This is a genomic window from Bartonella sp. AP11XZML (assembly GCF_042196445.1).
In the GTDB taxonomy this organism is placed as follows: Bacteria; Pseudomonadota; Alphaproteobacteria; order Rhizobiales; family Rhizobiaceae; genus Bartonella.
The window spans coordinates 1-48,378 of record NZ_JBHIQF010000006.1 but is presented as its reverse complement, the minus strand read 5'-3'; the positions used below and the strand labels follow the sequence as shown (position 1 = coordinate 48,378).

At 37.9% G+C, this 48,378-nt stretch carries 32 protein-coding genes, 2 tRNA genes and 7 pseudogenes; 8 read left to right on the top strand and 33 right to left on the bottom strand.

Annotated features, from left to right (window positions below; translation table 11 throughout):
• Positions 1-230: 230 nt before the first annotated feature.
• Positions 231-2,111: an AsmA family protein gene (locus ACFIMG_RS00405; protein ID WP_375679284.1), complete on the bottom strand. Its 1,881-nt coding sequence runs from the start codon at positions 2,109-2,111 to the stop codon at positions 231-233.
• A 315-nt stretch (positions 2,112-2,426) separates the two neighbouring features.
• On the opposite strand from ACFIMG_RS00405, the gene folD reads away from it, so the two are divergent.
• Complete coding sequence (gene folD / locus ACFIMG_RS00400; RefSeq protein ID WP_375629801.1) at positions 2,427-3,326, top strand: bifunctional methylenetetrahydrofolate dehydrogenase/methenyltetrahydrofolate cyclohydrolase FolD; 900 nt, start codon at positions 2,427-2,429, stop codon at positions 3,324-3,326.
• 55 nt (positions 3,327-3,381) lie between these two features.
• Here the strand turns inward: folD and edd are convergent, their stop codons facing one another.
• The 7 genes from edd to ACFIMG_RS00365 all read right to left on the bottom strand — a co-directional run bounded on the left by edd (position 3,382) and on the right by ACFIMG_RS00365 (position 11,914).
• Positions 3,382-5,205, bottom strand: coding sequence for a phosphogluconate dehydratase (edd, locus tag ACFIMG_RS00395; RefSeq protein ID WP_375612072.1), 1,824 nt, complete (start codon positions 5,203-5,205; stop codon positions 3,382-3,384).
• Between the two features lie 55 nt (positions 5,206-5,260).
• On the bottom strand, positions 5,261-6,013 hold the full coding sequence (gene pgl, locus ACFIMG_RS00390) for a 6-phosphogluconolactonase (RefSeq protein WP_375679283.1): 753 nt from the start codon (positions 6,011-6,013) through the stop codon (positions 5,261-5,263).
• Positions 6,014-6,023: 10 nt separating this feature from the next.
• The gene (gene zwf / locus ACFIMG_RS00385; RefSeq protein ID WP_375679282.1) at positions 6,024-7,496 is read right to left on the bottom strand and encodes a glucose-6-phosphate dehydrogenase; all 1,473 of its coding nucleotides are present in this window, start codon (positions 7,494-7,496) and stop codon (positions 6,024-6,026) included.
• Between the two features lie 120 nt (positions 7,497-7,616).
• Entirely contained in the window at positions 7,617-8,900 is a 1,284-nt protein-coding gene (locus ACFIMG_RS00380; protein ID WP_375679285.1) for an NAD(P)/FAD-dependent oxidoreductase, read from the bottom strand.
• Positions 8,901-8,911: 11 nt separating this feature from the next.
• Entirely contained in the window at positions 8,912-10,339 is a 1,428-nt protein-coding gene (locus ACFIMG_RS00375; protein ID WP_375679281.1) for a glutamine synthetase family protein, read from the bottom strand.
• 456 nt (positions 10,340-10,795) lie between these two features.
• Complete coding sequence (locus ACFIMG_RS00370; RefSeq protein ID WP_375679280.1) at positions 10,796-10,945, bottom strand: class I SAM-dependent methyltransferase; 150 nt, start codon at positions 10,943-10,945, stop codon at positions 10,796-10,798.
• 480 nt (positions 10,946-11,425) lie between these two features.
• Positions 11,426-11,914, bottom strand: coding sequence for a hypothetical protein (locus ACFIMG_RS00365; protein WP_375679279.1), 489 nt, complete (start codon positions 11,912-11,914; stop codon positions 11,426-11,428).
• Between the two features lie 338 nt (positions 11,915-12,252).
• Here ACFIMG_RS00365 and ACFIMG_RS00360 point away from each other — a divergent pair, with 338 nt between their 5' ends.
• Together ACFIMG_RS00360 and ACFIMG_RS00355 are read left to right on the top strand one after the other, a co-directional pair.
• Positions 12,253-13,485, top strand: a complete 1,233-nt coding sequence (locus tag ACFIMG_RS00360) for a coproporphyrinogen-III oxidase family protein (RefSeq protein ID WP_375679278.1) — start codon at positions 12,253-12,255, stop codon at positions 13,483-13,485.
• A 198-nt stretch (positions 13,486-13,683) separates the two neighbouring features.
• Positions 13,684-14,904: an MFS transporter gene (locus ACFIMG_RS00355; protein ID WP_375679277.1), complete on the top strand. Its 1,221-nt coding sequence runs from the start codon at positions 13,684-13,686 to the stop codon at positions 14,902-14,904.
• Positions 14,905-15,922: 1,018 nt separating this feature from the next.
• Here ACFIMG_RS00355 and ACFIMG_RS00350 read toward each other — a convergent pair.
• The 19 genes and pseudogenes from ACFIMG_RS00350 to ACFIMG_RS00260 form a co-directional block, all read right to left on the bottom strand.
• A pseudogene (locus ACFIMG_RS00350) lies at positions 15,923-16,288 on the bottom strand (hypothetical protein).
• A 451-nt stretch (positions 16,289-16,739) separates the two neighbouring features.
• On the bottom strand, positions 16,740-16,892 hold the full coding sequence (locus ACFIMG_RS00345; protein WP_375679276.1) for a hypothetical protein: 153 nt from the start codon (positions 16,890-16,892) through the stop codon (positions 16,740-16,742).
• 1,569 nt (positions 16,893-18,461) lie between these two features.
• Positions 18,462-19,222 (bottom strand): annotated as a pseudogene (locus tag ACFIMG_RS00340) (hypothetical protein).
• Positions 19,223-19,304: 82 nt separating this feature from the next.
• Positions 19,305-19,980 (bottom strand): annotated as a pseudogene (locus tag ACFIMG_RS00335) (hypothetical protein).
• 1,089 nt (positions 19,981-21,069) lie between these two features.
• A pseudogene (locus ACFIMG_RS00330) lies at positions 21,070-21,524 on the bottom strand (type ISP restriction/modification enzyme); the annotation flags it as partial.
• A 584-nt stretch (positions 21,525-22,108) separates the two neighbouring features.
• Positions 22,109-22,654, bottom strand: a pseudogene (locus ACFIMG_RS00325) (DUF3987 domain-containing protein); the annotation flags it as partial.
• A 483-nt stretch (positions 22,655-23,137) separates the two neighbouring features.
• On the bottom strand, positions 23,138-23,275 hold the full coding sequence (locus tag ACFIMG_RS00320; protein ID WP_375679275.1) for a hypothetical protein: 138 nt from the start codon (positions 23,273-23,275) through the stop codon (positions 23,138-23,140).
• 303 nt (positions 23,276-23,578) lie between these two features.
• Positions 23,579-24,082, bottom strand: a complete 504-nt coding sequence (locus tag ACFIMG_RS00315; RefSeq protein ID WP_375679274.1) for a hypothetical protein — start codon at positions 24,080-24,082, stop codon at positions 23,579-23,581.
• Between the two features lie 56 nt (positions 24,083-24,138).
• Positions 24,139-24,642, bottom strand: a complete 504-nt coding sequence (locus ACFIMG_RS00310; protein ID WP_375679273.1) for a hypothetical protein — start codon at positions 24,640-24,642, stop codon at positions 24,139-24,141.
• Positions 24,630-25,427 carry a beta-hydroxyacyl-ACP dehydratase gene (locus ACFIMG_RS00305; RefSeq protein WP_375679272.1) on the bottom strand — a complete coding sequence of 266 codons (798 nt, stop codon included), beginning with the start codon at positions 25,425-25,427 and terminating at the stop codon, positions 24,630-24,632. The genes ACFIMG_RS00310 and ACFIMG_RS00305 overlap by 13 nt, the downstream gene beginning before the upstream one ends.
• Positions 25,418-26,491: a citrate/2-methylcitrate synthase gene (locus tag ACFIMG_RS00300; protein WP_375679271.1), complete on the bottom strand. Its 1,074-nt coding sequence runs from the start codon at positions 26,489-26,491 to the stop codon at positions 25,418-25,420. Before ACFIMG_RS00300 ends, ACFIMG_RS00305 begins: the two co-directional genes overlap by 10 nt.
• 94 nt (positions 26,492-26,585) lie before the next feature.
• Positions 26,586-27,218, bottom strand: a complete 633-nt coding sequence (locus ACFIMG_RS00295; RefSeq protein ID WP_375679270.1) for a hypothetical protein — start codon at positions 27,216-27,218, stop codon at positions 26,586-26,588.
• A complete protein-coding gene (locus tag ACFIMG_RS00290; protein WP_375679269.1) occupies positions 27,161-27,802 on the bottom strand; it encodes a hypothetical protein in 642 nt (213 codons plus the stop codon). Before ACFIMG_RS00290 ends, ACFIMG_RS00295 begins: the two co-directional genes overlap by 58 nt.
• A gap of 36 nt (positions 27,803-27,838) precedes the next feature.
• Positions 27,839-28,180 (bottom strand): annotated as a pseudogene (locus ACFIMG_RS00285) (Arm DNA-binding domain-containing protein); the annotation flags it as partial.
• Positions 28,181-28,305: 125 nt separating this feature from the next.
• Positions 28,306-28,551, bottom strand: a complete 246-nt coding sequence (locus ACFIMG_RS00280; protein ID WP_375679268.1) for an NADPH-dependent FMN reductase — start codon at positions 28,549-28,551, stop codon at positions 28,306-28,308.
• Between the two features lie 342 nt (positions 28,552-28,893).
• A complete protein-coding gene (locus ACFIMG_RS00275) occupies positions 28,894-29,028 on the bottom strand; it encodes a hypothetical protein (protein WP_375679267.1) in 135 nt (44 codons plus the stop codon).
• Between the two features lie 67 nt (positions 29,029-29,095).
• Complete coding sequence (locus ACFIMG_RS00270) at positions 29,096-30,238, bottom strand: MATE family efflux transporter (RefSeq protein WP_375679266.1); 1,143 nt, start codon at positions 30,236-30,238, stop codon at positions 29,096-29,098.
• A gap of 317 nt (positions 30,239-30,555) precedes the next feature.
• Positions 30,556-30,632, bottom strand: a tRNA-His gene (locus tag ACFIMG_RS00265).
• A gap of 137 nt (positions 30,633-30,769) precedes the next feature.
• A complete protein-coding gene (locus ACFIMG_RS00260; protein WP_375679265.1) occupies positions 30,770-31,852 on the bottom strand; it encodes a quinone-dependent dihydroorotate dehydrogenase in 1,083 nt (360 codons plus the stop codon).
• A gap of 1,316 nt (positions 31,853-33,168) precedes the next feature.
• Between ACFIMG_RS00260 and mscL the strand changes: the two genes are divergently transcribed.
• The gene (gene mscL, locus ACFIMG_RS00255; RefSeq protein WP_026500234.1) at positions 33,169-33,576 is read left to right on the top strand and encodes a large conductance mechanosensitive channel protein MscL; all 408 of its coding nucleotides are present in this window, start codon (positions 33,169-33,171) and stop codon (positions 33,574-33,576) included.
• An 18-nt stretch (positions 33,577-33,594) separates the two neighbouring features.
• On the opposite strand, the gene ACFIMG_RS00250 is transcribed toward mscL, so the two are convergent.
• Positions 33,595-35,301, bottom strand: a complete 1,707-nt coding sequence (locus tag ACFIMG_RS00250; protein ID WP_375652351.1) for an ATP-binding protein — start codon at positions 35,299-35,301, stop codon at positions 33,595-33,597.
• An 820-nt stretch (positions 35,302-36,121) separates the two neighbouring features.
• Positions 36,122-38,695, bottom strand: coding sequence for a DNA translocase FtsK (locus ACFIMG_RS00245; RefSeq protein ID WP_375679264.1), 2,574 nt, complete (start codon positions 38,693-38,695; stop codon positions 36,122-36,124).
• A gap of 460 nt (positions 38,696-39,155) precedes the next feature.
• Between ACFIMG_RS00245 and ACFIMG_RS00240 the strand changes: the two genes are divergently transcribed.
• The 3 genes from ACFIMG_RS00240 to rpoH all read left to right on the top strand — a co-directional run bounded on the left by ACFIMG_RS00240 (position 39,156) and on the right by rpoH (position 42,653).
• A complete protein-coding gene (locus tag ACFIMG_RS00240; RefSeq protein WP_375679263.1) occupies positions 39,156-40,586 on the top strand; it encodes an aldehyde dehydrogenase family protein in 1,431 nt (476 codons plus the stop codon).
• A gap of 29 nt (positions 40,587-40,615) precedes the next feature.
• Complete coding sequence (locus ACFIMG_RS00235) at positions 40,616-41,620, top strand: RluA family pseudouridine synthase (protein WP_375679262.1); 1,005 nt, start codon at positions 40,616-40,618, stop codon at positions 41,618-41,620.
• Positions 41,621-41,768: 148 nt separating this feature from the next.
• Positions 41,769-42,653 carry an RNA polymerase sigma factor RpoH gene (gene rpoH, locus ACFIMG_RS00230; protein ID WP_375618560.1) on the top strand — a complete coding sequence of 295 codons (885 nt, stop codon included), beginning with the start codon at positions 41,769-41,771 and terminating at the stop codon, positions 42,651-42,653.
• Between the two features lie 203 nt (positions 42,654-42,856).
• Here the strand turns inward: rpoH and ACFIMG_RS00225 are convergent, their stop codons facing one another.
• The 3 genes from ACFIMG_RS00225 to ACFIMG_RS00215 form a co-directional block, all read right to left on the bottom strand.
• Positions 42,857-44,278: a hypothetical protein gene (locus tag ACFIMG_RS00225; protein ID WP_375679261.1), complete on the bottom strand. Its 1,422-nt coding sequence runs from the start codon at positions 44,276-44,278 to the stop codon at positions 42,857-42,859.
• 237 nt (positions 44,279-44,515) lie between these two features.
• Entirely contained in the window at positions 44,516-45,805 is a 1,290-nt protein-coding gene (locus tag ACFIMG_RS00220) for an adenylosuccinate synthase (protein ID WP_375679260.1), read from the bottom strand.
• A gap of 383 nt (positions 45,806-46,188) precedes the next feature.
• Complete coding sequence (locus ACFIMG_RS00215) at positions 46,189-47,352, bottom strand: phosphoserine transaminase (protein WP_375679259.1); 1,164 nt, start codon at positions 47,350-47,352, stop codon at positions 46,189-46,191.
• Positions 47,353-47,752: 400 nt separating this feature from the next.
• Here ACFIMG_RS00215 and ACFIMG_RS00210 point away from each other — a divergent pair.
• Positions 47,753-47,828 (top strand) — tRNA-Phe (locus tag ACFIMG_RS00210).
• A 267-nt stretch (positions 47,829-48,095) separates the two neighbouring features.
• Here the strand turns inward: ACFIMG_RS00210 and ACFIMG_RS00205 are convergent.
• Positions 48,096-48,378 (bottom strand): annotated as a pseudogene (locus tag ACFIMG_RS00205) (late control protein); the annotation flags it as partial.

Genomic DNA, 48,378 nt, shown 5'->3' with positions numbered 1-48,378 from the left:
ACATAAAAACAACAAATTACCACGTATTCCTACCTAATCCCACCTTTTCCCACTTAGTATAAAACCTAGTGTCAAACTACAGCGATTTTTATGACTTTATCACGAATAGATTTAAAATGAGAGAATCTTACGATAGTGGAATTTCTTATTTAAATTTAAAAACAACTCTAAATTGTAAATAGATGAGTTATAATTATAAAATAAAATGTTGTATAAACGAAAAATAATACTCAATCTGTATCAGTGTCTTTTGTAATTAAAAAATTACCACGATCTTGTCCTTTAGAGCTCAGAGAAAATGTAAAAGGCCATGCAAGGCTGTTAGCAAGGCATTGAACATCTTTACATAAAGTGTCTGATCTATAATTTTTTCGTAATTGTGCCTGTAGTATCAATTCATTCTGCTTCCCTTGGGAAATAGCAGTTGCAATGGTTCCTTGAATGGATAAGCTCAAGTCTGCTGTACGCATTAATGACTCTGTTACCTTCATCATACCTTCTGAAAAGCTTGTCTGAATATCCCAGTGATCAAATGTTGTTGAGAGAGAATCATCATTTGTTAAAAGAAATTGTTGTTTATTTGAAAGTCTTGTTTGTAATTCATTCAGATCATACCCTAATAGCCGACCAGAAGACATCTTCAGTGTTAATTCACTCTGCATTTTCGTAAAAATTTCTGGCCAAGAATCAGCAAGTGTTCGTACCGTTGCAGTAAAATTCGTTTTGCTTTGTATAAATGGAATAAATCCCAAGATTTCTAAAGTCTCCTGCATATCAATAGAAGCACCTGAAATATTTCCTCCAATACGCACTTTCTGTCCAGCTGACGTAACTTCAATATTACTTTGCACAGATCCACCAAAAATATTCGCATGTCCAAGATCAAAAATACCATGCCCATCTCTTATTTGTATTGCAGCAGCTAAATTTGTGAGTGAAATATTTCCTATTTTAGCTTGTGGCGCAGAAAGTCGTATATCCACGCCAATACGATCAAAAGTTCTCATGTCAAAGCAGGCATTTTTCTTTTTACCTGAAAAAAACATTGAACCCAAGAGGCTAAGGTCTAGATTATCAAAGGCTAAAGAGCCCATGACATTTGGTACATAATCTTGAAAATCGAGTTTTAAAGCTCCTCGCGCATTGGCTTTCCCCATCGTAAATGTAACATTGTTCATTTGGATATGCACTGGCTGCGCTAAAAAATGAGATTCCCATACAATGGGTATTTTTAATTTATGTCCCCAAAACTGATTTCCACCAACCCAAGACAATGTCTGATTCCATCCAGGAGAACGCATTGACACTTTTCCGTCAAAAATATAATATTCAGATAATCGAGCCTTTCCTGTAAAAGTTATTCCCCCACGTACAGAATTGAGACTTGCCCTAATATGACTTTTGCCTCCAGCAAGAAGCAGCAATGCTTGAGAAGCATCAAGTGATAATTTTGTAAACTCTCCGCGCCAACGCGCATCTGCACGTAACCGTACTTCCTGAGTTGATTCCGGCCAATCTAAAGTTGCATTTAATCCTGTTATTTTGTCTGCTACTCCTGAAAAACTATCGTGATACACAAGAACACCATTTTTAATGACAATCCGTCCAAAAGGTTGTTTTAAAAGGTGCTCTATCTCTGGATGCTCAGGATTATGTTTTAATATTTCACGCGTATTACGTATTGCCACCCCTAATGCACCTTGTGAGCGAGAAAACCGATCAAAAAAATCTGCTATTGTTTTAACAGGCTTTTCCATAACAAATTGAGGACGCATAATCCGCGTCTCTGAAAAAGAAATATGTCCCCAAAGAAGATCGACGACAGAAAGATCAACTTCTATTGATTCAGCTTCCATTAATGGCGCAACATCATCCATTTTTGATGTTAAAGTAACGCCAGAAAGAAATGCTTTAGGATAAGGAAAAAGATGTAACCGCGGTGGATCACGCAATTGCACATTGTAACCCGTCCATGCACTTAAATCCTGCGCTAAACGAATACGAATCGCATCTGTAGAAATAAGATAAGGTAAAACGAGAATCCCCACTCCAAATAAAAAGATAATTGTAATAAAAACTCCGCTCAAAAATTTTATTATTCTGATGCGCACATTATCCCTCTATACTTATCCCCCTATAACAGATTAAAAACAAACTTAAATGATCATAAAAAGTTTTTATAATCCTATAATTCACTATATCCACTTTGTATCTTCATTATTTTTGTTCTTTATCCAAAATTTATTCAAACAGCAATGTTGCTGCTTCTTTATAAAGCAATTATTTAAAAGTCTTCAAAACTATAAATCCACAACATTATAAAACCATTCTTACTGTTCTCATATGAATATTGCTATAAAACTCTATCGTATTATTAGAAAATGCTTTACAAAAAAAACAAACAGCCTTACCGAAAGGATCTCTGAATGAATAATATTATCGACGGAAAAAAACTTGCTGAAGAGATTATTGTGAAAGTTAAGGCCGAAACAGCAAAGCTCCGCCATCACTATAATATACAACCTAGTATCGCTGTTATTATCGTTGGAGATGATCCTGCAAGTCAAGTATATGTCACCTCAAAAAATAAAAAGGCCGAAGAATGTGGGTTTCTTTCAATCAAACATGTCGTTTCCAAAGAAACGCAAGAAAAAGAACTCCTTCAACTTATTGCAACATTAAATTCTGATCCCAAAATTCATGGTATTTTGGTACAGCTGCCTCTCCCTGCTCATATGAATACAAATCGCATAACACAAGCCGTTGCTTTCCAAAAAGATGTTGATGGTTTTCATTATATTAATGTAGGAAAACTCGCGGCAAATGCACTTGAAGATGCAATTATTCCCTGCACTCCAGCTGGTGCCATGATGATGATTGAACAACACTGTGGACGAGATTTATCTGGACTTGATGCTGTCGTTGTTGGACGCTCTAATATTGTTGGAAAACCTATGGCTGCCCTTTTAACAGCAGCCAATGCCACTGTGACAATTGCCCATAGTCGTACCCGTGACCTTGATGATGTGTGTCGAAGCGCTGATATTCTAGTAGCAGCTGTAGGCCGCCCACAAATGATTAAAAAAGACTGGATAAAAGATGGTGCAATTGTTATTGATGTCGGTATTAACCGCGTTGCTGCACCAGAAAAAGGTATAGGGAAAACACGTCTTGTTGGTGATGTCGATTTTGAAAACGTAAAAGAAAAAGCTGCTGCGATCACCCCTGTTCCAGGAGGCGTTGGACCAATGACAATTGCCATGCTTATGGTTAATACACTCAAAGCCGCCGCGCGATCACACAATCTGCCAATACCAAAATTCTAAAAATTGTAACAATTCCTTGTATATATATGATTCAGCTTATTTATTTTTGCATTTTTCATGTCATAAAAACAGATGCCCCTTGATCTGCACGATTAACGGATTGACGAAAAACATGAAAAAGTTCGCGTCCAACACCATGTTCGTTTTTTGAAAGATCCGGAGATATGATTTTTCGCGCGTTAAATTTTGCTAAATCCTCCAAAAGGGTTAATTTACCCTCATGAGCATCAAGAAAAACAATATCACCATCCTGCAAACGTGCAATGGGGCCATTATCCACTGCTTCTGGTGTCACATGGAGAGCAGCAGGAATTTTTCCTGACGCTCCTGACATACGCCCATCGGTTATCAATGCTACCTTTTGACCGCGATCTTGTAAAACGCCTAAAATGGTCGTTAATTTATGAAGCTCTGGCATACCATTGGCTTTTGGTCCTTGATAGCGAATGACAGCGATAAAGTCTTTATTATGCAACACTCCAGATTTAAAAGATTTTTGTAGTTCCTCTTGATCATTAAAAACAAAGACTGGTGCTTTAATCTGCCAATACTCTGGTTTAACAGAGGAAACTTTTATAATAGCTGTTCCCAAATCTCCTGATAAAACACGAAGACCACCATCAAGCTGAAATGGCTTTCTCCACCCCGCTAATACCTTATGATCACCACTTTCCTTAAGAGCCGCTTCACGCACCACATGACCATCAGCAGAAAGCTTTGCTTCAATTGCATAAGCATTGAGATCTTTACCAAAAACCGTAGAAACATCTTCATGGACCAAGCCTGCCTCGATAAGCTCGCGAATAATAAATCCCATTCCCCCCGCAGCGTAAAAATGATTAATATCTGCTAAACCGTTAGGATAAATGCGCGCTAAAAGAGGCACAACGGATGAAATTTCTGCAATATCATGCCATGTCAATTTAATACCGCAAACAGCAGCCATAGCAATCAAATGAATCGCATGATTGGTAGAACCTCCTGTTGCATTTAATCCTACAATGGCATTCACAAAAGAACGCTCATCAATGATCATACCAAGTGGACTATAATGATCACCAAGATCTGTCATTTCAAGTACACGTTTCGTAGCTTCTTTTGTTAAAGCATCACGCAACGGTGTATTCGCATTAATAAAAGAAGCTCCCGGCATATGAAGCCCCATCATCTCCAGTATCACCTGATTAGAGTTAGCTGTTCCATAAAATGTACATGTTCCTGGCCCATGATAAGAACGTGCTTCCGATGCTAGAAGTGTTTGGCGATCTATTTTATTTTCCGCGTAAAGTTGACGTATCTTTGCTTTTTCATCATTACCTTGACCACTTGTCATAGGACCAGCAGCTATAAAAATTCCTGGTAAATGACCAAATGTTAGGGCACCAATCAATAAACCTGGTACAATTTTATCACACACACCAAGATACAATGCTGCATCAAAGACATCGTGTGATAAGCTTATAGCTGTCGCCATTGCAATTACTTCACGCGAAAAAAGGGAAAGCTCCATCCCCGCATTTCCCTGTGTAACACCATCGCACATCGCGGGAACACCACCTGCAACCTGTGCAACACCACCAACCATACGGGCCGACTCTTTAATTAAGTGAGGAAACTTTTCAAAAGGTTGATGCGCTGAAAGTATATCGTTATATGCCGTGATAATGCCAATATTCCCAACGATATTTCCCTTCAAACGCTCTTTATCTATTGCACCACAAGCAGCAAAGCCATGAGCCTGATTGGCACATCCTAAAAAACTCCGTTTGGGGCGATGAACTTGTGCTTTTGCAATACGATCTAAGTAAATTTCTCGTGTTGATCGAGAACGTTCATAAATCCTTCGTGTAACTGTGGCAATTGTCTTGGAAAGTGCCATATTTCTCTCCCCCTTTCATTGTTTTTTCCCCTCATTCATTGAGAGAGATTACGTTTTATTCACCTTGTGTCGCATATTTTGATTCACTTATTTCATTTTCTGCAGGCGACCAATAAACCTGAACGAGATGAGGGGAATTACGCAAAATTGCCCGAATAGGCATTTCTATTTCAGACCCGTCTTGACAAGCTTCCTCAAAACAATCGCGTTTCTGAAAACCCTCGAAATGGAGAATAATGCAACGAGATTGCATAATAACTGGCAAAGTTAGTGAGAGTCTTGGCTCAACAGCACTCTTAGCATGAAGGGGTAAAACAAGTGCTTGTGTTCGCAGATCAAGCGCTTGCTTTAAACGATCAGCATCAGGAAAAAAAGAAGCCGTATGTCCATCACCGCCCATTCCTAAAACAACAACATCAAAGGGTTTAGGCAAAGTATTAATACGATTTGCCGCTGAAAAAGCAGCAAGTTCAGCAGTAATTGCTTTATGATAAAGCCCTACAAAACGCGCTTTTTCGGCAAAATTTCGTAACAAATGACTCCGTACCATATATTCATTTGAACGTTCATCGTGTGTAGGGACAAAACGTTCATCGACCAAAGTGATAATGATATTTTGCCAATCAATATCCGCTTTTGACAAATAATGAAAAAACAATTCTGGTGTTTTACCACCAGACACCGCTAAAACTGCTCTCTTGCGCTCAAGAACAGATACACTAAGCTCTGCAGCTACTCGATCTGCTAATGCCAAAGCTAAAGTCTGAGGGGTTTCAAAATCTAAACGGTCAATATTCATTCTATACATACTTATTGCTCTAAACTAAATTGTTCCATATACGCCCATCACGTTCCATGAGAATCGTCGAAGCAGATGGCCCCCACGAACCAGCTTTATAACTGTGAACAGGCTGTTTTATTGCTTCCCATCCCTCTATGATTGGATCAATCCAACGCCAAGCAGCCTCAACTTCATCACGACGCATAAACAGTGTTTGATCTCCACGAATAACATCCATTAATAAACGTTCATAAGCATCAGGATTACGTTCAGAAAATGCAGAAGCAAAACTCATGTCTAATGGAATGTGACAAAACCGCATACCGCCATAACTTGGATCCTTAATCATCAACCATTGTTTTACACCTTCATCAGGTTGGAGACGAATTACAAGCCGATTAGAAAAAATTTCATCTAAATCCACATTAAAAATATTATGAGGAATAGGTTTAAAAACCACAACAATTTCAGACATTCGCGTGAACATGCGCTTACCTGTTCGTAAATAAAAAGGCGTATTGGCCCAACGCCAGTTATCAATCTTAACCTTAAGTGCTACAAATGTTTCACTCTTACTCACTCTTCCCAGATCATCAAAATAAGACTCTACCGATATACCATTTGATAGACCAGAAAGATACTGCCCACGTACAGTATGCTGCCTTACATTATGGACATCAAGCGGTGTTAAAGAATGTAAAACTTTAAGTTTTTCATCGCGCACAGCATTAGCACTGTTGGTAAATGGTATTTCCATCGCAACCAAACAAAGTAACTGTAGCATATGGTTTTGAACCATATCGCGTAGAGCACCAGTGCTTTCATAGTATTCTGTACGCCCCTCTAACCCTAAAGATTCAGCAACGGTTATTTGAACATGATCAATATAATTGGAGTTCCATAGCGGTTCATAAAGTGTATTAACAAACCGCAATGCCATTAAATTTTGAACAGTTTCCTTCCCAAGATAATGATCAATACGAAAGATCTGCTCTTCATTAAAGGCGCTTGCAAATACATCATTAAGTGAAACAGCTGTTTTTACATCGCAACCAATTGGTTTTTCAATGATAATCCGTGTTTGTGGTGTCACCAAATCATTTTTTCCCAACTTCATCGCAATATCAGCAAAAAGTGAAGAACCAACAGCCAAATAAAAAGCTCGAATATCCGCTGAATCTTGTGATAGAAGGAGGGCTAAATCCTCCCACCCTCGATTTGAGGTAACATCAACAGAAACGTAAGTTAAACGTGCAAGAAAACGATTGAGTTCTGTTGAATTGAGATCTTTTGGATGGATATGTTTTTCTAAAGAAATGCGGACAAAATTTTGATATTCTTCACAACTTAAGGAAGTGCGCGAAACCCCAATAATACGTGTTGGCTCACTGAATTGCCCTGCACACTGACAATGATACAAAGCCGGCAAAAGCTTGCGCAACGCCAGATCACCATTGCCACCAAAAACAATACAATCAAAGGAAGAAACTGGAATAATTTTACGCACCATGAACTTGTTTATTTTTCTATTCGATTATGAAATCCCATATCACTTATAAAAGCTTTCATCATTAAAGCAGACAGATACTAAATAAGCCATTAATTTTCTTCATTTCAAGCAATGTTTCCATTAAAGGCGATCCAATAAAGAAAACCAACACATTGCTAAAAATATAAGCGGATAACGCAAAACGCGTCCTCCCGGAAAAGATGAAATCTTTAAGTCTTGGAAATAGGAAAAACGTTCATATTTTCCAGTTAACCATTCTGCGTATAATTTTCCTACGAAAGGAGCCAGCATAACGCCATGCCCTGAATAACCACCACAATAAGTCATCCTTGAGAAAAGTTGGCGAACATAGGGCATGCGCTCAACTGTGATGGCAACCGTTGCTCCCCACCGATGGCTTAAATTGATAGAATGTAATTGAGGATAAATTTCAACAATTTGCCGTTTTATACGTTCATCTAAATTTAGAGGATGCTTATTATCATAACTTTCTACACCACCAAATAAGAGACGATTATCAATGCTTTTGCGAAAATAGCGAACCATAAAACGGGAATCATCAACCGATTCCCCCCCTATAAGAATTGAACTATGCTTTGGTAATGGGTCCGTTGCTCCAATATAAGAGCGAATAGAAACAATATTTTTTTCAATAAAACGCTCCAGACCAAGTTTATACCCATTTGTTGCAAGTAAAACATGCTCTGCTGTTACACTACCTTTTTCTGTTATTACTTTCCAATGTGCTCCCTTGCGCCTTATGGTCGTTACTTGTGACTTCTCATAAAGCTTAGCACCAGCATCTTGGGCTCTTTTTGCCAACCCAATAATCAATTTTAAAGGATTTATATGGCCGGTATCCGCATCATAAATACCACCACAATAAAAAGTTGATCCAAGTCGCTCAAATGTTTCAGCCTTATCCATAAAAGTAAGCGCGTGATAGCCATAACGCTGCATCGCCTCAATATGCCGTTGATAAGAGAGAAGCTCACGCCTTTTATGAGTTACAGAAAGCTGTCCTCCTATCAAATCACACGGACAATTAGGCATTGCGCATAAAGATAAAATATCTCTTTTAGCTTCTTCTGCCAAATCAAACAGAGCCTTACTTCGCTCAAAACCATACTTTTTTTCTAATGTTTCTACCCATTGCCGTTGCCCTGTTCCCAGCTGTCCACCATTGCGCCCTGAAGCGCCGTCACCAAAACGTGATGCTTCAAATAAAACAACATCTACTCCAGCTTTGGCTAAATGATAAGCAGCCGAAAGACCCGTAAATCCGCCTCCAATAATGACCACATCACACTGTCTGTTTTCACAAAAAGAAGGATACGATGGACGTTCTCTTAAAGCATCTTCATACCAAGAAATTCCTGGAGAAATTGAATTATAATCAATCATCGTCATAAAATTTAAACATTCAGCAGGAGATATTCACGCTCCCACGGACTGATTACTTCCATAAAAGTTTCAAACTCTTGTCGTTTGATTGCAGCATAAGTACTGACAAACACATCCCCTAAAATAGCACGTATCACTGTATCTTGTTCAAACAAATTGACTGCCTCAATGAGTCCACGCGGTAACTCAATATTATCAGCGTTTACATTATTTGTCGCTGGCTCATCCGGCTCAATTTTTTGTTGCAAACCAATAAGACCACACGCTAAAGAAGCCGCAAGAGCTAAATAAGGATTCGCATCTGATGAAGGAAGTCTATTCTCAACACGCCGCGCTTGAGGAGCAGAACGGGGAACTCGAAAAGCTGTAGTACGATTATCATATCCCCATCGCAAATTAACAGGAGCCGAATTATCAGGGACAAGACGTCGATAAGAATTCACGTAAGGCGCAAGCATCACAAGAACCCCTGGCATATGTTTTTGCAATCCACCAATAAAATGCCGAAAACTGACACTTTCTTCACCATTTTCCTGTGTAAAAATATTCATACCGGTTTTCTTATCAACAACCGATTGGTGAATATGCATAGCAGAACCCGGCTGCCCTTGAATGGGTTTTGCCATAAAAGTTGCATACATATTATGTTTTAGTGCTGCTTCACGAATTGTTCGTTTAAACATAAAAACTTGATCCGCTAACTCAATAGGATCACCATGACGTAAATTAATTTCAAACTGACCTGCTCCTTCTTCATGAATGAGGGTATCAATTTCCAATCCTTGTGCCTCTGAAAATTGATAAATATCATCAATCAAATCATCAAATTCATTAACACCAGCAATGGAATACCCCTGTCCACCACCAATTGAACGCCCAGAACGACCAACCGGTGGAACTAACGGATAATCAGGATCGGGATTTTTTTGTACCAAATAAAACTCAATTTCTGGTGAAACAACAGGGCTTAAACCCATTTTTGTGTAAAAGTGAACCACCGTTCGTAAAACATTGCGTGGTGTGTAATCTACAACCTGACCATTTTGATACACAAGATCACAAATCACCTGTGCCGTAGGAGCATCTTCCCATGGAACAATGCTTAACGTAGAAAGATCAGGCTCAAGGCGTAAATCACCATCTGCTTTAGGATATTCAAAACCATGACCATCTTCCGGATAATCCCCTGAAATTGTTGTCATAAAAACTGCTGAAGGCAATGCCAATGATGTTTCCGATGTAAATTTTTTAGAAAGCATCATCTTGCCCCGTGGTACCCCTGCTTGATCAGGCGTAATACATTCAATATCCTCTACCTTACGAAAAGAAAGCCATTGTGAAACCTGTTCCCAATTATTCACACCACGTAACCTTTTGAGAAAGCGAGAGACAGGTTTAAAATTCTTACTTTTCGTTTGTTTACCATTTTTTACATCCATAACATACCAACTTTAAAAACAATTAAGTCCTATTCTTATTGTATCAGCCCCTGCATGAACGACACGAAAAAAAATTTATCAACTGATATTTTTGAAGAATACTATAAGATCCATCAAGGTAAAAGAACTTTGCGCTCAAAAAGCTATCCTATCACCATAGTGAAAAAATTGATATTGCACGCGATACATCGGTGCGAACCTTCTCCTTATATAAAACAGCGAGAAATACCATATTGTACGTAACCTAATTCCGATTCAAATAATCATATATAAGCAAACATTGGCGAGAATAATAAAGGCGAGATATTTAATTTCCTTTTGGTTGTAGCAATGCTTAATTAAAAGAAAAGAAACTTTTCTTTTAATATGAAGCAAGTTTTGTAACTCTATTGTTATCCACATAGAAGTAAACACCCTAGGATGGTGAGTAGCCTTTACAGCTGTGCTTACAAATACTCACCCCGCCGTAATATGCGTAAATGTATTTTCAGGATAAGACATACGCTCAGCATTTCCGACATGAAACTTAACCATCGTCTGCATAACAGAGCTATCAACCTTGTTCTGAGCGGATGGTACAGACTCTGCACTTATATCAATTCCCACCGCTTGACATTACACTTCGCACACAATATTTAGAGCTGAGAATCTAGTAGAGCATACCAAATCCAATAGATAGGATTTTTTGCTAATTGCGCCATGCGGGATCCAACATCTGATAGTCTCCAGCCCACTAGGAGGTGTGTTATTTATATCTAAAAAGCCAAAAAATCAGGATATGAGAACATAATAATATCAATTTCCTTTTAACTAACGTCCTTTATCGTCGATCTTCCACCATCGTAAAATCTATTTTGTATCAGTTGCTTTCACATACTTTGACTTATGACCTAGTGATACTGTGCAGATTGAGTACACATCCCCAGAGCCCAGATTGTAATTAAGTTCGTACCATTCTGCTCTTTTATAGAAAATAAATAACCATAATCTTCAGATATAATACGCCTAGGTTCAATAATTACCGTAAGCTTATGTAAACCACAACCCAATTGTGATAATGCCTCATAAATTTTACGAGGGTATTCGTCATTGATCGTCATGGCATCGCAGAACGCTGTGGAAGTCAGATATCTCTCGCCCTAGACTGATAAAACTTTTTTGATCCTTCAATGCGTAAATATCCTTTCCAGCCTTAGTTAAGGTGGATACTATTAACTCAGTTGAATTCAAATTAGAGCCCATATGCAAAGGCACCCCATTAAGCCTAATCCTATTGGATTCTAGCAAAGATAATGCGGCACGTAACTTCGCCGCAGTCATACCAAAACGCGATCTATCCCCGTTTGCCAGTACATGGCACAATATCAATGAGATTTTAGGTAATATGTCAAAATGGCGGGTAAGAGCGATGATATCATGTAATTCGATAATATTATCACACTGGACATTTATATGTTTTCTAATAGATAATTCTATCTCTTCTCGAAGTTTTACAGGGATATTAAAAAATGTATCTCTACCTTTAAAACCATCTTTTTGCGCTAATGATATTTCATAACCAGACGTAAATTCCAAGTCCCAACAACATAACAATTATGCCCCGCACGTCCATTAAAATACCCTGCTTTTTCTCTCTCTAGGCATTCATAGCACGACCAAGTCAAACAGGATATCAATTACAATATCAGACCATAAGGCTGCAAGAGAAAGTTTTTTTATATTTTTATCTTTACATTGCCTCTTAAACAAGCTAGCCCGTTCATATAAGAAGTTATATGTATAATACATATAACTTCTACAAAAGGAGGATTCATTATGTTCCGTGAAAATCTTTGGTAATACACTCGGGTGATTGGGTCACCAGTCGCCCGTCAATAATATAGTGCGAGTTAAGAAATTGGGGGAGGTAAGTTATGCAACTCGTGGATCATCCTTTTGTGAAGTTCGATCAACTCAAGCCGATTTACAACTTCACATATCCGTTATTTCGCACTATTTCAAATGAATTTTACGATTACCTAGACTTTAATAAACTAGCGCACAGTAAGCAGATTCCACAAGCGCGTACCATTTCTCTTTATTTGCATATTCCCTTTTGCGAAACCATCTGTTCCTTCTGTCCCTTTCAGAAAGGGGCCTACAAGCACGTTAAACAAATCGAATCTTATATTTCAGCGCTTACCACAGAGATCAGAAACAAAGGAAATTTCATTCGCTCGCTTAGAGGGGCCATCCGCAGCATCTATATAGGGGGCGGCACACCGTCGCTTTTGTCCGCAGATAATATCCGACACATCGGAAAAGTATTACATGCCGAATTTGAGCTCTCTTCCTTAGCCGAATTTACACTGGAAAGCGAACCGACGAGCGTCACACGTGATAAACTTTATGCTGCCCGTGAGATCGGCGTTAACCGGATCAGCTTCGGTATACAGAGTTTCATTGAGCGTTTCCGATCATTGTTTAACCTCATCTCGACACGTGAACAAATCAACAATACCGTGGCTTGGTCACAAGAGATCATTGGACATGTCGGTTTCGACCTACTATATGGCATGCACAGCCAGCAAGCCGAAGAACTATTATACGATTTGAAGCAAGCCAGCGAGCTTCACCCTGAAACCATCAACCTCTATGCAATCAACAATCTGGCTATCACGTCGCAACTGCATAAGTCTTACGCACAAAAAGGGCTAAAGCCATCCAGCCCACAGCATCGACAGATGCTTCGATTATTTAGCGATATCGTTATGCGCAGCTGCGGCTATGCGCCGTGTAATGGGCATTCCTATATCAAAATTGCCAACAACACTCCTCTAACGCTCGCTAAAACGAGTTCAGCTAATTATTTCCGCTATCACAAATATTTGCATGGTTATCATGACGATTATGTGGTTGGCTTCGGGGCGTCAGCAATGTCGATTCTCGGCTCACTCGTCACACGAGCCAATCCCAGTCGAAGCGGATACATTACCGACATACAACTTAAAGGCAAATCCAAAGTATACTACAATTGGGTATCAGCGGAGCAACAAGCCTCCAAGGCTTTGTGTATGCGGCTACCTTATAACGGTATGCCAAAAAAGAAAGAATTGACTGGACCGCACTTCCCTCTTTCGTATACAATAACCTACAACAGCTCATAAGTGCAGGTCTCATCGCAGAAAGTAATAACGATCTCCAGCTGACTCAGCGTGGTTGGCAATGGTATTCCAACCTTATGTATTTTCTTCTACCTCAGGAAGACAGAAATATCTTGGACGACTATGTCGCAAACATGCTAAATACAACCGCCGTACTTGATGGAACAGCGGAAACCTGTGTGGTATCTTAAGGAGAACAGAATGTTCACTCTTTTTGCCAATAAGAACATACGCTATTTTTGCCTAACCGTTAGTCTTCTCGCCTTACTCAGCGGTGCTTTGCGCACTGCCATACCGCTATTAGCAAGACAATCTGGATATGGCGTAGTCGGAGTAAGTTGGGCGCAAGGTCTCTTCTCATTAGCGTGGCCAATTTTCGGCATCCTTGCAGGCGCTTTACTTGATCGCTGCGACAAAATAAAACTTGCCACCTCGGCTCTCCTCATCTTCATGCTACTGCATATTGTACTGTTCGTACTGCTCATGATACAGATTGCTCCAGCCGAACAAATTTTCTTCTATGCAACCATTGCTGGATTCATCGTCGTTTCTGCCGAAGCTTATATAATGACGATTCCACCACTTATCATGGAGGGAGAGCGATTGATGACCTTCTACTCAATTGTCTTGTTTTTAGATTTCGGGGTCTCCTATTTTCTTGCCCCTGTCATAACAAGCAGCATTTTAGCGCATAGCACACTGCTATTTCTCGGCCTGTTAATCGTGCTTTTTATCACATTGATTTTTACCGCTCGCCATGCTGTTCCGACATCGCCAACACCTGATAAAGAAAACATCACTTTCCGTTATATCATTGCCGGCTTTCGTTTCATTTTTTCAAATCGGCATCTTACCTCCCTTACATTACTCACATTCTTTCTATCGGTGGTATTTGGAGCATTCCTAACCTCATTCATCTTCTTCGTTACCGACAGTCGGTATCTGGGCCTACATAGCAGCCAATATGGCGTGATGTTTGCAGCCTACGCGCTTGGAACAATGGCAGGTGCCCTATTTGCACCGCGTATACGCTATGCACCGGTGCGCCTAGCTGTTCTCACTGACGGTTTAGGAACTGTTGTCTTGCTTTTGATTCCAGCCTTTTCAAAAAGTGCTGTCGTCGTATGGGGCGTCACCTTTATCGCTGGCATTGGAGCAAGCTTATGGTTTATTGGTGTTACCGCCTTCAGGCAGCGCCTCACACCAAAGCAACTTCTCGGGCGAGCTAATTCTGCTTTTCGAGTGATAGGCTATGCTGGAACGCCGGTCGGAAGCTTTTTGGTCGGCGTCCTTGGTTCTTTTATATCATTGCAGTTTGCTGCCACCTTTATCGCTGGGCTCCTATTGGTGGCTATCGCGATAACGCTTCCATTTCTTTGGCAGGCTGATCATATAAACACACCCAATCCTGCCACGAGGTAACAGCTGCTTTTTAAAAAAGACACGGTCAAAAAAGGCACACATACCCTATTACGCAATCAATTGATCTATTCTTTGGACGAGAAAATTATCACCATAATGGCTGATAGAGCCAGCGGCACTATAGAAGCAGCCAAACAAACGCTAAAGACAAAACAGCCCCTTTACGTTGCATTGGGCGATGATCCAACGCCTATATGAAGGATGCAGAGAGCTTATAGCGTACGAAGTGCAATTCTTAACTAAAAACTCCGCCCTAGCAATGCCTACTTATACTCCAGTTAATCCGTCACCCGTTGGACATCAAATGCCTCACCCCTTTACTGCTCCTCAAAATACATTTTGCTGCACTTACGCGCCGTATTCTTCCTTTGTAATTAGCCGTATTCTTCCTTTGTAATTAAAAGAGCAGCCCTCCTTTCCTAGTTTAGGATCTCTGCCTACACAACGCAGCAACAGATACGACCATATATGCAATCACGCCTTAGGACCTGCATAGTAGAAAGCTTAGTTCGAGAGATTCATAAAGCCTATATCCCAATAAATTTGCCGCCCAATCCATCTTTTAAAAGGGCGGTTTTATATAAACCGTTAGAGTAAGCTATGAAATCCTTAGGTGTATTAGAAATAATTGACGGTTTTTACCTCAGACCAATGTTGATTGACTTTTACTCGTACATATACGCAAGCGGTGCTACTCTTTTCTTAGATAGAAAGGACATAATCGTTACCATCTGACCTATTATTGTTTGAAAATAAAGAAAGAGTATCAGTGCAACTGATGATATTGAAGAGCTATCTCATTATGTAGCTGTACCTAATTACGGCATTGGGAAGCTAGACACGCAATCACCCATTTCTGCGTGCCTTCTGCACGATATTCATAAGATTTTATTACGCGGTAAACGCGGTACGTCCAAAAGCCTTAGCGAATTTCGCAAAGCACAAAATTAGCTTGGCGGTACGCAACTAAAGACAGCGTCATTCGTGCCGCCCACTCTTACCACAGCCCCCACTCTCTCTACCACCATCCCCGCTTAGAATCGCGCCAACTCATCACCGGTACCTCGTTAAATACCACACCAGTCTCAAGGGCGGTAAAATGCGCCTTGCTGCATTTAATCTTCAGCATTTCTTTAAGGCGCAAATCAAACTCGCTATTCTTTCCTTTTGTTTCCAGTACAAAATAAAGCTTTTGCGCGCCATCTCACTCTAAAAAAACCACCCAATCAGGCGTATAAGAACCAATGGGAGTGGCTATTTTAAAACTTCTTGGCAGTTTAAAAAACAATCTTACATCAGAGTCATTATCGAGATTTTGCGCAAACTCTTTCTCAATACGGCTCTCACAAATCTCATGATCATAAATACTTTTCTCATTGACCACCGTCGGCCCTATGATCGCCTTTTCCGACCTAATTTTACAGATGTAGAATCAATCTTATTATGATGCGCACATCCAGAGATTATTTTACCCTCTGCATTAGAACCAAAAACATGAACAATACACAGAGGCTTCGGTAAGAAGGCCAACCGCTCAATCTACACAAAAATACATGTGCAGGCGAATGCCCTCCATAATATGCAATATTTCAAGCCCGTCCATAGTGGTACCCTTTTTAAAAATTGTGTCTATGGCTTATAATAATCTCCAAAATATACATTTAGCCCTTGTCTGAAATAGCTCAATTTTGGATTGATGAGAACGAAAACGCGCTGCGATAATCACGTTGTTCAGCCCTCATGACCGGCAAAAGGGCGCCAATATTCCTGTACCACCAACGACTAACTAACGGTATTTCTTATCATTTTTGATCATATCCTCCACCCTTATTATTTTAAAATTTATACATTTCATCAACAAGATGTGCGCAGCGAGCCCGTACATCTTCGCTGTTCAGTCTCCATGTACGGCCTGCGTTCTCAGACACAAAATCATCTTTAGCCGAAGCAACTTGATATTGCAGAGCTTGTCCATAAAGCGTATGCACAACTGGTACCCCATAAACATCGTATAGTATATAAAAAACACAATAAAGTCAATATGTTGCTTGCAATTATTTTATAAGAATCCACTTAAGAATCCATACTTTTATACGTGATTCATTTGACCATTTTTTATATAAGATTGCCATGGATGAATAGACTGTAAAAAGCAAATCATGATGCAAATATTATAACGCATGTAAACGTTCAAATGAAATGAAAAGCAGATATCATTCATAACAGTTCATAAATTTTATGGTACGTTTTTATCACAGCACAAATCACATTATTTAAAAATTTAGTCGTTTGAAAATATCGATAACATAAATTGTATAGGTTTAAAAAATGGTATGAGTTTTGCTCTTTTTTGAGCTAAACCTTCAAAGGAATAATCGTTTGAAACGGTCATAAGCTTATAGGTTTAGTTTATAAAGATTGCATAAAAGGATTTAAAGACAAGATCGATTTTATAACCACGGTATTTTTTACCGAGGTAGGAAATAAAGGTCATGAAATTCAAAACGCTATATCTCATGAAATGAAAAGCCTTTTAATGAATAGATTGCAGGCTAGTCTTTAAGAACGGAACTATTCGCTTCCACAAAAAAATGGAGGCAAATAATGCCATGGCAGTAGAATAACTATCTACTTTAGATTTGGTACTAAAAACGTTTTAAAAGTTATAGTTTAAAAATACGAAACCAAATGAGCTCTTTCCAAATTTGGGGGCAGCTATTAAGACAAAGATAAGCAAACAAACTTCAAAACCATTGTAACATCATAAGGTATGGGTTTTTACTCAATTTTGAGTCAAAAGCTGTAATATTTAAGAATGCTTTATTCTAAGATAACATCTCCAAAATGGACCGGCTAATATTTAAAGAAATTAGGTTTTAATGAAAAGTACAAATACGCTTATGAGAACCTCTTTAAATGCACGTTTAAACGTTTGAAACATAAAATGAGATCTTTATAAGAAACGTTAAAACTTTTTTTATTACAGTTATAACTTAGTTATCATTTGCTCTTAAGAACGTTTCATTTATGAAAAACGAAGATCTAGATTTCACAGCAGAGCAAAATCTTAAAAACCTTACACTTTATAAAAGCGTTTGTTTATTTATCTTATGAAAAGCTGCTTTGTAAAAACCAACGCTCGTAAATGTAAAAAGAACGTTTTTTACAGATATTTATTGAATATGCATTTGCTTTTGATTGGATTGTTAAAGCTACCGAGCATTTTGATTTGTTTGATACGTTTGATAGCCATAACAAGCGTTTTATAGGCTCTGTAATTCAAATGAGTGAGTAAAAATCAAACGCATCATTTACATTCCTTTTGATAAGTTTTCATATCTCTAATAGAGTGCTTGCAATATGATACGTTTTGTATATATGCATTCATTACTCCATTGTGGATGATTCATTTTAATCAATAAGAAACGCTATTTGAAAGCCGCGTCATATCACTTGACACGGCTTTTTTATGTTACTCTCTCTTTTATGATATGTTTATAGCAATGCATTTTATATGCGTTTATAACCATAAAGAATGCACACCCCCATGTCTCTTTTTATTCTGTTTTATCAGTTATATTGACAACATTATCTCTTTCATACACCTCACAATTTTTTGGAACCAACCTTACTTTGCTTTTTTGTTGATTTTTGCATTGCCATAAGCACGCCCCCAGATCGTTGCACAATATGAGATTTTAGCATTGCCATAAACAGAGCCATAAATCTCACAAGAGCCACTCACACAAGCATTCCCATAAACCTTGCCATAAATTTTAGCACGACCATTAATAACAGCATAATTATAAATTTTTGCATGGCTATAAATACAAGCCAATCCAGAAACCTTGGCATGACCATAAACGCGTGCATAACTAAAAACCGTAGCATCATAAGAAACATGTGCATGATCATAAATATGAGCATCAGCAAGAATGCGGGCACTACCATTCACATGAGCATTACCATAAATATTGCCATAAACATGAGCATTGCCATAGACAAAAGCATGGTCATAAACTTTAGCATATTGAGAGATAAAAGCTTTTCCATAGACCTCAGCATTGCCATAAACTTGACCACAGACTTGAGAAAAATGGCGTATTTTTGCATTTTCATACACTCTTGCATGACCATAGACACAAGCCTCATCATACACCCAGCAATTACCATCATGAGAGAGGTTATCTTCCTTTTCAATAAAGCCACCCAAGGCACCAGCCTTAACATCAGCAAAGTCTTTTAATGCTTTAATGCGATAAAGGGTATGATTATTAATTACACGCGTTTCATTTGTGAGTGCAAACTTCTTTTGCATGAGCACAATTCCTTTATAGAGATTTAAATTTTTAAATGAGATGTTTAAAGGAGGGCGCCCCCGCCGCGCCCGCGCGTGTCATTTACGCAGCATCACTTTCATATTCGCTGTCATTATCATCGTCATAATACCCTTCAAAATCAGCATAATACTCATGACGATAATAATCATCTTCGCTCCCAAACTCAGGATATGCATCATCACAGATATCTTCATTAGCTGTTAAAGAGGCATTGCTATGAATATAAGAATTCCCTGAGATAAGAGCATCACAAACCATGGCATCATCAAAAACACGTGCATCATCACAAATATAAGCAGAGCCACTTATTTTAGCATTGCCGCCGACATGAGCATTATCACAAATCACAGCGTTATCGGAAATATGAGCATGATCAGTGACACGGGCGTTATCATAAATTTGTGCATTGCCTTCAATTACAACGGCGTTGTTAGCATGCGCATTACCAGACAGCTTTGCATTGTCCTTTAATGTCATACCTTCAAAAATAGCATTCCCATAAATTTGAGCATTACCATAGACATCAACAAAAAAGCTTTTTACTTTAGCATTTCCAAAGACGCGTGCATTTTGAAAGACCCGAGCTTTATTATACACCCAGCAATTACCTTTATGAGATAAGTTGCTTTCATTTTCAATATACCCCCCCTAAATCGCCTTTTTTGACATCATCAAAATCTCTTAAGGCCCTAATTCGAGTTAAGAAATGACCATCGATATATTCACAATCATCAATAAATTCGTATTTTTTTGCAGGCTCTTGTTGATTAACAGACGCGGTTTCATTCGCAACCTTTTCGCTACATGTTTAGTGTTTTCATCACTTGGTTATTTATATAACAAAATACGTATTTATTGTCAAACAATATTTTATCTTTTTTATGTTTTTTTTATTTTTTAAATACGTTATGTATTGATAATATCTTATGCTTATTAATTGCTTCTTTTATATTTATATGCTTTTAAAGCTATATTATAGGTTTTATGAAACGATTGCGTTATTTTCTGAATCTATACATTTATAATATTTAGAAACGCTCTCATAATGCGTATTTTAAACTTTATAACCTATCAATTTTGTCACTAAATGATTTTTAAGATTTCTGTTAATTTCTTTTAATAACACATTTTAGACTTAACAGCCTTTTATAGGGACTGTCTTTATAACAAACGATTTCATTTGCATTTTTGTATTCTCTATAGCTGTTATGTTCTTTATAGCCATGGCATCATTTTTCATTTTCATAAGAGAAATGATAAATAGGATAATTGCGATTTATTGTCTGTTATGAAAACACTTATGAAAACATCTCAATAGAAACTGATCATTATAGAGATGAGCAAAATCCCTTTTAATAAACTTTTGTCAGTCTTGTCAGTTCTTTTTAGAACCTATATCATTTTTTTCAAATGAGAAAAATTAAAATCATTATATTTCAATAAGTTAAGTTTTATCAATTTTTCAAAAAAACAACCTATATCAATAGTACAACCTATAAATTCAACTAATGCTCTATGTTTTGTAAGGTTTTTGGGGGGGTAGAAACCTTCAAAACCTATAAGTAATATAAGAATACATAACCCTCTTTAAACAAAGCTTTTGAAAAGGATAAAGCTATCATTTTAAATTACGGTATAATCTCTTAAAGGCAATCCAAATAAGAGTATTTAAAAGTGCAAATGATTTCTTTTTAGAATAACGCATATAAACACTCTTTTTAAAGATTGTATGTAATCAACTTAACAAGAGAGGTATAGATTATGGTTATAAGCTCTATCCCCCTTGTGAATTTAGCATGCCTATCATGTGAACATGCTTTATAAGTTATTCAGTTTCTCTTAGTTCTAATTTTGGTAGGTTCTTAACGATTTTCATTGTCTCTAAACTTACGGTAATAACCCTCTGAAATAACTCTAGAGGGTAGGCAGGGTTGCCAATGGTTTCAACAGCATAGCGATTAGCATCATTAACAATGCCACTCTTTTTATCAGTCTTTACACATTGACGCCCCATAACCCATTCAAGAGCGGGTTTACCATTAACGATATACGCATAAGCTTCAAGAGGGATATCTGTTATTGTGATATTGCTATTATAAATAAAGTTGATTTATCTTTCTCTTTACCTGCTTTTGCGAATTTCATTTCAGTTACATAATCGAATTTCTCAGGATTAGAGATTTCTGTAACTTTTGGATTACCCTTTTTAAAAGTCACTGGATAAGGTTTTACATCTTCATAATTCACGTGCAAATGATCCAGTTCACGCCCTGTTACAACAGGGCTCCGTTTTCATATGAGGGGGTTAATTCTTATCAAACGAATCAAAACGAAGATTATTAAATCCATTTTGAATGAATAGTGAGAAAACTGGAAAAAATGCTAAAAAAGCCGATAATTTTTTCAAAAGGGTTTTTAAAGGTACTTATCCACAGCCCATGACACGGGGTCAGATCAGCAAAATAGTGAAATTTGCTGTTCGTTTTATGGAAAAAAGACAAATTTGATATGTACATTAAAATATCATAATGATTATTTTGATAGGTTTTATGAGTCATTAAAATAATCTAATTTGTCAGTTCAATTTACAGACACAAACTGACAAATATATATTATTGATTGTATTTAAGGTTGTATTGTCGATATAGGTTGTATCGTTAAAATACTAACATATTGAAATATAATGTTTTTAATTTTCTCTCATTTAAAAAAAATAATATAGGAGCTAGAATGAACTGACAAGACTGACAAAACTCTTCTGATAAGGTCACTCAGATCATTTGCTTTTGGAAAAAAGTTCCTTGATGAGAATGCCATAAAAAGAGTTTTGCGTGGTTGTCTTAAAGACTTCAAAAGAGATTTCTTTATTGTTTTATGCTGTTGTTTTTAACCAAAGGATGCCATTCATACCGTCTATCAGGACGCCGACCTAATTCATTCCCCTCTATAGGAAATTCACGAATATAGTTACAACGACATAAAAGCTCTAAAGCTTGCTTAACGATTTGATTATCTTTTAAAGAACTCCAACATCGTCTATAGATATCTCTTGCTGTAAAAACATCGGGTCAATGATCACAGCGTTCAACAATCAATTTTGCACGCTCTGCTGTTACTGTATCCCCCGCCGCATAAAGTCTTTTGACATGGCTTAACAGATATTTTTCCAAACGCAAGGCTGTTGTAATGGCATAGAGTCCAATTTCAAAACGACCACTATCAAGAAGTTCAAAAATCAACGCAAGGCTTGCTATGGTCTTTGGCATTTTTAAAAGATGCGATTGTAAGCTTTCAAAAAGGTTATTCTCTTTAGCTTTTTTAAAAATCTTTTGCATCCACTCACGAAAGATCTCTTGAACATCAGCAGAAAAACGCATGACAAGCGGATGTTCAGGAGAACCAAGGGGTTTATATCATAATGAGAACGTATTAAGCTAAGAGGAGATGCCAAATTCTCAAAGGAGAAGTGCAATGCACCTTTACGAGTTTTTTGGACTTCATGATTTTTTGTACAACATTATGCCCCCCAAGATTATGTGTCCTTAAGCAGCTACAGTCGTTGATACAATATCCTCAGCAAGCATTTGTTCATCTTGCACATATATTTTTAGTATTTTTAATAAAATTTTTTGGAAGATTTCTTGGTACGGCACGCGATACATCAGTGCTAACGTTCTCTTAAAAAACACACAGATAATTAATCAGCTTCAAAAAACAACCTTACCAATGAAGTCTAGCTAGAGGGTTGCATGCACAACGCAATAATGGCACACTGATTCCCACAAGCGTGCTTCACATATTGTACGCGTAGCCTGTACAGAGTCTACCGCTCCTAAATACTCAGACGTAAAAACGTAATGCTACTGGATCGTATAGTGACCGCAGTTGCACCCTTAAACACCGGTTCCTACCCATATCATAATGCTTGACAAAAGCATCATGCCATCATAGCAACGGCTTTGCGTAGGGGTTCCACAACATAGTTCTATAAATTGTTGACGCATTGCCAAGCTAACAGTTTTCTTGCCCACCTACGCCAATGAGACCATCACTATCCTCTTTTTGAATCGTAAAACAAAATGATTTCCCATGAGCGATAAACCATCTGCTCAAAGTCCAGCTAGCTCAAACTCATAGCATTCTAAACCTTTAGGCTCGCTCTTCCCCCAAGGGGGCATAGTCAGATATATCACTTCCCTCACCTCTTCACGCGCTGGGATAAAAAAATCTGAAACTACGAGGCAACGCTGCATTTGTATGCAGCGTTGTTGTTAGGAATAAGCTTCTATTGAGATAGTTCTAATGGGAAGCACCCACAGCTAATGGTATAGGGATTAATTTGGATTCTTTCGAAATGCTATATATAAATTTAATGTGCCGCCCCACAACACACCATCAGTGAACCCACTTAAAAGACCAAAAAGAAGGTTAAAATCAAATGCATATTTCAAATCAGGTACAACCTTGAGAAAAACAATCAATGTGAATTTGATGACAAAAGCGATAAGAATAAATGTCAGCGTCAACGGCGTACCAGGCAGAATAATGAAATCCGTTCCCTCTTTGATTTTTAAACGCGCAGTAGCACGCCAGAGCAACCAGCCAACGCCAAAGCCGATCATCAGCCCTGCCAACATTGCGATTGCTCCCCAGCGTGGGAAGGCCAGCTGGTTAATCACATCGCTTGCGCCCAAAAAAAGAAAGACTAACGGCAAGAGAAAAAGGCGGTAAACCTTCGTTTCCCTATCTTTCAATGCGATTATTCCCCTCGCAATGAGAAAAATAAGCAAAATCCAAGCCCATAAAGGGGTTCCGGTCAGAATGTTAAACAATGACATATTATGCTCCATGATGTTTGATGCGATAAAAATATTGCATGATGTTAGGAAGATATTTAGAAAAAAGAATACCAGTACAAATTAAACCCATAGTGATTAACCAAATCTGGGGGGGGCCATGTAAAAAAAGCCACTAGAAGACCATTGGCAAAAAAGATGATTACCCAAATCCATGTAATATATTTATTGATGAGATAAAATAGGATATGTTTGCGTTTTTCTTCAGAAACACCAGCACTGGCATAAAAAATGGTAAAGGGTTTCTTTACCAGCAAGCTAATCAATGAAACCAGAGCAAGTGACACATAGCAAAAAACTGTGGGGTAGTTCAGTAAAAGTGTAGACCATCCAGCGAAATAATTAACAAACAGGACAATAACTGTCAGAATGTTAGTAATCATCACGGGTTCTCCCTGCCGGACAATTTTAATATTCACAGCAATAATGAACAATAAAATCACAGTTAAGATGAGAGAGCGTTCGACCAGAGTTAAAAAGTTTCCATTGATAACCCAGGAGTAAATACTCCACGGAATAAAAGAGATTATTATGTTAAACATGGCGCATCCTCCTTTTTATATTTGATAGAAAACTTACCGCAAGTGCTTCGTTTTTTAGTTTCCGTATGAATATAAAAAACACCACCCGGTTCATACTCTGTATCCTGTTTAATGGTCAACTGATAGGTCTCTCCCGGATAAACTGCTTCAATGAACTTTACTTTTTTCAGCGCAACAGATGCGATATTTTTCGTCCTACCCTGCGTGGCTAAAGCCAGAACCATCTCAATCAATAGTGAACCAGGACATACGGCGCGGGAGGGGAAATGTGCCTCAAAAAGCGGGTGATGCGCATTAAAGGAAAAAGTACAAGAATCTCCGGTTACGGAGGAAATCTTACATAAATCGCCTAGTAATGGAAGAGCGACTTTCTGAGAACACGAGCCAAGGAAGCAGACCTTACTGACCATGATGATTGCCTGCGCAATAACGGCCTTTCCATTGTCATATGTGCTAGCCTTACAGTGAATACGGTAGGCCTCATTAATGCGTTCAATATGTCCTTCAACGCATAACCGATCGCTATCAAAATGGGTGGTAGAGAAAAACTGTTCAACCATGACAGGGAGATAGCGATAAGTGAGATCCGAGTTTTTAGCCACCACGGTGGCGAATCGAACTGAAAACTGATGCAAGGCTTCGAGTAACAAGCCCTGTTTCAAATAGTTATGGGCTAAATTCCAGTGAGAAATATTGATTTGCCCGCAAGCACGCATCGGTGTGGTTAAGGTGATACTCTGACATATACCCAAGAAATTTGGCTCGGTGCGATGCTTTATAGCCATAATTTGGGGACCTTTTTATATTTTTTTCTTAAATCCTTTGATGATAAACCGAAGGAATGAGCGCTAAACCGCGCTTGATAGTGCGCGAGAAGTATCGGCATACGACAAACGAAAAAAGCCAACAATCCCAGCTCAGGAGAAGCCCGATGTTTGCTCATGATGCTTGCAATTAGAAAATCGACATTGGGTTGCAGTCCTGTATTGTCTGAAATAGATCGCGCAAGCGAACTGAAGGGACGCATAGGCACCTGAAAGCGTGAAAAAAAGAAATCAACCCGGACATCCCGTTGCATAATCGGGTGACCAAACCCTGGCCAGGGTTTGTCTTTGCAATAATGCGTTACCGCCGCCTCAAGATTCCCGGCTTCAATCTCATTGAGGACACTAGAAAGTCGCATGATAGCATATTTGCAGGCTCCCATATGCGCGGGGCCAGTGGCACAAAACCCACCGATTAGTGCAGAAATGACGTCGCTCTTGGTACTGGCAATAAATCTTATCGTGGTGGTTGTGGGTGTCACAATACCAAACCCGCCCAGCAGTAGAGACATGCACCGGCAAAGCATATCAATATCCCAGTCGGAAGAAGCTTCCTTGCTAGTTAATGCTAACCAAAAAGCACGCTCAAAGGTATTGCAATTTTCGATCTCCGGAAAATCGGAAAACTGTTGGGAAGAGCGCGCCAATGCAATAATCCACGGCATCAGCAAGATAATTTTAAGACAACTACCGTCGCTTACGGGAGCCATGACCTTACCCTGAGCCGCCGAAACCTCAACTTGCGATAATAACATCATAAATCGCTGCGTTAAACTCAAAGATGGCAATGCATTGATCAGTTGATGCATCGCCTGCAGTTTGGCTGTAGGGTTCGTCTTTTGCAGTTCGGCGCTAGCATTCTGAATCAGCCGATCCATCTGTTCTTCATTAAGAAGGTTGCCGGTCAGTGCAAACCATGCGTTCTGCAAATAACGGTTTTCATCGGCAATATCAATCAAATTACATCCACGAATAAACAATACGTTATTATCTAAATCATAATTATCAATAACATCATCTGACATGATTTACTCCTGCTGCTCCGGTGACACGCTATAAAACCTGATGTTGACATTTATCGTATGCGAATTCCCTGATACAATTTCATTACACAAATTATCAAGTTGCATTACAGGACTCCCTTGCGTCATAAACTAGCAGGCATTTCCCTCTGGATGAGAAAAGCAAATCGCTATATTCGACGAGGGTGAGATTAATACGCCCGCGCTTTTTCATATAGGCTTCATAAATATCCGGCAAATGATAGATTTCCTCAGTTAGTTCGGACAAATCAAGGTTGTGAAATACTTCGCAGCAGATTTTAATATCCATAATCTCTTGTCTATCCGCGGATAAAGACAATACGATTTGAACAATCACATCGGGCAACCTTCGATTAATAATTTTGAATATTTTTTCATGGCTAATCAAATTTCCCATGAAATTAAAATCAACAGCATTGCGTTTAATACCTTCAAAATAGAGGTCACCATTTTCAACGGATAATGTGCCCATATCGCCCACGGAATATCTGATAAGTTTGCGCGAGACATCGGGATCCAGCGATGTCACTAGCAGCCCTCTCTTATCTTCATATTCAAAGAAGAAATCATCGCTGAAGAGCAGGTACCGATTAAGCCGCCCTTCGGCGGACATACCAATGAAACCGCACTCCGACAAACCATATAAACCAATTATCCGCAGATCGGCGCCCAGCATCTCGCGCAGATAGTTTTCATGCACACCCAGCATCGATTCACCGGTAAGACTACTTTTTTAATTGCCAGTGGAACCCCAAGGCTGAGCATAGCTTCAACGAACTGAACGATGGTGCTGGGCACACCAAACAGTACCGAAAGCCGTATTTCAGCCAGAAACTCGAAATGACTCTTCAGCAGCAGGGCAATATCGCCAACCGGCACGACATGTGCACGGCAATGTTTTACAATTTCACACGCCAAGTAGTGTAAAGATGAAAACAGATTAATCGTAAACAGGTTGCCAACAACATCCCCTGGGGAAAAAAATTGCCGCGCGCGCAGGTTACGAATTAAATTATGCTCTGATGAGCTGACCGCTTCCTTACTGGATTTTAGACGAACGCTGACCATTTTCATCGCCCCGGTGGTGCCGCTTGTAGCACCAAGCAGCATGGGTAAGTGTTCAGCCGCAGAGTCCAGTTGAGTCAAAGAACCACTATCACCAGTGGTCGAATAAACGCGTGTACTTATCCTAACCGAATCGCGAAAAGCAATGTAATCGAGTGCATGGCAGCCAGTTATTGCCGTTATACGTGGTTGCATTTTTGCATACATTTCAGCACAGAAATAATCCATGATAACTCAGACCTTTTTAATGAAAATTGCACAACCCAGAGCTGCTAGACCTTCTCCAAAAGTATCCAAAGCAATATCTTTTAAATAATGAAGATTACGCATTGTTTCACGCTTTTGTTTATTGCGTTCTTTAATGGGGTCACAACCCTCATGCAAAACAGAACGCCATTGATTTGCCAATTGACGCGCTTTTTTTAAAGAAACATGTCTTAATGCACCCAAGCCCATTTCGCGGCGCCGACCATGAATGGTATAACGATAAAGCCATTGAGCACCTCCATCTTTACGCTTATGAAGTAACAAGCCGGCACCATCATTATATTTGCCAGCTCCCAATGTTGCGACAGACCTCGCATTAAGACGGTTCATAAGAGCCATTTTTACTCCTTTCTTATACAGTTTTTACCCACACGCCAGCTCCGCTTTTGACGTGCAAGCAAATGGTTTTGATTGATTCAACATACACAGATTTGAAATGAGAGAATCCTACGTTATTCGGAGTTCTAATTCAATATGAATAACGCTAAATTATCATTATAATCAATACATTGTCCCAAATATTCACATGACAGTAGCGCATTTTTTGCTGTACTGCCATGAGAGAGAAGACCAACAGCTTTATCCAAAAAAGCATCACAATCTAAATTATCAAAAGCGTTCTTCAAAGTCTCTGAATAAGACCTGTGATAAACAGGGCTTGTAAGAATAACATCGTCAGCGTCTGCGATTGTTTTGACAAATGTATACACTTTAGCATCGCAATGGTAATAACTTATAAAAACAATAACTTTTTTAAATGACTCCTCAACGGCGTATGAATATAAGCACGTTTTTTCTCGTCATTTTTTAAGGTATTAAACTCTTCCAATCTACCGAACTTACTCTTAAATTGTAGCCGAATGATTTTAATAAACCCATATTATTTTAAAAACTCAACAAATAATATTGAGGCTACAATCAAAGACACTTCTTTTCAATATTAAGCAAGTTTTGTAACCTATATTGTTATCTCCATAGAAGTAAAACAGCCTCTATGGACGATGAGTAGCTAAGCCTTCACAGCTAGTGCTTTACAAGTGCTTTTATAACACTCACTCTGCCCCAAACATAGGATTGCATTTTATTAAATAACCCACGCGCATATAATTAAAGATAGAAACGATTAAGCTTGCACCAATCATGCCAAGCCAATAGCCAATAAAGCCATATTCAAAAAAATGCGCCATTAGCGCTCCCCCAAATAGGCCTAACCCCCAATAACTTATTGCTACAACAATTGTTGACCAAAACGTATCAAGCAAGCCCACAAGTATGCCATTGAGCATAGTACCTAAAGTGCCAAAAGCAAAAAGACAATAAAATGAACGGAAGCAACTTCCAAGAGAAAACAACAACGCGTTCTGAAGAAATATTAAAGATGGTTGTAAGGATGAATCCATAAGAGAGATAAACAATCCCTGATAAAAACAAGACATAAGCTACAGCAAAAACAGTGACACTCATACGCAATTGTTTTAGAGCCATATTATTCCTATCTGCTCTATACCACGCTGCTATTGTCGCGGCTGCGCTGGAAATCCCCAAAGCCACCACAGAAATAAGCATATCGAGACGCATCCCTATCGTATGCGCGGCCAAAGATTCGACCCCATAAACCGTAATCATGAATGCAATGAACGAAGGAAAGCCCTCCGCAATAAGAATACGTATACCAATGGGTAGCCCTACTCGCAGCAATTTTATTATTCGTGAAATCTCTAACTTTGGTCTCAAATAATTAAAGCGAAAAGAATGAAAAGCAGAATTGCGGGACAAAATTATTGCTGCTGCAATAACAATTAAAATACGGATCAAACTGCTCGCAATTCCTGCACCAAAGACACCTAATCCGCTTACAGAACCTATACCAAAAATAAGCGGCCAAGAGATAAGAAAATTCACAAGGATATCCGCAAGCATAACCCAGGTTAACGGCTTTGGATTACCAATTGCTGACAGTAATCCCCGGCTATTCACATAAAGATAAAAAAACACCACCCCTATAGCAGCACCACTATTATATTCCTGCGCTATATTGGCAATTGTCCCATCTTGGCCGAGAAAACACAAAATATTTCTCGTGTTGAGTAAAATGATCGCACTCATCATTCCAATCACAAGGGAAAGCCATATTCCTTGATCAAACCATGCCTTCAATGCATATCTATCTTGTCTACGAAAACTTTCCGCAAGTTTTGGTGCAACCGCGGTAATAATACCTAGCCCAAAAAACATAACAAAACTAAATATACTCAGAGCTAACATTGTACCACTCAAGGCTTGCACGCCTAAATACGCTACAAGCGCTGCATCTGTGAAGGAAATCATCATCTGAGAGATAAACCCAACAGCCAGTGGCATGCCAAGAGAGAGCAATTGCTTCATCACAACAAACATTGTGAAATACCCTTCCATATTGAAGGGCATATTAAGCTCGGATCTTTTAAACAAAACACATTGATTTTTTCCGTAAAGTCTTTCCATCACAAGTCTTGTGTAAAGGATGCATAATGAGAACGCATTAAGGTAAGAGGAGATGCCCAGTTCTTAAAAAAGAAGCGCAATGCCCCTTTATTGGTTTTTTGGACTTTATGCCATGCGTTTTTTTTGTACAATATTATGCCCCCAAGCAACTACAGTCATTGATAAAAGATCCTCAGCGAGCCGTTTGTTCGTCTTGTATATCCATTTTCAGTATTTTCAATAAAATTTTTTGGTACGGTTGGTGGGATTTGAACCTACGACCTCTGGTGCCACAAACCAGCGCTCTAACCAACTGAGCTACAACCGCATAAAATCAAATGTATCATAACTGTTCACGATTTCGTAAACATTTATTCTTTGCTTATGTGACATAAGGAAGATCAACAAAGTTTGCAAGCCCCTTTAAAAAAATCTCGCAATTTTTTGTGAAGAAAAAAGCGTTTTTTACAAAGGAAATTTTGCCCAATGCTCAATACTATGATCACGATAGCCTTTTATGTTATCAACTCCATCTTGTTGCATCATCTGCAAAATCTCTTGCAGAATAGTTATGACAAGATCTGGACCTTCATAAACCATCCCACTGTATAATTGAATCAAATCTGCACCAGCTTTTACTTTTTCCAAAGCAGTCTGCGCATCCTTTACACCGCCAACACCGATAATTGCAATCTCCTTCCCTAACTTTTGACGCATTTTTGCAAGCACAATAGTAGAACGTTCAAAAAGTGGATGTCCAGAAAGCCCTCCCTCTTCATTACTGAAGTGACTATTGCTAAGACCTTGGCGTGAAAGAGTTGTGTTAGAAACAATCAGCCCATTAAAATCAGAAAGTTTTATTTCTTCAGCAACATCATCTAATTCTTTCTCTGATAAATCAGGAGCAATTTTTAAAAAAATGGGAATGGAGAATCCATGCTTTTTCTCTTGCTCATTTCGCACTTGCGAAATTGCACTCAACAAAAGATGCAAACTTTCACGGGCCTGTAAATCACGTAAACCTGGTGTATTAGGAGAAGAAATATTAACCGTAAAATAATCAGCAACATCATAAAAATGAGTAATACCAACAGTATAATCATCAATCTTATTAACTGTATCCTTATTAGCTCCAATGTTAACTCCTACAACACCAGTTTTTTTACACACACGCAATCTGTTGTAAACAACTTGATGTCCGTCATTATTAAAGCCCATTCTATTAATAATCGCTTCATCTTCTTTTAAACGAAAAAGCCGTGGTTTAGGATTTCCAATCTGAGGCTTTGGTGTCACTGTCCCAATTTCAGTAAAACCAAATCCTAACCGAAAAATACCATCTACAACCTCTGCATTTTTATCAAACCCCGCTGCAAGACCAATAAAATTTTCAAACTCAAGACCAGCAACAGTTACACACAAACGTTTGTCGATAACCTTTTGACAACCATTTAATCCACTTTTCAGCCCAAGAATCGCTAAACCGTGTGCTTGCTCTGGATCCAACATAAATAAGGCAGAACGGCCAATACAACGAAAAAAACTCATCAATTCTTCTCCACAACATAAAAATGATCCATCGCACCTCACCTCTACCTTTTAACACAAAAGATTTCCAATCAAAGCAAGCATATTATCCAAATAATATTCCCCTTCTAGAAGAAAACTCATCACATAATAGCCATACATGTTTATATTGGTTATACTATGTAAAGAACTTTTTATTCTTAAAAAATGTTTCTCTTTTTCGACATTTTTTAAAGATTAAAATATGAATCCTAATCTTATAAAATTCAGCATGAATTGGAACATCAATGGCTCTTACCATAGTCATGGTTTTATGACGCCTTATGCAGGCACGCTCATAATTTTCTTAAAAATGCAGGCAAATTATCTCTATTCCCAAAGTTCCTTTGTGTAATATTGTTTTCAATAGAAACAAAGCTTGTTCTATAAAGCTATTTTTTCCTAGCATTTATAGGATACATAGTTCATAAAATCATCTAAATTCATACTATTGTTGCACTATTTATGAGCAACAGAATGTTCAATCAATTTGTACTCTATTGATAATCTGCGTTGTTTCCTTTGCCATTTCTGATGCGTTAAATACAATTTTGCATCTATTAAGTGCTCTGCCTAACATATATTTTAAGTAATGACAGTTGATTATTGAACTCAAACATCATACCAACGACTTCCAAACCAAAATGATCTTGCAAACCCTAGAGCTCTGCTATTTATAAACTGATACAATCTTCCAGCAGATGAAATGTGTTTCTTCCATCCGAATTATCGCCATTTTAGCTCATGTAACCCAATACAAATAGCTTTTAGATAAGCCATAATGCCCTCCTAATTGCTATTATCGCTTACTAAATTAAGAGGAATTAAATTATAAGTTTTACTCCTGTCTCATCTATCTATTTCTTCTATCAGTGCTGAAATATATTTTTTATTCCTAAATTCTCTTTTTATGACAAAATGTTATGCTAATATATGCACTTCATTTGAAAAGCTTTCTGATAGCTCAACTTTCAACACTACTCATTTTGTAGTATTGTGTAAAAATCTCTCTTTTTAATGTTATCATAAAGATCTTGAGGCAATTATATAAATTAAGCTACAGTTTTCTACTTTCTGTTGAAAAAGCAGATATAGTTTTTATCAAAAAAGCTTTTTTCTAGGAAATATTCTATGTACATTCAAATAGAGCCCTAAAGCTCTTTATTAAACCTTATAAAGTTCTTTGAAAATAATATTAATATCGTAATATAATCCTAAAAATAAAATCTGCCCTTTCCTTTTTCATCAAAAGCGGTAAGTAAATTACCGTATATCGCTTATATAAAGGGGAAAATGCAATGCTTAAAGAATTCAAAGAATTTGCCCTAAAAGGTAATATGATTGATCTTGCTATCGGTGTGATTATAGGGGGTGCTTTTGGTAGCTTGGTCAACTCAATTGTCAATGATATTTTTATGCCAATCATTGGGCTGATTACAGGTGGGATTGATTTTTCTAATATGTTTATTCAACTTGCTGGCGAAAAACAAGCAACATTGAGTGCCGCCAAAGCAGCTGGAGCAACCATTAGCTATGGACACTTTATTACTTTACTTATCAATTTTCTCATTATTGCTTGGGTTCTTTTTTTATTCGTTAAGGCTATGAATAAAATTCGTAGAAAAGAAGAAGAAAGCCCCAAAAAAACGTCTTCAGAAGAACAACTTTTAACAGAAATTAGAGATCTTTTGGCTAAGAAAAAATAATTTTATGCCAGATTTACATCATGGAACACGAGGAAAAAACATTTCCACAGTTGTTCCATGATTGGGTTTTGAGAACAGTAAAAATTGTCCCCCTCTTTCTTCCACCATTGCTTTACACATTGGGAGGCCTAAACCTGTTCCCATAAAAGCGCTATCACCAGATCGTCCATCTTTGCGCTCTACTTGACCATAAGGTTGCAGTGCCTGTATAATCTCTTCTTCGTTCATCCCTATACCATTATCACTCACTGAAATTTTTACACGTTCTTTTCTATAAGAAACGTGAACAATAATCTGTCCACCCAAAGGTGTAAAACGAATAGCATTGGAAAGAAGATTCCATATAATCTGGCGAAACACTTGTTGTGATACAGGAATAAATGGAACGTGAGGTGGAGCAACAATACGCATGATAATGCCGTTCTGATTGGCTTGAGTTTCAAGAAAAGCTATCGTCGCACGTAAACAAGATATTACATCAAATGTTTCAGAAATAAGGGAAGAATCAATCTGGTTATCGGAACCAGAATAATTTATCTTCGAGCACTCTAGTAATTGATTAATCAGCAATAATATATGTTTTCCAGAGGAAATAATATCGCGTAAATATCCATGATAGCGCTCATTTTCTATCGAACCAAAACGGCCTTCTCTCATAATTTCTGCAAAACCAATAAGAGCATTCAAAGGTGTTCGTATTTCATGAACAACTCCAACGATTTTATCCTCTTCTGCTTTTTTTTCTCCTGATGGAACTGTTTGTGTCCTATCACGCAACATAACAGCATAATTGCCTTGCTTTGCCAAAAATACAATCGTTATCAAAACGGTTATATTTTTATGATTTTTTGTCATTAAATCAGCGGTTTCACTGCGATTTAAAACCTGATTTTTTTCCTCCATACGGATTGATTTAAAATACTTTTCAACCAAAAGTCGGCTTTGCAAAGTAAATAATGAAGAGAATGGTTGTCCTCGTAGTTCATTTATTTCATAACCCATTAATGCTAAGGCTGCCCTACTCGCTGATTGAACAAAGCCCTCTTCATCCAACCATAAAACACCATCTGTTGCTGTATCCAACAATGATAAAACTGCAGCGGGCTCTTTTACGAGAGCTTGTTCTATAGCATTTACCGGCAATGTTTGTGCATATGGTAACTGAATAGCTGTTTCTTCAACTAAATTTTCTTCTTTTACCGATGAATTCAATTCATCACGCAATTGCTCTGCAATTTCACGAAAAGCTGAGCGTTCTATCTCCGTAAGACATAGCATTTCTGTTTCTAGCTTTTCATTTCTTTTTTCTTGGACTTTTTTTTGTATTTTTAAAACACCAAAGCCACGAAACCCCTTAAGCTGCTTTTTAACATCAAAAATTGGCAAAGCCGACAATTCAACATCAAGCCATTGTAAGCAACCATCAACAGGCCATTGAACAATCTCTTTACTCCAAGGCATAGCCGCTTCAATAAAACGACTGAGAACCAGATATCGATCATCATTAAATTGATGAGCAAGTTCATGAAAACTACACCCTAAAATAGAAGAAGAGAGAGGACCAACAACTTCAGCTAGCTCTTTTGAGACTTCACAAAACAAACCATTGTGATCGATTTCCCACGTAAAAGGCCGTGGCAAAAGCTCTGGTGTAAAACGAAAAGCTTCTTGCTGACATTTTAATTCATTTGTATTTAACTTTAACTCATCTGCTTTTAATGGCATAACTAAAACTAAAAAGTGTTGAATTTACTCTCAAATGAATAATGCTAATTTGTTTACAATTATCTATTCTGGTTAAAATAACTTGATATCTCATATCAATTGTCTGTAGCAAAATTTTGACTGTTTCATCAACAAAACAAGAATAAAAAGAAGCTTCCAGCTCTTGTTGCTTATTCACCCATTATATAATAAATCTTGTTACAATAATGGTAACATCTCCCTCGCATAAATAGTACTCAAAAAGAATACACTTATTTTACACATTCATGCGCCTTTTTTGAAAAGATATCTCCCAAGATCCCCAAGCTTATTTTACGACGTCATCTGTAAATGGTGTAATGTAAAAGTCCCTATAGAGGATATCAAGGCATTGTGCATTACCATTTTTATACTTATAAAAGAGCTGGTTAGCACCATCATTATACTAATTTCAGCCCCTAATGTTACCAATAGTTCTCGGCATTTGAAGGCATTCATACAAAGATCTTTCTTTCATTAGAATCGCTACAAAAGAAAAAATATGCTACCGCACTATTTTATTAAAAATTTTCTCTGTAAAAAAGAGAACACAAATTATCTGTCTTCATATAAAGATTTGTTTAATTTCTTTATATTCCAGATCATTTAGAAATGTTAAAATATCTCATAACCTCCTTTGATATAAGCTTGTTTACCTCATCAGAAGTCTTAATACAAAAGATCGCTTTTGCTTTATTACTCTCCATTTAAATTTTTAATATTATATAAAAAAATAAAACAAGCACATTTAAATAATAACTGTTAGATATTTAAAAAATTGCATATTTTTAAATGCGTTTGTTTATTTTCCTTCATTGAGTAAAATTTCACGTTTTCCAACATGATTAGCGGCTCCAACAATGCCTTTTTCTTCCATCCGCTCGACGAGAGAAGCTGCTTTATTATAGCCGATTGAAAGTCGGCGCTGAATATAAGATGTTGAACATTTTTTATCACGCATAACAATTTTTACAGCTTGGTTATAAAGTTCCTCACCCTCTTCATCAAAATTTTCTTCCTCAGAAATTTCAGCAGCTGAATCAGCAGAAGTATCCTCTTTGTTATCGTCTTCATTATCCGTTACCGTTGCTAAATAATCAGGTTTTCCTTGCATTTTAAGATGTGCAACGATGGATTCAACTTCTTCATCTGAGACAAAAGGTCCATGAACGCGCACAATGCGTCCACCACCAGCCATATGAAGCATATCCCCCTGACCTAAAAGTGTTTCAGCACCTTGTTCACCCAAGATCGTACGACTATCAATTTTTGATGTTACTTGAAAAGAAATGCGGGTAGGAAAGTTCGCTTTAATTGTACCTGTGATAACATCAACAGAAGGACGTTGCGTTGCCATAATAAGATGAATACCTGCCGCACGCGCCATTTGCGCTAAGCGCTGAATGGCATTCTCTATCTCTTTCCCTGCCACCATCATAAGATCAGCCATCTCATCAACAATCACAACAATATAAGGAAGCTGCGTGAGATCCATGGCTTCTTCATGATAAAGCATTTCCCCTGTTTCCTTATCAAAACCCGACTGAACAGTACACATGATTGTTTCGCCTTTTTGAGCTGCAAGTGCAACGCGTGCATTAAAACCATCAATATTACGCACACCCAACTTAGCCATTTTGCGATAACGCTCTTCCATTTCACGAACCGCCCATTTTAAAGCTGTTACTGCTTTTTTGGGATCTGTGACAACGGGTGTTAAAAGATGTGGAATGCCATCATAAACAGAAAGCTCTAACATTTTAGGATCAACCATGATCAAACGACATTGCTTTGGTGTCATACGATAAAGAATCGACAAAATCATTGTATTAATTGCAACAGACTTGCCTGATCCTGTTGTTCCTGCAACCAATAAATGAGGCATTTTTGCTAATTCTGCAATGACCGGTTCACCATTAATCCCCTTCCCCAAAGCAAGAGCAAGTTTAAATTCACTTTCACGAAAAGAACGTGTTTGGATTAATTCTCGTAAATAAACGGTTTCACGAACCGCATTGGGTAACTCAATCCCGATAACATTACGTCCAGGAATTACAGCAACGCGTGTAGAAATAGCAGACATAGAACGCGCAATATCATCAGAAAGATTAATAACGCGCGATGACTTTACGCCCGCGGCGGGTTCAAATTCATACATTGTTACCACTGGCCCTGGATGAACATGGATAACTTCACCCTTAATGCCAAAATCTTCCAAAACACTTTCCAAAAGTCCAGCACCACGTTCTAATGTTTCTTGAGGAATCATCGTACCTTCATGAAAAACAGGTTCCTGTAATAAGTTGATCGGAGGAAATTCATAAACATCACAGTCAATAGATTGAATATTTTGCATAAAAGCAGAATCATAATTACCTAATGGCATACGAGTAGATTGCAATGTTTTAGTTTTACTGTTTGCTTGCATCACAGAAAAATCTTTTGAATTCTTTGTGACGGCTTTGTTTATACAATCAACAGTATTATTGGCGACAGTATTATTGCTATTTTCAGTCTCTATACTAGCTCCTGCATCGCTTAACGCCCCTGTATTACTTAACGTATGAGCAGAATCTTCAACAGAAAGCTTAGAATGACTCTCTTTAGTAGTATCATTATTTGTATGCATTAAATCAGAAATTTTCTCAACGCCTCGCATCCTTTCCGCTGGAGATTCTGATGTAATTGAATCATAGAGTTGTGGAAAGCGGTATTCAAGAACACGGTAAAGAGCCGTTATTGACTCATCAAAGGCTGTGGGAATATCCGGTGTAATTTCATTTGTCGTGTCAATTGATATTCCATCCTCTTTTGACGTTTGAGTCTCCACATGTTCAAATATCAAAGATTCACACTCAAAAAATGCATCATCGGAAAGATGCAAAGCAGGTTTTATTTTTTGTAGCACATTTTCCACTTGTAATTTACGTTCTTGTTCATCCTCCTCAAGTGGAATATTTGCTGACGGCATATGAATAGCTTGTCGTGACAACTGCTTCAGAACCGTTGAATGACAAACTGATGTTTTATTCTCTATTGATTGAGGATTAATGACTTTTTTTGTCGAAAGAATATTGGTTGTTTTCTTGTTACAACGTACAATATCTGCATCTGTAATTTTTTTTTGATCTTGCTTCGTAAAAATTTTAAACTGTTTTGCAAAAACTGGATCTGTTTCTATACGACGACGCAAAATCTCAACTTCTGGGGTTCTCGTGAAACGGACGTTTTTTCCAAGGGCAAATGCCTTTTTCCACACTTCCGGATAAGGAAATATCTCAGTAATCTTAACAGATAAATCTTCTCTTGATGCACCTTTTGTACCATCATCAGAAAAAGAAGACGTAGAAATAGATTTTGTTTTCGAATTATGCATGGCACCCAACAAATTTATAGCAATGAGAAAAATAACCTTTTCAAAAAGAATTCGTAGAAACTATCATACGAAGGTTAATAACCTTTTGCTGATGGTTACTTTTTAATGAAAAAAATAATGCCATAATGCATATTCATAATCTGCCTTTTGCATATTTACGATATAAATTGCTCAGTTTATGGTGTCACAGAGCTCGTATTTCATTTGTTTTGAAGAAAACTTCATGATAAAAAAGCTTCAAGAAAATTGTCTATGCCTCTCTTTCTCTCCCTTTTCATAAAAGAAACTAGTCTCAATAATACAATGAGCATTACTCTATTGAATTCTCCATGCTCAATTATCACGATATAATCTAATTTCTCGCGTTTTTATAAGATTATCCTTGTTATCCTCGTTTAAAAAGGCTTAGACTAAGACAATCATAATTACATAAATACAAATAGAAAAAAGGGAGTGAATTATGTTTAATAAACGGAATTTTTATATCAATGGTCTATGGGATGAGCCAAGCACTCCTCACGATTTTGACGTCATTAATCCATCAACAGAGGAGGCTTGTGCTGTCATTAGCCTTGGAAGTACAAAAGATGCCGATAAAGCAATTAATGCGGCTAAAGAAGCGTTTCAAAAATGGAAAACAACGTCACCAAATGAGCGTCTTGGATTTGTTGAAAAAATTCTAGAGATCTACGAAAAACGTTCCAAAGACATGGCAAAAACCATTTCAATGGAAATGGGAGCACCAATTGATATGGCGCTTAATGCGCAAACTGCAACCGGAAGTTCCCATATTCGCAATTTTATCGAAGCTTATAAAGAGTTTTCGTTCCAAGAAACTTTAATAAAGGGAAATGAGCAAGCAATCCTTCACTACGATCCTATCGGCGTCGTAGGATTAATTACGCCATGGAATTGGCCCATGAATCAAGTAACTCTTAAAGTTATTCCTGCTCTCTTGGCTGGCTGTACCATGGTGTTAAAGCCCTCTGAAATTGCGCCTCTTTCTGCTATGCTTTTTGCTGAAATTTTAGATGAAGCAGCACTTCCAGCCGGTGTTTTTAATTTAATCAATGGTGATGGTGCGACTGTCGGCTCTTACCTCTCTGCACATCCAGATTTAGAAATGATCAGCTTTACTGGTTCAACCAGAGCAGGAAAAGATATTTCGAAAAATGCCAGTGTAACTTTAAAAAGAGTCTGTCTGGAACTTGGGGGAAAAGGAGCGAATATTATCTTTGCTGATGCCGACTCAGATGCTATTCAACGTGGTGCACGACATTGCTTTTATAATAGTGGACAAAGTTGTAATGCACCGACTCGTATGCTTGTGGAACAGAGCATCTATGACAAAGCCGTAAAAATAGCTAAAGATATTGCAGAAACAACAAAAGTAGGACCAAACTACCAAGAAGGAAATCATATTGGGCCTGTCGTTTCAAAAAAACAATACGATAAAATTCAAGATCTTATCCAATCGGGAATTGATGAAGGTGCAACTCTTGTTGCAGGCGGAATTGGTTTACCAAAAGGAATGGAACGCGGTTATTATGTTCGCCCAACAGTCTTTGCTGATGTAAAACCTCATATGCGTATTTTTAAAGAAGAAATCTTTGGTCCAGTTCTCTCGATTCTTTCTTTTAGTACAGAAGAAGAAGCCGTCGCTTTAGCGAATGAGACTGAGTATGGTCTTACAAACTATATTCAATCGCAAGATCGCAACAAATGTCGTCGTATTGCGGAACAAGTACGCTCTGGTATGGTAGAAGTTAATGGACATGGATTACCCAGTGGAAGCTACTTTGGTGGTGTAAAATTTTCTGGGCGCGCTCGTGAAGGAGGACATTGGGGAATTAAAGAATTTCTCGATAGTAAAGCAATTTCGTACTGGTAAAATCTTATTAAAAACTTAATAGGAATCGTATGGTAATACAGAAAATAACGGATGAAGGTGCTCTTGGGCAACGTCTTGATCAGTGGCTCGCAAAACAATATCATGATGTGCTCTCACGTTCGCGTTTGCAAACTCTCATCCGTGAAGGCTGTCTTAAAATTGATGGTCAATTCATAAAGGAACCAAAAACAAAATTAAAACCTAACCAAATAATTGAATTGGAAATCCCTGACCTTCGTGATGCAGAACCTAGCGCTGAAGCCATTGCATTGGACATTCTTTTTGAAGATGATCATATCATTGTTATTAACAAACCAGCTGGTCTTGTTGTTCATCCTGGAAATGGAAATTGGACCGGTACATTGGTTAATGCCCTTATTTACCACTGTGGGAATAGTTTATCTGGTATAGGTGGTGTTAAACGCCCTGGTATTGTCCATCGTCTCGATAAAAATACAAGCGGTGTCATGGTTGTTGCAAAAAATGATCTGGCCCATAAAAGTCTTAGCGCTCAATTTTCTGATCATGGACGTACCTGCGCATTAGATCGACGTTATCATGCCTTGATTTGGGGGGCACCTCACCGTAATGTCTGGACAATTGATGCATCACTTGGCCGTTCGCCCCATAACCGGACAAAGCAAGCTGTCATCCATAACCAAAACCCTTATGCTCGTCACGCTGTTACACATGTTTCTCTGCTTGAAAAATATGGCTCTCATGCAGACTCAACATCTTTTGCTAGCCTTCTGGAATGTCGCTTGGAAACTGGACGCACCCATCAAATCCGTGTTCATATGACTCATATAGGGCATCCACTCATAGGCGATACAGTTTATGGAAACGCTTTTAAAACAAAATCAAACACATTCAACCCCACTATTAGAAATGCAATCGATCAATTCAACCGACATGCACTCCATGCTGCAAATCTTACTTTTGAACATCCTTCTACCGGTAAAGTTATGTCGTTTTCCGCACCACTGCCTCAAGATATGACTAAACTTATTGAGCTTTTTAAAAAAATGAATTGAAACTTTTCCCCTTCTCAAGATTTCACAATAAAATATCTTTTTTTGAACAAAATTGAAAAATATGCTAGAGTGAGGTTATGAGGATAGTTAGCTATCTAAAACATAGAATTTGCCTTATCAGGGAATTCAGACAAAAGGAGGGTGCTATATGGCCCATATGAATTTATTATCAGTAATGACAGGTGATGGTGGTTTAAACCGTTACTTGGAAGAAGTGCGTCGTTTTCCAATGCTTGAGCCAAAAGAAGAGTATATGTTAGCTCAGCGTTACCGTGAGCATAATGATCTAAAAGCTGCGCATAGGCTAGTAACCAGCCATTTGCGTCTCGTAGCTAAAATCGCGATGGGATATCGGGGCTACGGACTTCCCATTGGGGAAGTTATTTCAGAAGGCAATGTTGGACTCATGCAAGCTGTTAAACGTTTCGAACCAGAGCGGGGTTTTCGTCTTGCAACCTATGCAATATGGTGGATTAAAGCGTCAATCCAAGAATATGTATTGCGCTCTTGGAGTTTGGTGAAAATGGGGACAACAGCTAATCAAAAGCGCTTGTTTTTCAACCTTCGTAAGTTGAAAAGTAAACTTCAAGCACTTGATAGTGGCGATCTCAATGCAGAACAAGTGAAAGAAATTGCAACCCAGTTGAATGTCACAGAAGATGAAGTTGTATCAATGAATCGTAGGCTTGGTGGTGACACTTCACTCAACGCACCGATTCGGACAAAAGAAGGGGAAAACAGCGAGTTACAAGATTGGTTGGTGGATGAATCTAACGATCAAGAACAAATTTTAATTGAAAAAAGTGAATTAGAAAATCGCCGTTCCATGCTCATAAATGCCATGGACAATCTCAATGAACGCGAAAAACGTATATTCAAAGCGCGTCGTTTAAACGATGTACCACTAACCCTAGAAGAACTCTCTGGTGAATTTAATATTAGTCGAGAACGAGTAAGACAAATTGAAATGCGTGCATTTGAAAAAGTGCAAAACTCTATCAAAGATTCTACTTTATCTCAAAGTCAAGTATAAAACCTAGAGTTAAGTATAAAGCCAATGGTTTGCACATTCTTTAAATGTGAAAATGAAAAAAAGCATGCCTTGGCTTTATACTTGTAAATTGGTCTATCGAATTCTTTAAGTTATTGATATGCAAAAATTTAGTGAATGTATGTGGTATATAATTGATAAAGATGGTCGTAGAAAATTCTTCACAGCCGTTTATTTTTTTGCATCTATGTTTTATTTTTTTGACCAAGAACTGTTAACTTATCTTGTTGTGCAAGCCATTGTCCAATAACTTCATTAAAAATAGACTTACCTGTTGGTCCTTTTGCAAAGGTTAATTCACTTATACGCCCGTTTTTATCCGTTAACACCAAACGGATCCAATCTAATTCTCGCATCAATTGTAAATTTCGATCAAGAAATGGATGATTTCCACTCAATGCGACAAGAAAAAAGTCTTCGTTAATCTTTGCAGCAATAGTTCTTGTTAAAGCCAGTCCAATGGATTGTTCACTTGCTTTAAAGGTTAATGCTTGAATATTGCTTATAGTTTTACCTGAAAATTTATCCGAAAGAATAAAAATAAGGTCCATAATATACGCAGCAGGAAATGACTGATCGGTATTACGACGTAAAATTAACCGTAATGATATCCCTTCATCAGGAATTGTTATATCACCTTGTATAGTTGTTTCTTCTGGAGCCCCCTTCACTTGAGACTCTTTTATAAGTGTCCAGCGAGCACTTCCCGTTGCTATCTTTTCTGCATCATAATTTGTACGTGCTTGATAGAAAACAGCTTCACCTGATTTTTCAAGCGATTGCAAATTGCTAGAAACAACTGTTGAGAGTACTTCTTCATCCGAAGAATCTATCGCTTGTTTTAAACCAACATCAATTTCACTTCCATCCTCTAATAAGCGTTGTGTTAACTTTCTCTTAATTGGAAATGCCTTTGGTACTCTGTGAGAAGCTTGAAGATTTTCTTCTAAAAACTGATGATCATTTGATACAAATACACGCTCACCAACAAAAAAAATACCAACAAGTAAAACAACAAAACTAACAACAGAAACAGCACTTATCACAATACGCCTTTGCACTAACGATTTATTAGCACGACGTAAAGCCTGAGAAAAAATGTGCGAAACAATATGCGGATTATCTTCCTGCGAAGGAGAAATCTTTAACACACTGCTATTAACATGCTGAGAAGGCACATCAGCCTCCATATTAACAGGCTCTGCATCTGGTATATCTGATACACAAAGCTCAACAAATACCTTGTTATCCTTTGAACGTGTAACAAAATCTTGCTTTCTTTTTATGTTTACCTCTGACAATTCATTATTCTTTGGTAATATAGTTTTTTTTGTATATTTCTTATCTTCATTTATATTTGTGGGATTCCACCCAATAACTGAAGAGAGCCGTTTCTTTTCAACTGCTAAATATTCTCCTTCAACAGTTGCAATAGAACTTTGAAGAAGCTTTCTTTGTTCATCCGCTATTGCTTGTGATATTTTTGCTGTTACAAATTGATGTTCTAGTGTTTCGGTAGCCCGCTTATAAATCCGCTTACGCACTTGTGGTGTAATATTATTTTGTGCATTAATTGTCTTTTTTAAGATTCCAACGAAATCTACCATTTCCTCTATAATCTCTCTTAAACTGAGAAAAAATCAATAGTAAAGCCAAAAAACTTTATTTTAGCCTTCTAAATTGGTTGCCATTTAATATTGGTACAACTATCGCAATAATGTAAAATGAATATGAAAAATAAACAATGCTATTTTGCACCTTTCTTTTACGTGCTCTTAAAAACTTTTTTTGTAAAAAGATACAAAAACGAACAGAGAACATATATAGAAATCTAAAAACAATAATCAATTAACAAAGGGATCCGTAATAAGAATAGTATCTTCACGCTCTGGACTTGTGGATAATAAAGCCACTTTTGTATTAATCAGTTCTTCAATATAGCGTATATATTTAATAGCCTGCACTGGTAAATCTTCCCACCTCAATGCATGTGCTGTTTCTTCCTTCCAACCTTCTAATGTTGCATAAATAGGCTTCACCCGATCCTGAGCTCCCATGGAAGAAGGTAAATAATCAATCCTTTTACCATCAAGCTCATAACCAATACAAATTTTTATTTCATCCAAACCATCTAAAACATCAAGTTTTGTCAATGCTATACCTTGAACACCGCAAATTGTTACCATCTGACGTACTAAGACAGCATCAAACCAACCACATCGACGCTTTCGACCCGTTACAACACCAAATTCATGTCCACGCACTCCCAGAAATTCACCAATATCATTTATCTGCTCTGTCGGGAACGGCCCTTCTCCAACGCGTGTAGTATAAGCTTTTGCAATACCCAAAACATAATGGATTGCATCAGGTCCCATCCCCGAACCTGTACATGCTTGCCCAGCAACTGTATTAGATGACGTTACATAAGGATAAGTTCCAAAATCATTATCTAATAAAGCACCTTGCGCACCTTCAAAAAGAATGTGTTTCCCTCCTCGATAACCTTCATCTAAAAGACGCCACGTACAATCCATAAAGGGCAAAATTTTATCCGCAACTTGCATCAATTCATCATAAAGTGCTCGAGAATCAATCTCTGCAACACCCATCCCAAGACGCAAAGCATTATGATGCCTCAAAAGCCGCTCAATCTTAGCCATAAGTGTATCTTTTTCTGCTAAATCCATCACTCGGATAGCACGACGTCCCACCTTATCTTCATAAGCCGGTCCAATACCGCGCTTTGTTGTACCAATCTTTAAACCAGATAAACCGCTTTCTCGAATTGCATCAAGATCACGATGCAAAGAAAGAATCAAAGGAGCATTTTCAGCAATACGCAAAATTTCTGGTGTGATTTTTACACCCTGATTACATAGTTTTTTTACTTCTGCAACAAAATGATGAGGGTCAACAACAACACCATTACCAATAATTGATAACTTGCCACGCACTAAACCAGACGGTAAAAGTGATAATTTATAACTGACTCCATCAACAACCAATGTATGGCCAGCATTATGCCCCCCCTGATATCTCACCACGATATCTGCTCGCTCAGACAACCAATCTACAATTTTACCTTTGCCTTCATCACCCCATTGTGTACCGACAACAACTACATTGGCCATAACTTTCTCCGTCGTGTTTGGTCAAAAAAACCAGCATTCAAAAACAAACTCTTCTTTATAACGAAACCTTAGAGCAAGTGCGACTCCTCATTTCAGATTTTTCTCAATCTTCAAGTGATTAAATTTTCAAATTTATGATAATAAAGATAAGCAAATACCCAAATATTTTAAATCTGTCATTTTCGCTACAAAAAGTAAAAACATTAGAGATTTTAATTTGTGCGTATCCAACACCTGACAAAGCATTCATTCCCCGTCTTAATCTTTTACAATTCATGTAATATTTAGAGGCTGTTTGTCTGATACAAGAATACGAAAGATCATCATAATCTCTCGTATCCTTTTTTGTTTAAAAACACGTTGTGAAAATCACCAGTAATTATTTAAAGCTGTGCTTTTTCAACTTGGAACGCCCACTCAAGCCATTGTGTTAAAATTTCAAGATCGGAAGCCTCAATTGTTATACCCGCCCAAATTCGAAGCCCAGGAGGAGCATCGCGATACGAACCGATATCATAAGCAACCCCTTCCTCATCAAGACGCTTCACAACCGCTTTTATAAAAGATACTCGCTTTTCCGTATCCAAAGCAGTAATCACTGGATCCACAATATCTAAACAAATAGCGGTGTTAGAACGCACTTCAGGATCTTTTGCCAAATATTCTAACCATGGCGTTTTGCGAACAAAAGCATCAAGTACAGAAAAATTTTTCTCAACCCGTGCTCTTAATGCCGCTGCACCTCCTAGAGATTTTGCCCACTTCAACCCATCAAGGAAATCCTCAACACAAAGCATAGAAGGTGTATTGATGATCTTTCCTTTAAAAATATCTTCGTTCAATTTTCCATTTTTTGTCATATAGAAAAGTTGGGGCATAGGCCAAGCTGGAACATGATTCTCAAGCCTCTCAACAGCACGAGGACTTAAAATCACCATACCATGTGCAGCCTCACCTCCCAAAACTTTCTGCCATGAAAAAGTAACAACATCTAATTTTGAAAAATCAAGATATTGCGCAAAAGCTGCCGATGTTGCATCACAAATGGTCAATCCAGCCCGCTTATGCGGAATGAAATCCGCATTAGGAATACGCACACCAGAAGTTGTCCCATTCCATGTAAAAACAACATCCCGATCAAAGTCAAGTTGTGTTAAATCTGGTATTTCACCATAAGGAGCTTCAAAACGACGCACATCAGAAAGCTTTAATTGCTCGACAACATCTTTATTCCACCCAAACCCAAAACTTTCCCACGCTGCCATATCAATGCCACGCTCACCTAATAGAGACCATAGAGCAGCCTCAACAGCACCGGTATCTGATCCTGGCATAATTCCTATACGATGATCAGAAGGAACCTCAAGAATCTCACGGGTTAAATTAACAACTTCAGCAAGTTTTAATTCTGCTTCTCTAGATCTATGTGAACGCCCAACTAATGCATTTTTAAGAGCATCAAGAGTCCAACCAGGCCGTTTGCTACAAGGGCCTGAAGAAAAATTAGTATTATTGGGACGATTACTTGGTTTTTGTAACATTATCATTATTTCTCCCCTTTTAGATGTTTTTCTTTCTTTATAAAGAAAAACAAATTATTATAAAGACTAATCAATAATCTTTTTAGAAAAAAGTCAAAAATGTTGTCTCTTATTTCGTATGCTTAAAATTTAGGGAAACTTTATAAAAAAATCTTTCTTAATCATTCTTCTCGATTGATTCTTTTAATTTTTTTTCGTATCACCACCACGATAAGACAGCATTCTAATAACAATACACTAAAGTGTCCAATATACCTATCAAATTTATTTTATGATAAAGATTCATTGATAACGCTCTAGAATAGGGAGATAAACTTATTAAAAAATCAATTATTTTTCTTTTGATGACTGGACAGAGAAAATTTTAATGTTATAACCGCAAACGCTTTATGTTTTTTTGAAGCATGCCCAGATAGCTCAGTTGGTAGAGCAGCGGACTGAAAATCCGCGTGTCCGTGGTTCGAATCCGCGTCTGGGCACCACTTTTTGTTTTTAACATATTGAAATATATAGATTTTTTCTTTAAGTAACCATTTTCAGACCACCTTTTAGACCACCTTCTACAGTTTATATANTTGTGCAATGTTTGCACCATTGCTCCTTTTAGGAATTGGGTAAACATTACCCTATTGCTGTACTCATGCAATTGGATCAACTTGATCTTATTTCTCGTTTTAGCAATTGGTGCAACTTGCACCTATTCCTCATCACGACCGATCAAAGGGTCAAGTTGTCCCTTTGATTTTCTGTCACTCAGAGGTTTCCTTTTCTCCTGCCTCTTTTCCTTTGTTTGGTGCCTCGAGTGTGATTTCTGTTGTGTATCCGCTTTGCTTCTCATAGCAGTGGGTGACGGTTGCGGCTTTCCATGGACCATTGATTTCGCCACGAAACCCTTGAAGGATGAGAGGTTGATCCGCCATGATTTCAGGGCGTCCCTCAAGGGTCAAAGAACCACTGCCCACAGCACGACACAACCTGTCCGACTCGGAAGCAGCAGCAGCTCGTGCTTCCTCCTCACAAGTGTAACAAGTC

Bases quoted from the DNA above. Each gene is read 5' to 3' on its own strand.
- ACFIMG_RS00310 (WP_375679273.1), bottom strand. From the start codon at position 24,642: ATGTTTAACATAATAATCTCTTTTATTCCGTGGAGTATTTACTCCTGG.
- zwf (WP_375679282.1), bottom strand. From the start codon at position 7,496: ATGGTGCGTAAAATTATTCCAGTTTCTTCCTTTGATTGTATTGTTTTT.
- ACFIMG_RS00300 (WP_375679271.1), bottom strand. From the start codon at position 26,491: ATGTCAGATGATGTTATTGATAATTATGATTTAGATAATAACGTATTG.
- pgl (WP_375679283.1), bottom strand. From the start codon at position 6,013: ATGTATAGAATGAATATTGACCGTTTAGATTTTGAAACCCCTCAGACT.
- ACFIMG_RS00225 (WP_375679261.1), bottom strand. From the start codon at position 44,278: ATGGTAGATTTCGTTGGAATCTTAAAAAAGACAATTAATGCACAAAAT.
- ACFIMG_RS00260 (WP_375679265.1), bottom strand. From the start codon at position 31,852: ATGAGTTTTTTTCGTTGTATTGGCCGTTCTGCCTTATTTATGTTGGAT.
- rpoH (WP_375618560.1), top strand. From the start codon at position 41,769: ATGGCCCATATGAATTTATTATCAGTAATGACAGGTGATGGTGGTTTA.
- ACFIMG_RS00235 (WP_375679262.1), top strand. From the start codon at position 40,616: ATGGTAATACAGAAAATAACGGATGAAGGTGCTCTTGGGCAACGTCTT.
- ACFIMG_RS00245 (WP_375679264.1), bottom strand. From the start codon at position 38,695: ATGCATAATTCGAAAACAAAATCTATTTCTACGTCTTCTTTTTCTGAT.
- ACFIMG_RS00240 (WP_375679263.1), top strand. From the start codon at position 39,156: ATGTTTAATAAACGGAATTTTTATATCAATGGTCTATGGGATGAGCCA.
- ACFIMG_RS00270 (WP_375679266.1), bottom strand. From the start codon at position 30,238: ATGTTTGTTGTGATGAAGCAATTGCTCTCTCTTGGCATGCCACTGGCT.
- ACFIMG_RS00215 (WP_375679259.1), bottom strand. From the start codon at position 47,352: ATGATAATGTTACAAAAACCAAGTAATCGTCCCAATAATACTAATTTT.
- ACFIMG_RS00375 (WP_375679281.1), bottom strand. From the start codon at position 10,339: ATGGATGTAAAAAATGGTAAACAAACGAAAAGTAAGAATTTTAAACCT.
- ACFIMG_RS00295 (WP_375679270.1), bottom strand. From the start codon at position 27,218: ATGCTGGGTGTGCATGAAAACTATCTGCGCGAGATGCTGGGCGCCGAT.
- ACFIMG_RS00315 (WP_375679274.1), bottom strand. From the start codon at position 24,082: ATGTCATTGTTTAACATTCTGACCGGAACCCCTTTATGGGCTTGGATT.
- ACFIMG_RS00275 (WP_375679267.1), bottom strand. From the start codon at position 29,028: ATGGCGCATTTTTTTGAATATGGCTTTATTGGCTATTGGCTTGGCATG.
- ACFIMG_RS00360 (WP_375679278.1), top strand. From the start codon at position 12,253: ATGCAACTCGTGGATCATCCTTTTGTGAAGTTCGATCAACTCAAGCCG.
- ACFIMG_RS00250 (WP_375652351.1), bottom strand. From the start codon at position 35,301: ATGCCATTAAAAGCAGATGAGTTAAAGTTAAATACAAATGAATTAAAA.
- ACFIMG_RS00220 (WP_375679260.1), bottom strand. From the start codon at position 45,805: ATGGCCAATGTAGTTGTTGTCGGTACACAATGGGGTGATGAAGGCAAA.
- ACFIMG_RS00355 (WP_375679277.1), top strand. From the start codon at position 13,684: ATGTTCACTCTTTTTGCCAATAAGAACATACGCTATTTTTGCCTAACC.
- mscL (WP_026500234.1), top strand. From the start codon at position 33,169: ATGCTTAAAGAATTCAAAGAATTTGCCCTAAAAGGTAATATGATTGAT.
- folD (WP_375629801.1), top strand. From the start codon at position 2,427: ATGAATAATATTATCGACGGAAAAAAACTTGCTGAAGAGATTATTGTG.
- edd (WP_375612072.1), bottom strand. From the start codon at position 5,205: ATGGCACTTTCCAAGACAATTGCCACAGTTACACGAAGGATTTATGAA.
- ACFIMG_RS00380 (WP_375679285.1), bottom strand. From the start codon at position 8,900: ATGATTGATTATAATTCAATTTCTCCAGGAATTTCTTGGTATGAAGAT.
- ACFIMG_RS00290 (WP_375679269.1), bottom strand. From the start codon at position 27,802: ATGGATTATTTCTGTGCTGAAATGTATGCAAAAATGCAACCACGTATA.
- ACFIMG_RS00305 (WP_375679272.1), bottom strand. From the start codon at position 25,427: ATGGCTATAAAGCATCGCACCGAGCCAAATTTCTTGGGTATATGTCAG.